The organism is Streptomyces sp. NPDC028907 (assembly GCF_055564995.1).
Window position 1 is genome coordinate 451,664 of the sequence record NZ_JBVHVE010000007.1, and the last position, 53,468, is coordinate 505,131.

General features: G+C 71.2%; 40 protein-coding genes and 1 pseudogene (1 of these 41 cut by a window edge). 20 read left to right on the forward strand and 21 right to left on the reverse strand.

What is annotated here, in order from left to right; translation table 11 throughout:
• Nucleotides 1-236, forward strand: the 3' end of a protein-coding gene (gene fxsA, locus ACZ4UU_RS24205; RefSeq protein ID WP_471905447.1) for an FxsA family membrane protein. 319 nt of this gene lie to the left of the window's left edge; only the last 236 of its 555 coding nucleotides appear in the window; its start codon lies beyond the left edge, outside the window; its stop codon occupies nucleotides 234-236.
• A gap of 142 nt (nucleotides 237-378) precedes the next feature.
• Here fxsA and ACZ4UU_RS24210 read toward each other — a convergent pair whose 3' ends face one another.
• The 4 genes from ACZ4UU_RS24210 to yczE form a co-directional block, all read right to left on the reverse strand.
• Entirely contained in the window at nucleotides 379-753 is a 375-nt protein-coding gene (locus ACZ4UU_RS24210) for an RNA polymerase-binding protein RbpA (protein WP_003977404.1), read from the reverse strand.
• A 278-nt stretch (nucleotides 754-1,031) separates the two neighbouring features.
• Nucleotides 1,032-2,405: an MFS transporter gene (locus ACZ4UU_RS24215; protein ID WP_471905448.1), complete on the reverse strand. Its 1,374-nt coding sequence runs from the start codon at nucleotides 2,403-2,405 to the stop codon at nucleotides 1,032-1,034.
• A gap of 55 nt (nucleotides 2,406-2,460) precedes the next feature.
• Nucleotides 2,461-3,231, reverse strand: a complete 771-nt coding sequence (locus tag ACZ4UU_RS24220; RefSeq protein ID WP_471905449.1) for a glycerophosphodiester phosphodiesterase — start codon at nucleotides 3,229-3,231, stop codon at nucleotides 2,461-2,463.
• Entirely contained in the window at nucleotides 3,228-3,905 is a 678-nt protein-coding gene (yczE, locus tag ACZ4UU_RS24225) for a membrane protein YczE (protein ID WP_471905450.1), read from the reverse strand. Before yczE ends, ACZ4UU_RS24220 begins: the two co-directional genes overlap by 4 nt.
• A gap of 99 nt (nucleotides 3,906-4,004) precedes the next feature.
• Here yczE and ACZ4UU_RS24230 point away from each other — a divergent pair, with 99 nt between their 5' ends.
• On the forward strand, nucleotides 4,005-5,504 hold the full coding sequence (locus ACZ4UU_RS24230) for an SCO1417 family PLP biosynthesis transcription factor (RefSeq protein WP_471905451.1): 1,500 nt from the start codon (nucleotides 4,005-4,007) through the stop codon (nucleotides 5,502-5,504).
• 82 nt (nucleotides 5,505-5,586) lie between these two features.
• Here ACZ4UU_RS24230 and ACZ4UU_RS24235 read toward each other — a convergent pair whose 3' ends face one another.
• Together ACZ4UU_RS24235 and ACZ4UU_RS24240 are read right to left on the reverse strand one after the other, a co-directional pair.
• Nucleotides 5,587-7,236 (reverse strand): hypothetical protein, encoded by a 1,650-nt coding sequence (locus tag ACZ4UU_RS24235; RefSeq protein ID WP_471905452.1) that lies wholly within the window; start codon nucleotides 7,234-7,236, stop codon nucleotides 5,587-5,589.
• A 40-nt stretch (nucleotides 7,237-7,276) separates the two neighbouring features.
• The gene (locus tag ACZ4UU_RS24240; RefSeq protein WP_004002760.1) at nucleotides 7,277-7,471 is read right to left on the reverse strand and encodes a hypothetical protein; all 195 of its coding nucleotides are present in this window, start codon (nucleotides 7,469-7,471) and stop codon (nucleotides 7,277-7,279) included.
• Between the two features lie 335 nt (nucleotides 7,472-7,806).
• On the opposite strand from ACZ4UU_RS24240, the gene ACZ4UU_RS24245 reads away from it, so the two are divergent.
• From ACZ4UU_RS24245 to ACZ4UU_RS24265, 5 genes and pseudogenes are all read left to right on the forward strand, one after another.
• The gene (locus ACZ4UU_RS24245; protein ID WP_048584352.1) at nucleotides 7,807-8,199 is read left to right on the forward strand and encodes an ankyrin repeat domain-containing protein; all 393 of its coding nucleotides are present in this window, start codon (nucleotides 7,807-7,809) and stop codon (nucleotides 8,197-8,199) included.
• Between the two features lie 301 nt (nucleotides 8,200-8,500).
• Nucleotides 8,501-9,919, forward strand: coding sequence for a HEAT repeat domain-containing protein (locus ACZ4UU_RS24250; RefSeq protein ID WP_471905453.1), 1,419 nt, complete (start codon nucleotides 8,501-8,503; stop codon nucleotides 9,917-9,919).
• A gap of 197 nt (nucleotides 9,920-10,116) precedes the next feature.
• The gene (locus ACZ4UU_RS24255) at nucleotides 10,117-11,247 is read left to right on the forward strand and encodes a glycosyltransferase family 4 protein (protein WP_471905454.1); all 1,131 of its coding nucleotides are present in this window, start codon (nucleotides 10,117-10,119) and stop codon (nucleotides 11,245-11,247) included.
• Nucleotides 11,248-11,255: 8 nt separating this feature from the next.
• On the forward strand, nucleotides 11,256-12,443 hold the full coding sequence (locus tag ACZ4UU_RS24260) for a glycosyltransferase (RefSeq protein ID WP_471905455.1): 1,188 nt from the start codon (nucleotides 11,256-11,258) through the stop codon (nucleotides 12,441-12,443).
• Nucleotides 12,440-13,282: pseudogene (locus tag ACZ4UU_RS24265) on the forward strand (SGNH/GDSL hydrolase family protein); the annotation flags it as partial. The gene ACZ4UU_RS24260 and the pseudogene ACZ4UU_RS24265, both read left to right, overlap by 4 nt.
• 207 nt (nucleotides 13,283-13,489) lie before the next feature.
• Here the strand turns inward: ACZ4UU_RS24265 and ACZ4UU_RS24270 are convergent.
• From ACZ4UU_RS24270 to ACZ4UU_RS24290, 5 genes are read right to left on the reverse strand one after another with little or no spacing between them, the layout of a single operon-like run.
• A complete protein-coding gene (locus ACZ4UU_RS24270) occupies nucleotides 13,490-14,359 on the reverse strand; it encodes a 5-oxoprolinase subunit C family protein (RefSeq protein WP_471905456.1) in 870 nt (289 codons plus the stop codon).
• A complete protein-coding gene (locus ACZ4UU_RS24275; RefSeq protein WP_471905457.1) occupies nucleotides 14,356-14,973 on the reverse strand; it encodes a 5-oxoprolinase subunit B family protein in 618 nt (205 codons plus the stop codon). Before ACZ4UU_RS24275 ends, ACZ4UU_RS24270 begins: the two co-directional genes overlap by 4 nt.
• Nucleotides 14,970-15,728, reverse strand: coding sequence for a LamB/YcsF family protein (locus ACZ4UU_RS24280; RefSeq protein ID WP_471905458.1), 759 nt, complete (start codon nucleotides 15,726-15,728; stop codon nucleotides 14,970-14,972). Before ACZ4UU_RS24280 ends, ACZ4UU_RS24275 begins: the two co-directional genes overlap by 4 nt.
• A 28-nt stretch (nucleotides 15,729-15,756) precedes the next feature.
• Nucleotides 15,757-16,608, reverse strand: a complete 852-nt coding sequence (locus ACZ4UU_RS24285) for a putative hydro-lyase (protein WP_471905459.1) — start codon at nucleotides 16,606-16,608, stop codon at nucleotides 15,757-15,759.
• A complete protein-coding gene (locus ACZ4UU_RS24290) occupies nucleotides 16,605-17,903 on the reverse strand; it encodes an MFS transporter (RefSeq protein ID WP_471905460.1) in 1,299 nt (432 codons plus the stop codon). The genes ACZ4UU_RS24285 and ACZ4UU_RS24290 overlap by 4 nt, the downstream gene beginning before the upstream one ends.
• A gap of 129 nt (nucleotides 17,904-18,032) precedes the next feature.
• Here ACZ4UU_RS24290 and ACZ4UU_RS24295 point away from each other — a divergent pair, with 129 nt between their 5' ends.
• The 4 genes from ACZ4UU_RS24295 to ACZ4UU_RS24310 all read left to right on the forward strand — a co-directional run bounded on the left by ACZ4UU_RS24295 (nucleotide 18,033) and on the right by ACZ4UU_RS24310 (nucleotide 26,048).
• Nucleotides 18,033-18,725 carry a GntR family transcriptional regulator gene (locus ACZ4UU_RS24295; RefSeq protein ID WP_471905461.1) on the forward strand — a complete coding sequence of 231 codons (693 nt, stop codon included), beginning with the start codon at nucleotides 18,033-18,035 and terminating at the stop codon, nucleotides 18,723-18,725.
• Between the two features lie 81 nt (nucleotides 18,726-18,806).
• Nucleotides 18,807-20,333, forward strand: a complete 1,527-nt coding sequence (locus tag ACZ4UU_RS24300; RefSeq protein ID WP_471905462.1) for a hypothetical protein — start codon at nucleotides 18,807-18,809, stop codon at nucleotides 20,331-20,333.
• A 31-nt stretch (nucleotides 20,334-20,364) separates the two neighbouring features.
• Nucleotides 20,365-21,246 carry a hypothetical protein gene (locus ACZ4UU_RS24305; RefSeq protein WP_471905463.1) on the forward strand — a complete coding sequence of 294 codons (882 nt, stop codon included), beginning with the start codon at nucleotides 20,365-20,367 and terminating at the stop codon, nucleotides 21,244-21,246.
• Between the two features lie 101 nt (nucleotides 21,247-21,347).
• Nucleotides 21,348-26,048 (forward strand): hypothetical protein, encoded by a 4,701-nt coding sequence (locus ACZ4UU_RS24310; protein WP_471905464.1) that lies wholly within the window; start codon nucleotides 21,348-21,350, stop codon nucleotides 26,046-26,048.
• 141 nt (nucleotides 26,049-26,189) lie between these two features.
• Here the strand turns inward: ACZ4UU_RS24310 and ACZ4UU_RS24315 are convergent, their stop codons facing one another.
• Nucleotides 26,190-27,749, reverse strand: coding sequence for an APC family permease (locus ACZ4UU_RS24315; RefSeq protein ID WP_471905465.1), 1,560 nt, complete (start codon nucleotides 27,747-27,749; stop codon nucleotides 26,190-26,192).
• Nucleotides 27,750-28,393: 644 nt separating this feature from the next.
• Nucleotides 28,394-29,044: a hypothetical protein gene (locus ACZ4UU_RS24320; RefSeq protein ID WP_471905494.1), complete on the reverse strand. Its 651-nt coding sequence runs from the start codon at nucleotides 29,042-29,044 to the stop codon at nucleotides 28,394-28,396.
• Between the two features lie 421 nt (nucleotides 29,045-29,465).
• On the opposite strand from ACZ4UU_RS24320, the gene ACZ4UU_RS24325 reads away from it, so the two are divergent.
• From ACZ4UU_RS24325 to ACZ4UU_RS24345, 5 genes are read left to right on the forward strand one after another with little or no spacing between them, the layout of a single operon-like run.
• Nucleotides 29,466-32,321, forward strand: coding sequence for a nitrate- and nitrite sensing domain-containing protein (locus ACZ4UU_RS24325; RefSeq protein WP_471905466.1), 2,856 nt, complete (start codon nucleotides 29,466-29,468; stop codon nucleotides 32,319-32,321).
• Nucleotides 32,318-32,755 carry a roadblock/LC7 domain-containing protein gene (locus tag ACZ4UU_RS24330; protein ID WP_062704455.1) on the forward strand — a complete coding sequence of 146 codons (438 nt, stop codon included), beginning with the start codon at nucleotides 32,318-32,320 and terminating at the stop codon, nucleotides 32,753-32,755. The genes ACZ4UU_RS24325 and ACZ4UU_RS24330 overlap by 4 nt, the downstream gene beginning before the upstream one ends.
• Before the next feature lie 9 nt (nucleotides 32,756-32,764).
• On the forward strand, nucleotides 32,765-33,160 hold the full coding sequence (locus ACZ4UU_RS24335; protein ID WP_471905467.1) for a DUF742 domain-containing protein: 396 nt from the start codon (nucleotides 32,765-32,767) through the stop codon (nucleotides 33,158-33,160).
• 24 nt (nucleotides 33,161-33,184) lie between these two features.
• A complete protein-coding gene (locus tag ACZ4UU_RS24340) occupies nucleotides 33,185-36,835 on the forward strand; it encodes a hydantoinase B/oxoprolinase family protein (protein WP_471905468.1) in 3,651 nt (1,216 codons plus the stop codon).
• Nucleotides 36,816-37,421, forward strand: coding sequence for a GTP-binding protein (locus ACZ4UU_RS24345; RefSeq protein ID WP_471905469.1), 606 nt, complete (start codon nucleotides 36,816-36,818; stop codon nucleotides 37,419-37,421). The genes ACZ4UU_RS24340 and ACZ4UU_RS24345 overlap by 20 nt, the downstream gene beginning before the upstream one ends.
• 125 nt (nucleotides 37,422-37,546) lie before the next feature.
• Here ACZ4UU_RS24345 and glpK read toward each other — a convergent pair whose 3' ends face one another.
• The 5 genes from glpK to ACZ4UU_RS24370 form a co-directional block, all read right to left on the reverse strand.
• Nucleotides 37,547-39,058, reverse strand: coding sequence for a glycerol kinase GlpK (glpK, locus tag ACZ4UU_RS24350; protein WP_471905470.1), 1,512 nt, complete (start codon nucleotides 39,056-39,058; stop codon nucleotides 37,547-37,549).
• 22 nt (nucleotides 39,059-39,080) lie between these two features.
• Entirely contained in the window at nucleotides 39,081-39,806 is a 726-nt protein-coding gene (locus ACZ4UU_RS24355) for an MIP/aquaporin family protein (RefSeq protein ID WP_471905471.1), read from the reverse strand.
• A 480-nt stretch (nucleotides 39,807-40,286) separates the two neighbouring features.
• The gene (locus ACZ4UU_RS24360) at nucleotides 40,287-41,939 is read right to left on the reverse strand and encodes an EAL domain-containing protein (RefSeq protein ID WP_471905472.1); all 1,653 of its coding nucleotides are present in this window, start codon (nucleotides 41,937-41,939) and stop codon (nucleotides 40,287-40,289) included.
• A 107-nt stretch (nucleotides 41,940-42,046) separates the two neighbouring features.
• A complete protein-coding gene (locus ACZ4UU_RS24365) occupies nucleotides 42,047-43,237 on the reverse strand; it encodes a lipid-transfer protein (protein ID WP_471905473.1) in 1,191 nt (396 codons plus the stop codon).
• The gene (locus ACZ4UU_RS24370; protein WP_471905495.1) at nucleotides 43,234-43,659 is read right to left on the reverse strand and encodes a Zn-ribbon domain-containing OB-fold protein; all 426 of its coding nucleotides are present in this window, start codon (nucleotides 43,657-43,659) and stop codon (nucleotides 43,234-43,236) included. Before ACZ4UU_RS24370 ends, ACZ4UU_RS24365 begins: the two co-directional genes overlap by 4 nt.
• Nucleotides 43,660-43,816: 157 nt before the next feature.
• Between ACZ4UU_RS24370 and ACZ4UU_RS24375 the strand changes: the two genes are divergently transcribed.
• Nucleotides 43,817-44,623, forward strand: a complete 807-nt coding sequence (locus ACZ4UU_RS24375; protein WP_471905474.1) for a M15 family metallopeptidase — start codon at nucleotides 43,817-43,819, stop codon at nucleotides 44,621-44,623.
• A 50-nt stretch (nucleotides 44,624-44,673) separates the two neighbouring features.
• On the forward strand, nucleotides 44,674-45,210 hold the full coding sequence (locus tag ACZ4UU_RS24380; protein ID WP_471905475.1) for an NUDIX domain-containing protein: 537 nt from the start codon (nucleotides 44,674-44,676) through the stop codon (nucleotides 45,208-45,210).
• Here the strand turns inward: ACZ4UU_RS24380 and ACZ4UU_RS24385 are convergent.
• Nucleotides 45,201-47,573, reverse strand: coding sequence for a glycoside hydrolase family 31 protein (locus ACZ4UU_RS24385; RefSeq protein WP_471905476.1), 2,373 nt, complete (start codon nucleotides 47,571-47,573; stop codon nucleotides 45,201-45,203). The genes ACZ4UU_RS24380 and ACZ4UU_RS24385 overlap by 10 nt on opposite strands.
• Nucleotides 47,574-47,785: 212 nt before the next feature.
• On the opposite strand from ACZ4UU_RS24385, the gene ACZ4UU_RS24390 reads away from it, so the two are divergent.
• Nucleotides 47,786-49,753: an acetoacetate--CoA ligase gene (locus ACZ4UU_RS24390; RefSeq protein WP_471905477.1), complete on the forward strand. Its 1,968-nt coding sequence runs from the start codon at nucleotides 47,786-47,788 to the stop codon at nucleotides 49,751-49,753.
• Nucleotides 49,754-49,891: 138 nt separating this feature from the next.
• Nucleotides 49,892-50,785, forward strand: a complete 894-nt coding sequence (locus ACZ4UU_RS24395; RefSeq protein ID WP_471905478.1) for a hypothetical protein — start codon at nucleotides 49,892-49,894, stop codon at nucleotides 50,783-50,785.
• A 70-nt stretch (nucleotides 50,786-50,855) separates the two neighbouring features.
• Here ACZ4UU_RS24395 and ptsP read toward each other — a convergent pair whose 3' ends face one another.
• Together ptsP and ACZ4UU_RS24405 are read right to left on the reverse strand one after the other, a co-directional pair.
• Nucleotides 50,856-52,526: a phosphoenolpyruvate--protein phosphotransferase gene (gene ptsP, locus ACZ4UU_RS24400; protein WP_471905479.1), complete on the reverse strand. Its 1,671-nt coding sequence runs from the start codon at nucleotides 52,524-52,526 to the stop codon at nucleotides 50,856-50,858.
• 82 nt (nucleotides 52,527-52,608) lie between these two features.
• Nucleotides 52,609-53,058, reverse strand: a complete 450-nt coding sequence (locus ACZ4UU_RS24405; RefSeq protein ID WP_062722478.1) for a PTS sugar transporter subunit IIA — start codon at nucleotides 53,056-53,058, stop codon at nucleotides 52,609-52,611.
• Nucleotides 53,059-53,468 lie beyond the last annotated feature (410 nt).

Below are 53,468 nucleotides of genomic sequence, written 5' to 3' on the forward strand. Positions count from 1 at the left end.
TGGTCTCGGACGCGCTGGGGCTGCTCCTGCTGATTCCTCCGGTCCAGAAGGCGCTGAGCCGTCGGGCGGAGCGGACGTTCGAGCGGAAGCTGCGCGAGGCGACCCCGGGTTCGTTCGGTGACGCCTTCCAGCAGGCCCGTATGCACCGCCCCGACGGCAAGGTCGTCCAGGGCGAGGTCATCAGGGAGGAGCCGGGGGACGCCCCGCAGGAGCCGAGGCCGCCGCTGACGCGGTGACGCGTCAAAAGAGCCCGGCGCCACTGAGCGCCGGGCTTCTTTCTTCTAAGGGCACGCCAAACCGCGGGCGTCGTACGTCACCTTCACGTACGACGCCCGCGGTTACGCGTTGCCTGGTGGTTCCGCCCAAGCCCCGCGGGGGCTAAGCGGACTTCCGGCTGTCCCGGGGGTGAACCGCGATGTTCATCGCCCCGGAGCGGAGAACGGCGAGCCGTTCCTCGAGGACCTCTTCGAGTTCCTCGCGGGTACGCCGCTCCATCAGCATGTCCCAATGTGTACGCGCGGGCTTGGCCTTCTTCTCCTCAGGGCCGTCGCCGTCCACGAGGAGTGCCTGGGCCCCGCAGACCTTGCACTCCCACTCCGGCGGGATCTCCGCCTCGACCGAGAAGGGCATCTCGAACCGGTGCCCCTTCTCGCATGCGTACTCCACGGCCTGGCGCGGGGCCAGGTCGATGCCGCGGTCCGTCTCGTAGCTGGTCACCACGAGGCGCGTGCCGCGAAGAGCTCGCTCACTCATGAATCGTGCCTCCCGGGCTTGTCGCCCACAGGACAGGTGTCGCTGTCGTCGTCATCCGGTCAACGTCCGGTCGGCGGTAAAGATTCCCGATCGGTGTCCCGTTCCGGGTGATGCGTCGCCGTCGTAGCCGCAGCCTTGCTGACCAATGTCGTACCCACCGGCGCCCGGTTTGTCACATCTGCTAGCAGATGTAACCCAGCGTTTCGGCATCTTTGACGCGCAGTAACGGTACGCCTGGCAGGCCAAACGCGTACACTACCGCCCTTTCAGTCGGAACGCTAAATCGTGCTCGGCACCGGATTGCCCGCGTCGCTGATCGCCCGGCGCACCGGAACCCTCGCGAGCAGGGCGAATCCGAGGACGAAGAAGGCCACGAGCGAGATGATCGCGTCTCGATAACTTCCGGTCAGCTGGTAGGTGAGCCCGAACAGCAGCGGGCCCAGCCAGCTCATGCCGCGGTCGCTCATCTCGTACGCCGAGAAGTATTCGGCCTCCTTCCCCGGCGGGACGAGATGGGAGAACAGGGACCGGGACAGGGCCTGGCTGCCGCCGAGGACCAACCCGATGCCGGCGGCCAGCACGAAGAACCACACGGGCGCCCCGGCCGGCAGGAAGTACCCGGCCGCCAGCGTCACCGTCCACGCGATCAGCGAGCCGAGAATCGTCCGCTTGGCGCCGTACGTCCGGGCCAGCCGCCCCATCGTCAGCGCCCCCACCACCGCCAGCACCTGGACCAGCAGGACGGCGCCGATGAGCGTCGACTGGCCGAGGCCGAGCTCCTCGGAGCCGTACACCGACGCCTGGGAGATGACGGTCTGGATGCCGTCGTTGTAGATCAGGTAGGCGAGGAGGAAGGCGAGCGTCAGCGGGTGGCGGCGCATGTCGCGGACGGTTGCCGCGAGCTGCCGGAAGCCCATGGCCGTCTGCTTCCTCCCGGGAGGTGCTTCTTCCCCGGCCTCGCTTCGGGCGCGACGATCGCGCAGCCGTCGTAGCGGGATGAGCGCGAAGGCGCCCCACCACAGGCCCGCCGACGCGAGACAGATGCGGACCGCCGTGCTCTCGGAGACGCCGAAGGAGTCGTGCGCCAGATACAGGACCAGGTTCACGATCAGCATCAGGGAGCCCGACGCGTAGCCGAAGGCCCAGCCCCGGGAGGAGACCGCGTCGCGTTCCTCGGGCGGGGCGATCTGCGGGAGGTAGGAGTTGTAGAGCATCATCGCGACCGACTGGGCCGCGTTCGCGACGATCAGCAGGACCCCGCCGAGCAGATAGCGGTCGCCGTCCAGGAAGAACATGGCCGTGGTGGCCGCGGCTCCCGTGTAGGCGGCGGCTCCGAGAAGGGGCTTCTTGCGGCCGGTGCGGTCGGCCGCCGCACCCACCAGGGGCATCACCAGGACGGCCACGATCACCGACAGGGACACCGAGTACGCGAAGAACGACCCCGCGCGCACCGGGATGCCCAAGGGGTGGACGAACCCGTCCGCGTCCGCCGCCTTCTCGGCGACCGACGTCAGATACGGGCCCAGGAACACGGTGAGCACGCTCGTCGAGTAGACCGAGCACGCCCAGTCGTAGAAGTACCAGCCGCGCTGCTCGCGCAGCCGTCCGGCGGCCTCGTCGGCCGGCTCTGTCCGCACGGTTCCGCTGCCCACCGCGCCCTCGCTTCCCCGTGAAGATCCCGCGCGCGGGTGGGGACGGGGGCGGGGGTCAGACCCAGACGCCGCGGTCCTCCATGACCTTGCGCAATGTGTCGATGTGATCGGTCATGATGCCATCGACTCCCAGGTCCAGGAGCCGGTGCATCACCTCGGGATCATTGATGGTCCACACGTGCACCTGAAGCCCGCGCGCGTGGGCGGCCCGTACGAAGCGGTGGTCCACCACCTGGATCCCGGACTGCGCCTCGGGCACCTGGGCGGCGACCGCCGAGCGGCGCAGCGCGGCCGGGACGCCCCAGGAGCGCAGCCGCAGATTGAGCACGCCCCGGGTGCCGTACGACGTCGCCAGGCGCGGCCCGGCCAGGCGCTGGGCGCGGATGACGCGGGCCTCGGAGAAGGAGCCGACGCAGACGCGGTCCCAGGCGTTCGCGCGCTCGATCAGATCGAGGAAGGGATGGAGCGCCGGCTCCGCCTTGAGGTCGACGTTCCAGCGGACCTCCGGGAAGGTCTCCAGCAACTCCTCGAAGAGGGGCACCGGCTCCTTGCCGCCCACGCGCGCGTGCCGTACGTCGTCCCAGGGCAGGTCCGCGATCCGGCCCGCCCCGTCGGTCACCCGGTCCAGGGTGGAGTCGTGGAACGCGACGAGCCTGCCGTCGCGCGTGGTGTGGACGTCGGTCTCGATGTACCGATAGCCCAGCTCCACCGCGCGCCGGAACTGGAGCACGGTGTTCTCCAGGCCGTCGGCGGCGCCGCCCCGGTGGGCGAAGGGGATCGGGCCGGGGTGGTCGAGGTAGGGGTGGCGTATCCGCGTGGTGCTCACGGACGCAGTATCGCTCCCCGGGGTTGCCCGGTGGCAACGACCGTGCTGTCCGATGCCGACGGGACGGCGAACACGCGCAGGAAGAGCTGGGCGAGCGGGCCGATGGACACCGCGTAGAGGACCGTGCCGACGCCGACCGTGCCGCCCAGGGCGAAGCCGGTCACGACGACCGCGACCTCGACAGCCGTGCGCATCAGGCGGATCGAGCGGCCGGTGCGCTGGTGCAGGCCGGTCATCAGGCCGTCGCGGGGACCGGGGCCGAAGCGGGCGGCGATGTAGAGACCGGTGGCCAAGCCGTTGAGCAGGATGCCGGCCAGGAGGAGCGGGATCCGTACGGCCAGGGTGTGGGTCTCGGGCAGCAGGGCGAGCGTGCCGTCCATGGCGAGGCCGACGACGAAGACGTTGGAGACGGTGCCGAGGCCGGGGCGCTGGCGCAGTGGGATCCACAGGAGCAGCACGGCCGCGCCGACGATGATCGACACGACGCCGATCGTCAGGCCGGTCCGTTCGGCGAGGCCCTGGTGCAGCACGTTCCAGGGCTCCAGGCCCAGGCCCGCCTCGACGAGCAGCGCCGAGCTCGCGCCGTACAGCGCGAGCCCGGCGTAGAGCTGTGACAGCCGCCGTAGGAGATGGCCGTGTGTGAGCCGTCTCGTGGGATGCCCCTGCGTGGACAAGGCGTGCCCCCCTGTGGTGGTAGTGGACTGATGCGTGACACCCTGTGGCTTGGGAGGCGGCGCCCTCCATGGCCAATTCGGGGAAGGTGGACTGGAATCATGGCGCAGTGGACTTCCGCAGTGGGGGCCGCGCAGCTCGCCCGGCTGCTCACCTCGCAGCAGGACCGCCCCGCCGGCCCCGGCACCAAGCGCCCACCCGCGTACCGTTCCCTCGCCGACGGCATCCGGCTGCTCGTCCTGGAGGGCCGCGTCCCGGTCGCCGCGCGGCTGCCCGCCGAGCGGGAACTGGCCCTCGCCCTGTCGGTGAGCCGTACGACCGTGGCCGCCGCGTACGAGGCGCTGCGCACCGAGGGGTTCCTGGAGTCGCGTCGCGGGGCCGGGAGCTGGACGGCCGTACCGGCCGGGAACCCGCTGCCCGCCCGTGGTCTGGAGCCGCTGCCGCCCGAGGCGCTGGGCTCGATGATCGACCTGGGCACCGCGGCGCTGCCCGCGCCCGAGCCCTGGCTGACCCGTGCCGTCCAGGGCGCCCTGGAGGAACTGCCCCCGTACGCCCACACCCACGGCGACTATCCGGCCGGGCTGCCCGCGCTGCGCGCGATGATCGCCGACCGGTACTCGGCGCGCGGGATCGCGACCATGCCCGAGCAGATCATGGTGACGACCGGCGCGATGGGCGCCATGGACGCGATCTGCCATCTGTTCGCGGGGCGCGGTGAGCGGATCGCGGTCGAGTCGCCGTCGTACGCCAACATCCTCCAGCTGATGCGGGAGGCGGGCGCCCGGCTCGTGCCCGTCGCCATGGCCGAGGGGCTGGCCGGCTGGGACGTGGACCGGTGGCGGCAGGTGCTGCGGGAGGCCGCGCCCCGGCTCGCCTATGTCGTCGCCGACTTCCACAACCCGACCGGGGCGCTGGCCGACGAGGACCAGCGGCGGCGGCTGGTCGACGCGGCGCGGTCCGCGGGGACGGTGCTCGTCGCCGACGAGACGATGAGCGAGCTGTGGCTCGATCCGGACGTGGAGATGCCGCGCGCGGTGTGCGCCTTCGACCCCGCCGGATCGACCGTCATCACCGTCGGCTCGGCCAGCAAGGCCTTCTGGGCGGGGATGCGGATCGGCTGGGTGCGGGCGGCTCCGGACGTGATCCGCAGCCTCGTGGCCGCGCGCGCCTACGCCGACCTCGGCACGCCGGTGCTGGAGCAGCTGGCCGTGAACTGGCTGTTCGGCACCGGGGGTTGGGAACAGGCGGTGGAGCTGCGGCGTGGGCAGGCCCGGGAGAACCGGGACGCGCTCGTCACGGCGGTGCGGCGGGAGCTGCCCGGCTGGGAGTTCGAGGTGCCGCGGGGCGGGCTCACGCTGTGGGTCCGGACGGGCGGCCTTTCGGGCTCACGGCTCGCCGAAGTCGGGGAGCGGGTGGGCGTACGGGTGCCGTCCGGGCCCCGGTTCGGGGTGGACGGGGCCTTCGAGGGGTATGTGCGGCTGCCGTTCACCGTCGGTGGCGCGGTGGCGGAAGAGGCCGCGGTGCGGCTGGCGGCCGCCGCGCGGTTGGTGGAGAGCGGGGCGACCGGGGCGGGGGAGTCGGTCCGGCCGTTCGTCGCGTGACGCGCCCGGCGTGCGGGCCGGGTGATGGGGTGGGGGCCCGGGGGCGGGCCGGTGGCTCACGCCGCCCGGCATGCCGCCCGGGTCACGCGGTCTCCGCCGCCACGGCCTCGGCCACCACGGCCTCCGCGGGCACCGGCTCCGGCTCCTGGTCCGCCTTCTCCAGCCGGCCCAGCGTCTCCGCCTCCACCGGCGTCGTCCGCTCCGGCAGCAGTTCCAGTACCGCCTGCCGATGTGCGTCGCTGGTCGCGTCGTCGTACGGGTCCGGGGTCGCCGGGACCTGGAGGCGGTGGACCGGGCCGGTGCCCAGCCGGGCGTAGCCGCGGCCGGGCGGGACGTCGGCGACCGGGGTGGTGTGCGGGGGAGCGCCCAGGGCCGTCCGCAGTTGCTCGGCCGTGGCGGGGCCGAGCACGACACGCGCGCGTGTGTGCTGGCGCACGGCGTCGCTCAGCGCGTCCAGGCCGTCCCACTGCTCGGCCACGACCACTGTGACGTTGGCCGACCGGCCGTGCCGGAGCGGGACCTGGAGCAGGGCCTGGGGGTCCTTGCGGTCGTCCGCCGCGGCGAGGTGGGAGAACGCGGTCGGGCGGTCCAGGAGGATCCACAGCGGGCGCTTGGTGTCCTCCGGCGGCGGGTTGCCCGCCTGGCGGGCCCGGTTCACCGCGATCAGGCGCCGCTCCGTCTCCGTCGCCGCCCACTCCACGCTCGCCAGCGCCCCGGCCAGCCCGCACTCGACCGCCAGGACCCCGTCCCGGCCGGTCAGGCACGCGTACTCGCCGGTGCTGCCGCCCTCGACGATGACGACATCGCCGTACTGGAGGGCCTGCAGGGCGATGGAGCGCAGCAGGGTCGAGGTGCCGCTGCCGGGCTGGCCCAGGGCCAGCAGATGGGGCTCGGTGGAGCGGACGCCGGTGCGCCAGACCACCGGTGGTACGTCGCGCTGCTGAGCGCCGTGGGTGAGCGGAAGCGTGCGCTGGACCAGGGTGGGGTCGGTGAAGCCGAGGACGGTCTCGCCGGGGGCCGTGACGAAGCGCTGGGCGGCGATGTCGGTCGGCAGCGGGGCGAGGGCGGTGACGGTGAGCTCGTTGCCCATCTCGTCCCAGGCGAAGTGGTACTCCCGGCCGCGGCCGGACTTCGCGGTCAGCAGATGCTCGATCCGCGCGCGGGCCGGCGCCTCGCCGTCGGTGAAGTAGGCGGGGTAGCGGACCAGAAGGCTGCTGATCCGGCTCGTACCGTCGAACTCGTACTCCGGGAAGGCCTTCTCCCACTCGCCGCCGTGGGTGTACAGCGGCGCCGGGTCGTCGACGGCGGAGAAGTACGGGACCAGCGCCTCGTACAGCGCTCGCAGCCGTTCCGTCTGGGACTCGTCAGGCCCTTCGGGCGTGGCCGGTGCGCGGTCCCTGCCCTGCCAGGCTGCCGCCGCCATCAGGGTGATGACGGCGAGCAGCGGTCCGTACGGCACCAGCGCCACGACCAGGATCACCGAGGCCACCAGGAACAGCAGCGGTCCGCGCTTGTCCTTGGGGGTGTCGGCCCACCTGCGCCGTCCGGCCGAGGCCAGCCGGCGCAGACCGCGGGTGATCGTGATCAGCGGATGGAGGACGTCAGAGGCGCTGTCGCTCGCCGTCCGGGCCAGTTCCCGGCTACGGGTGAGCTGCGCCCGGGCCAGCTCCCGGCTTCGGGCGATCTGCGCGCTGCCTGTGCTCAGGATGCGGGGGAGGGGGCGGCGGGCCACTGCTGTCTCCTGGAGGTGCGTACGGGCGGGACGGGCGGCGTCAGAACTGGATGCCGCCCAGGAGGCTCGCCAGGCTCTCGCCGCCGGCCTTGATGCTCGGGGCGATGGCCGTGCTGGCCAGATAGAAGCCGAACAGGGCTGAGATCAGGGCGTGGGACGCCTTCAGCCCGTCCTTGCGGAAGAAGATGAAGACGACGATGCCGAGCAGTACGACGCCTGAGATGGAGAGGATCATGTGAGTGCTCCTGGTTTTGGTGGGGACAGTCACCATGAGTACTTCCAGGCTCACAGGATGTATCCATACGATAAAAGGTGCAACTGGGTGAAATTCCGCAGATTTCCTACTGTTGGCGGAGTGTCCTTGACTGGATGAGCTTGGGTGATGCGTCCGGCCGTGTCTGCGATGATCTTTGCCGCGGACGCATCGGGTCATGTGCCGCGCGAGCCAGTACCCTGGCGAATCACTCGTACGGCCGACACCGCTCGCCGGTCGTACCCGTGCTCCCCAGCAGTTCCGTAGCACCAGCAGTTCCCGCAGTCCCCGTGTTGTAGTGAGAGGCGGTCCGGCCGATGACTGATGCCCCCGACCCAGAGGTCGTGGAGCTGGCGACCAAGATCTTCGATCTGGCCCGGCAGGGGCAGACCGAGGCGCTCGTGGCGTACGTCGACGCGGGTGTTCCCGCCAACCTCACCAACGACCGCGGTGACTCCCTGGTGATGCTCGCCGCCTATCACGGCCACGCCGACGCGGTCCGCGCCCTGCTCGCCCGGGGTGCCGAGGGTGACCGCGTCAACGACCGGGGGCAGACGCCACTCGCCGGTGCCGTCTTCAAGGGTGAGGCGGAAGTGATCAAGGTCCTTCTGGAGGCCGGCGCCGACCCGGCCGCGGGCACTCCGTCGGCCGTCGACACCGCCCGCATGTTCGGCAAGACCGAACTGCTCGAGCTGTTCGGCGCACACTGATCCGAATGATCTGACCAGCTAAAACATGGAAAACGGGGGAGGCGGTACAGGGCCGCCGAAATTTCGGTCGCGGTAGATGTAAGTGCCGAGTCATCATGACGTCGTGATTCACGGACGCGATGGCTGGGCAGGTGTTGCCGCACCGCGCGGGCCGTGATGCGGTCCGCATGGGCCACCGACGAGAGGCAGAGGAAGATGGTCTACAGCAAGCAGGAAACGGCGGGCGCCCCGACGTGTTGTCACGCGGCCAGGTGAAGCAGGAACCCCGGTTGCGTCGACGCTTGATGTGAGGCTGTTTCCCATGTTCGAACCGGTCATAGCGCCCAGCGGTACGCTGCTCGGCCTGCTCCAGCGGGGCCGCGGCGACGGCACACTGCACGCGCTCACCGCCCCGCGCGCCGAGGCGCTCGCGGCCCTGAACCACTGTGTGCTGCGGGACCCCCGCCACGACTGGCAGGTGGAGAACCGCTCCCTGTACTACGCCCGTCTCTACCTCGACCTCAGCGGCGAGCTGGACGAGATCGAAGCGCACCTCTTCGACGTCGAGGACGTCCTCGACACCGAGGAATCACGCACCGGGCTGGCCCTGGCCGTCCTCGGCCACCTCGCCTCCTACGGCAGGCGGGACGCGCTCCAGCTGCTGCGCAGGTACGCCGCCACGGGCTCCAACTGGGCCTGGGCCCTGGACGAGCTCGCGCTCAGGGACGACGACGCGGGCCTGCGTGCCCTCGCCGCGCCCGTCCTCGCGCGGTTCCCGGCCGATCCCGAGGGCGAGGCCGAGCTGGCCACCGCCGTACGCGATGCTTTTGAGCCACGGCCGTGGCGGCTGTGGGCGGAGGATCCGCGCCCATCGATCGCCACGCGTGTGCGTGCCGCGCACGAGGCAGGCTGTTTCGACCGCTGGCAGCGGCAGATGCGACCTACCGGGCCCCGTCCGGGGTGGAGCGTGCAGGCGGTCTTCGAGTGGGCCCAGCAGGGCATCGAGCGCGGAGCGGCCCTCCATGTGCCCGCCGCGCGGTGTCTCATGGCCGTCGCGGGCCCCGAGGACCGGCCGGACATCGTCGCCGCCGCCAAGGACGGCACCGACGGAGCCCGCTGCACCGCCTTGCGTTACCTCGCCGACAGCAATGATCCCGAGGCCCTCGATCTGATCGAGGCGGCCGTGGTCACCGGCTCGTCGGCGGTCGTCGAGGCCGCCGTCGACGCCTTCGAACGGATGCGCAGCATCGCCGCCGTCGAGCGGGCGCGTGGCTGGGCGCGACGGCCCGACGAGCTGGGCGCCGCCGCCGGACGCATGCTCGCCTGCCGGGGCGGAGCCGAGGACAAGGACCTGGTCCTGGCGGCCCTGCGGGAGGCCGTACGCGGCGAAGGCCCCGACGCCCCGACCCTGTGGACCCTCGTCGACGGCACCGGACGGCTCGGCATCGTCTGCGCCGCCCCGGTCCTGCGCCATATCTACCGCGAGACCGCCTCCTCCCATCTACGCGGCCGCACCGCCCGTGCCCTGGCCGCCACCGACCCCTCCTTCCCGTCCGGCTTCGCCGTCGAGTGCCTCTGGGACTGCGAGGAGACCACCCGCGAGATCGCCGCCCGGCATGCCGAGACCGGTGACACGCGCGTCGTCGAGCGACTGCGCCGGCTGGCCGCCGATCCGGCCGAGGAGGCCGAGGTGCAGACGGCCGTACGCAGCCGCATCGGGCCGGACACGCCCGCCGGCTGACCCTCGGGCGGGCATGTGTCCGCGCTGTGAACTTCGCGGAGATCCGCCCGCCGGGTGAACTCCGGATGACCTGCGGGTCAGGCGTGCATGGACATGGCCTGACCCGCTCGGGGGCGCAGCGGAACGCTCATGGGACGTTTGTCGTTCGGAAAGATCCACTTTGACGCGGCCACGTCCAGCACGGCGACAACACCGGTATGCGTGTAGTCATCGTGACCGAATCCTTTCCCCCCGATGTGAACGGCGTGGCCCACTGCGCGCTCCAGACCGCCCGACACCTCGTCGATCGCGGTCACGCCCCCATCGTCGTCGCCCCGGCCCCCGCTCCCGGGAACAAGGCGGCCGCCGCTCTGGCGCCCTGCCCCGTGGTCCATGTCCCCTCCCTCCCGCTCCCCGGCTATCCCCAGGTCAGGGTCGCGCTCCCCAGCCGGCGTCTCGCCGCCGCGCTGATCCAGCATCAGCCCGACGTCGTGCACCTGGCCAGCCCCTTCGTCCTCGGTGTGCGCGGCATGGCCGCCGCCGCCCGGCTCGGCATTCCCGCCGTCGCCGTCTACCAGACCGACCTGGCCGGATATGCCCGCACCTACATGGGCGCCGGCGAGGCCGCGGCCTGGCGGCGCATACGGTCCGTCCACTCCGCCGCCGACCTCACCCTCGTCCCGTCGAGCGCGTCCATGCGCGATCTGGAGACCCACGGGGTGCCCCGGCTGCGGCTGTGGGCACGCGGCGTGGACACCGCGCGCTTTCGCCCCGGACGCCGGGACGAGGCGCTGCGCCGCGAGCTCGCCCCGAACGGCGAGACCATCGTCGGCTACGTCGGGCGGCTCGCCCCCGAGAAGCGCATCGACCTGCTCTCCGGCGTGTGCGGACTGCCGGGCGTGAAGGTCGTGATCGTCGGCGACGGGCCGAGCCGGCCCGCCCTCGCCGAGGCGCTGCCCGGCGCGGTCTTCCTGGGCCGCCGCGGCGGCGACGACCTCGCCCGGATCTTCGCCTCCTTCGACGTCTTCGCCCACACGGGCCCCTTCGAGACCTTCTGCCAGACCGTGCAGGAGGCCATGGCGAGCGGCGTGCCCGTCGTCGCGCCCGCCGCCGGCGGCCCGCTGGACCTGGTCGACCACGGCCGCACCGGGCTCCTGGTGCCGCCGCGCGACGCCGACGCCGTACGGGACGCCGTGCGGTCCCTGGTCGCCGACCCCGCGCTGCGGGCCGCGTACGGGGCCGCCGCACGTGCCACGGTCGAGGGACGCACCTGGGCGGCCATCGGCGATCAGCTGATCGACCACTACGAGGCCGTGCTGAAGGCACGGAGGCCGGCGGTGGCGGTATGAACAGCTCGATGAACACGTCCACGAACACGCCGGTCAACGCCTCGCTGCGCATCGTCCGGCTGGCGAACTTCGTCGCCCCCGCCTCCGGAGGGCTGCGGACCGCACTGCGCGAGCTCGGCAAGGGCTTCAAGCTGGCCGGGCACGACCCGGTCCTCGTCGTGCCGGGCGAGAAGTACACCGACTGCGAGACCGAGCAGGGCCGCGTGATCACCCTGCCCGGGCCGATGCTGCCCGGCACCGGCGGCTACCGCGTGCTCCTCGACAAGCGGCGGGTCGCGGCCCTCCTGGAGGAACTCGCCCCCGACCGCCTGGAGGTCTCCGACCGTACGACGCTGCGCTGGACCGGCAGGTGGGCCCGCCGCGCCCGGGTCCCCGCAGTGATGGTCTCCCACGAGACCGCCGACGGCGTGCTGCGCACCTGGGGCCTGTCGGAGAACCTGTCCCGGCGCGCCGCCGACGCCCTCAACGTCCGTACGGCCCACACGTACTCGAAGGTCGTGTGCACCACCGAGTTCGCCGAGCGGGAGTTCGTGCGGATCGGCGCCCGCAACGTCGTACGGGCCCCGCTGGGCGTCGATCTGATGAACCGGCGTCCCACCCTGCGCGACGCGGCGCTGCGCGAGACACACGCGCGTGCCGACGAGAAGCTGCTCGTGATGTGCTCCCGGCTCTCCGTGGAGAAGCGGCCCGGCACCGCGCTGGACGCCCTGGAGTCGCTGCGCGGACGCGGGGTGCGCGCGGTGCTCGTGGTGGCCGGAAACGGTCCGTTGCGCGCCCGGCTCGAACAGCGGGCACGGGAACGCGACCTGCCGGTGACGTTCCTCGGGCATGTCGCCGACCGCAGCCTGCTCGGCGCGCTCCAGGCCTCTGCCGACATCTGCCTGGCCCCCGGGCCCGCCGAGACCTTCGGGCTCGCCGCGCTGGAGGCCATGGCCTGCGGCACGCCGGTGGTGGCGAGTTCGTCGTCCGCGCTGCCGGAGGTGATCGGCTCCGCCGGGGCAACCGCGGCCAACGACGGGGACGCCTTCGCGGACGCGGTGGAGACGCTGCTGGCCCGTCCCGAGCGCGAGCGCCGGGAGGCGGCACGCGCGCGTGCGGAGCGCTTCGGGTGGGGCACGGCGGTGGACGCCTTCCTCACCGCGCACGACGCGGCGGTGCCGGTGCGCCCCTTCGCGCGTGCGGAGGGCGTGGCATGAGACCGCTCCGGTTCGTCGCGCTCGGGGACTCGCTGACCGAGGGGGTGGGCGACCCCGTCGGGGAGGGGTGGCGCGGCTGGGCCGCGCTGCTCGCCGCCGGGCTGTCCGAACCCTCCGCCGAGTTCACCAACCTGGCCGTCAGCGGGGCACAGACGCGGGACGTGCTGGAGACCCAGCTGCCCGCCGCGCTGGCCCTGCGCCCGCAGGTCGCGTCCGTCGTCGTGGGCGTCAACGACACGCTGCGCGGCACCTACGACATCGAGAAGATCGCCGAGCGCCTCGACAAGGTCTACGTGTCCCTCGCCCGGCAGGGCACCGCCGTGCTCACGGCCTGTCTGCCCGACCCGGGCACGATGCTGGGGCTGCCGGGCGTGCTGGGCAACCCGCTGGCCCGACGGCAGCGGGCGGTCAACACGGTGGTCCACACGTTGTCCGAGCGGTACGGGGCCGTACATCTGCACGCCGTCGACGACGACTGGATCGGCGAGCGCGCGATGTGGAGCTCGGACCGGCTGCACCCCGGGGAGCGCGGGCACCGGCAACTGGCGCTGCGCTTCCACGCGATGCTGGCCGGGCGGGGCATCGCGACCGGCGCCGCGCCTTCGGCCGAGCCCGAATTCCCGCCACCCACCAGGGCGGCGAGCCTGCTGTGGCTGGCCACCGCCGGTACCGCCTGGGTGGTCCGGCGCTGCAACGACCTGCTGCCCCAGCTGCTGCGCCTCGCCGTCACCGAGACGAAGCACCGCGCGAACGGCACCTGCGGCCGGCTCGACCTGCGCGCGGCGCAGTCGGTGTCCGCGGCGCTGGCCGCGCTGGCGGCGCCGGTGTCGGAGCAGCGGATGCCGTCGCCGGAGCAGCGGCCCGTGCCGGAGCCACGGTCGGTGATGGATCGGCCCGTGCCGGAGCGTCTCCTACCGGAGCCCCGGTCGGTGTCGGGGCAGTGGCCCCTGCCGGAGGGGTTGGCGGTGCCCGGGCCGCGCTCGGTCGCGGGGCAGCAGCCCGCGCCGGAGGCGGCGTAGCGCACGCGTGCGTGGCGGAGCGCGGGGTCAGCGACGCCGTACGGCCACGAAGCGCACCGGGGTGCCCGGCACCGCCTGTGCGGTGGCCGGGAGGTCGGTGGCGCGGACGACGGCGATGACCGGGTAGCCGCCCGTCGTCGGATGGTCGGCCAGGAACACGACCGGACGGCCGTCGGGCGGGACCTGGACCGCGCCCAGGACGACACCCTCGCTGGGGAGTTCGCGGGTGACCGCCCGCTCCAGGGCGGGGCCCTCGGTGCGCAGCCCGATGCGGTTGCTCGCGGGGGACACGCGGTACGCGCGGGAGGTGAAGGCGCGCAACGCCGCCGGCGTGAACCAGCCGTCGCGCGGGCCCGGTGTCACGCGCAGGACTAGTTCGGCGGGCGGCGCCGGCTGCGGGGCGACGTCCACGCGCGCGTGGAGCCGCGTCGGCCGGCCCAGGGGGAGCACCGTGCCGTCCGTGAGGGGCGGTGGGCCGAGGCCGGACAGGAGGTCCGTGGAGCGGCTGCCGAGGACCGGCTCGACGGCGATGCCACCGGAGACGGCCACGTAGCTCCGAACGCCCGAGCCGGCCGCGCCGACGTCCAGGAGCGCGCCGGCGGGTACGCGCACCGCAGCGCCCCAGGCGACCGGGCGTCCGTCGACCCTGACGCGGCAGGGCGCCCCGCCGACCGCGACGGTCACTGCCGAGCGAGGCCGTACCGCACAGCCGTTGAGCGTGGTCTCCAGCACGGCGGCTTCGGGCGCATTGCCGACCAGCCGGTTGACCAGCGCCGCCGCCGGCCCGTCCAGCGCACCCGAGCGGGGCACGCCGAGGTGGGCGTGTCCGGGGCGGCCGAGGTCCTGCACGGTGGTGAGCGCCCCGGCGCGTACGACGCCGAGCGCGCGGTCGGTCATGAGTTCCTCACCGGAACGAAGCGCACGCGCGTGCCCGGCGACAGCAGCGCGGCCGGCACGCGGGTGTGGTCCCACAGCACGCTGTCCGTGGTGCCGATCAGCTGCCAGCCGCCCGGCGAAGAGCGCGGGTACACACCCGTGTACGGACCCGCCAGCGCCACCGCGCCGGCGGGGACGGCCGTACGCGGGGTGGCCCGGCGCGGGACGTCGTAGCGCGGCGGCAGACCGGTCAGATAGCCGAACCCGGGCGCGAAGCCGCAGAAGGCGACGCTGAACTCGGTGGCCGCGTGGATCCGGGCCACCTCGTGCGGCGCGACGCCCCAGTGCGCGGCCACGTCGGTGAGGTCGGGGCCGTCGTAGCGCACCGGGAGTTCGACGACCTCACGGGCGTGTGGGGGAGCGGGCGGTATCGCGGCGGTGGTCAGTTCGCAGGCCAGGCGGGCCGGATCCGTGAGGCCGTCGAGCAGGACCGTCCGCGCGGCGGGGACGATCTCGCCGACCGACAGCGAGCCCTCCGCGCGGCGCCGCAGCAACTCCGTGTGCAGCGCCCGGGCCTCCTCGCCCGAGGCCACCTCGACGAGCAGGGCGTCGTCGCCGACGGGCAGCGCCCTCATACGAAGGCCTCCACCCGGACGCCCGACTCCTCCAGCCGCGCTCGCACCCGACGGGCCAGCTCCACGGCACCGGGCGTGTCCCCGTGCAGGCACAGGGAACGCGCGCGTACCTCGACCCGGGCTCCCGAGCGGGAGGTGACCAGGCCCGCGCGGGCCAGCCCCACCGAGCGCTCCACGACGGCCTCCGCATCGGTGACCACGGCGCCGTCCTGGCCGCGCGGCACGAGCGTGCCCTGTTCGGTGTACGCACGGTCCGCGAACGCCTCCGTGACGGCTGGGAGTCCGGCCTTGGCGGCCAGCTCCAGCAGGCGCGAGCCGGGCAGGCCGAGCACGGGCAGCGTGGCGTCCGCCAGGAGCACGCCCTCGACGACCGCGGCGCCCTGCTCCTCGTCGTGCACGACCCGGTTGTAGAGCGCGCCGTGCGGCTTGACATACGACACGCGCGTGCCCGCCGCTCGCGCGAACACCTCCAGGGCGCCGATCTGGTAGGCCACCTCGGCCGCCAGCTCGGCGGGCGGCACCTCCATCGCGCGCCGCCCGAACCCCGCCAGGTCCCGGTAGGAGACCTGGGCGCCGATCCGTACGCCGCGCTCGGCCGCCTGCTCGCACACCCGCCGCATGGTGGCCGCGTCCCCGGCGTGGAAGCCGCAGGCCACGTTGGCGCTCGTGACGACGGACAACAGGCGTTCGTCGTCGGTGAGCTGCCAGCGGCCGAAGCCCTCGCCGAGGTCGGCGTTGAGATCGATCGAGGTCATGAGTTCCGTCGTTTCCTCAGTCCGGTGGTCAGGCGACGATGCGGTACTGCTCGTCGCGGGCATCGGTCAGGAACATCTGGCCCGGTGCGTGGGTGATGGCGAACGGCGGTCGCGAGGCCGTCACGGCGGCCTGCGGGGTCACTCCGCAGGCCCAGAACATCGGGATGTCGTCGGTCTCCAGGTCGACCGGGTCGCCGAAGTCGGGGCGGCCGAGGTCGGTGATGCCGAGTGCCGAGGGATCGCCGCAGTGCACGGGGCCGCCGTGCACCGCGGGCAGGAGGCCCGTCTCGCGCAGTGCCGCCGCCACGTGCTGCGGCGGCACCGGGCGCATGGACACCACCATCGGGCCGTGCAGCCGTCCCGCCGGGCGGCACTGCCGAGTCGTGACGTACATCGGGACGTTGCGGCCCTGCTCGACATGGCGGATCGGGACGCCCGCCCCGGCCAGCGCCGACTCGAAGGTGAAACTGCACCCGATCAGGAACGACACCAGATCGCCCCGCCAGTGCGCACGCACGTCCGTCGGCTCTTCCACCAACTCGCCGTCCCGCCACACCCGGTAGCGCGGCAGATCGGTGCGCAGGTCGGCGCCGTTCGCGAGGACGGTGGTCCAGGAACCGGCGTCCGTGACGTCGAGGACCGGGCAGGGCTTGGGGTTGCGCTGGCAGAACAGCAGCATGTCGTACGCCCAGTCGGCGGGCACCGAGATCAGATTGACCTGCGTGTGCCCCGCCGCGACCCCGGCCGTGGGGCCCGTGAGGCCCTCCCGGAAGCGGGTGCGGGCGCTCGCGGGGCTCCACGCGTGCGCGTGCTCGTCGACGGCGGTGACCGGCTGGTCCGCCGTCGCGAGAGTGACCGGACGGTCCTGCGCGCGGTTCACACCAGCTCCTTCCCGCGGGTCTCCGGCAGCCCGAGCAGGGCCAGCGCGGCGATGCCGTAGCCGATCGCGCCGAAGACCAGCGCGCCGCCCACACCCCAGCTGTCGGCGAGGAAACCGACCGTGGTGGGGAAGACGGCGCCGACCGCGCGGCCGGTGTTGTACGTGAAGCCCTGTCCCGTGCCGCGCACCGCCGTCGGGTACAGCTCGCTCAGGTAGGACCCGAAGCCGCTGAAGATCGCCGACATGCAGAACCCGAGCGGGAAACCGAGCACCAGGAGCAGGGTGTTGGCGCCGTCCGGGAGGTTCGCGTACGCCAGGATGCAGACGGCCGAGAGCAGCGCGAAGAGCCAGATGTTGCGCCGGCGGCCCAGTCGGTCGGTGAGGTAACCACCGGTCAGATAGCCGATGAAGGCACCCGAGATCAGGAACGTCAGATAGCCGCCGGTGCCGACGACCGACAGGTCGCGCTCGGTCTTCAGATACGTCGGCACCCAGGTGGCCAGGGTGTAGTAGCCGCCCTGGACGCCGGTGGAGAGCAGCACGGCGAAGACCGTCGTCCGCAGCAGGCCGGGCTTGAAGATGGCGGTGAACGAGCCCTTCTCGGAACTCTGTTCGCGTACGGCCACCGCCTCCGGCGCGTCGTGCACCCGGCGCCGCATCCAGATGACCAGCAGGGCGGGCAGCGCGCCGGTCCAGAACATCACGCGCCAGGCCAGGTCGTCGTCGGCGAGCGAGAAGACCAGCGTGTACATGATCGCGGCCAGCGCCCAGCCGACGGCCCAGGAGCTCTGGATCGCGCCGAGAGTGCGGCCCCGGTGCTTGGCGCTCGCGTACTCGGCGACCAGGATCGCGCCGACCGCCCACTCGCCGCCGAAGCCGAGGCCCTGGAGGGCGCGGAAGACCAGCAGCGTCTCGTAGTTGGGCGCGAAGCCGCAGGCGACGGTGAAGACCGCGTAGGTGATCACCGTGATCATCAGCGCCCTGACCCGGCCGATCCGGTCGGCCAGTACGCCCGCGAGGGCGCCGCCGACCGCCGAGACCACCAGCGTGACCGTGGTGAACAGGCCGGTCTGGCCGCTGTCCAGGCCGAAGTACGCGGCGAGCGCGACCATGCTGAGCGGCAGCGTGAAGTAGTCGTATGAATCCAGGGCATAGCCGCCGAACGCGCCCGCGAAGGCGCGGCGGCCACGCGGACCCAGGGCGCGCAGCCAGGCGAACGCGCCGTCGTCGTCGGCGCGTTCGTCGGTGGTGGAGTGGGTGTCGGTCAGGGCCTGCGGTGGAGGGGTCGTGCTCATGGGCACCTCGCAGAGAGGGACGGAGGGTGCGGGACTGAGCTAAACGGTGAGCAGCAAGGTAGAGGATCGTTGAACGATCCTTCAATACCCCCGTTGTTTCGTTCTCGTGTCTGCGGTTGAATTCCGGGCATGGCAGAGCAGCTGGGCGGACTGGCCGACGACCGTGCCCTCCTGGGCCGCACGAGCACCGCGGAACGGGTCTCGGACATCCTCAGGAGCCGTATCGCCGAAGGGTTCTTCCCACCCGGCACCCGGCTGTCGGAGGACAGCATCGGAGGGGCGCTCGGTGTGTCCCGCAACACACTGCGCGAGGCGTTCCGGCTGCTCACCCATGAACGGCTGCTGGTGCACGAGCTGAACCGGGGCGTGTTCGTACGGGTCCTCGCCGTCGAGGACGTCGAGGACATCTACCGCACCCGACGCCTCGTCGAATGCGCCGTCGTACGGGGCCTCGGCGCGCCGCCGTACGGTCTGGACGGGCTCGCGGCGGCCGTCGGGGAAGGCCGCCGGGCGTCCGCCGAGGATGACTGGAAAGGTGTGGGTACGGCCAATATCCACTTCCACCGGGAACTGGTCGCCCTCGCCGGGAGCGCCCGCACGGACGAGCTGATGCGCAGCGTCTTCGCGGAGCTGCGCCTGGCCTTCCACGTGGTGGACGATCCGCGTCGGCTGCACGAGCCGTACCTCGCGCGCAACCGGGAGATCCTGCGGGCCCTGGAGGCCGGGGACAGGAGCGAGGCCGAGCAGCTGCTCGCGGTGTACCTCGACGATTCGCTGGAGCGAGTGGTGGAGGTCTACCGGCGACGGGTGAGCGCCCCGTAGCCGGGGGGCCCGCGACCGCGGCTCCTCCGGCGGAGGCCGTCGTTTGGGTCGATGTCAGACCCAGGACCTAGTCTGTGCACCGTGACTTCGCCTGCACCGACGGACCGTGTTCCGCCCCAGCTCAGCGCGGGGCCGCGCCCGGCTCCGGGCCCGGCCGCCGACGAGGGCCTGGCGCGGCGGCTGCGCGCGCTCGCGTGCACCGCGCCGCTGCACGACCTCGACGCCCGCAAGACCAACCTCGCCGGTGAGTACTCCGTGTACGGCATGGCCGAGGTAGCCCTCGCCGCCATCGACCTGGTCACACTGAACATGGACTTCGACACGGGCGCCGACCACGACCAGATCGTCGCCCGGCTCATCCCGCGCATCGCCGCCCAGGCCCCGCGGCGCCCGGTCGCCGAGCACGAGCGGGTGGCCCGCTGGGTCCTGGAGAACCTGATCAACGTCGGCAGCGTGGACCGCGGCTTCCGTGCCGTGTACGGCACCTTCGCGCCGGATGGCAGCTATGTCCGCCGGGACTACGACTTCAAGCTGATCGAGGAGGTGCCGGGGCCCGGCGGCACCGTGTACCTCCGCACGACGGACGAGGCGGTCAACGTCCTGGTCGGCGCCCTCGACACCGACGTCACCAGCGCCCAGATCGCCGCCGAGGTCAAGCTGGAGGTGCTGATCAACCGCGGCCGCCTGGCCGACGCGCAGCTGGCCGCCGAGCAGGCCCGGTACCGGACCGTGCAGTACTCCGAGACCCTCCGCAGGGCCCTGGACGCGACCCGCCGCAACGTCCGCGCGGTCGACTGGCTGAACGCCGTGCCGGACATGATCGCCGAGGCCCTCGACCACGTCGCCGACCGGTACCGCCACGAGAACGCGATCCTCACCAACATCCGCAAGGCCCGCGACGAGACCGAGGACCCGGAGCACAAGCGGCGCGCCGCCGAGCTGGTCGACATCGTCAAGGACTGCATCCGACGCCACACGCAGCTGCAGTCACGGTTGCTGGAGGCCGGACCGCTGTTCCGCGCCGAACAGGACCGACAGGCCTTCGCGACGCCGATGACGACGTCGGGGATCGACCTGTACGGCCATCTCGTGGCCCCCGTCCTGCCATTGCCCCTGGAGCAGTCCGTCAAGGTCACGGACGCCTTCTTCGCGCGCGGGACCGGGTTGCGCACGCCGGTGTCGGTGCGGGTGGGCGATCTCGTCGACATACTGCTGACGCCGCCCGTGGAGCGGGAGCACCTGGGCGCCGAGATGCCCGAGCCCGACCTCATCGCGACGCCGGACGACAGCCGGTTCAGCGAGGAGCAGTTGGCCGCGGCGACGGAGCTGCTGGACCTGCCGGCCGACGCGCCGCGCAGACTCTCCGGGCTGCTGGCCCAGGCGCGCCGGCAGGACCCCGATCTGCCGTACCTCGTCGCACTGCTGGCCGTTCACGCGGCCAGCCCGCCGGTCGGCACGGCCTACCGGCAGGGCGAGCAGAAGCTGCTCTTCGCCGTGGACGACGGGACCGAGCTGGACGATCCCGAGTTCGGCGGAGCCGACCTCATCGTCGGGACGGCCCTGCTGGACGCGGCCGGGATGGCGGCGGACAGGACGGAAGCAGCATGAGTGAGCGACAGCGCAGCAAGGAGCACCGACCGTGAGCGAGCACGTCGAATGGAGTGACACCGAGGCCCCGGCCCCGTCGGCGACCGCCGCCGTCACCCCCGCCGACGCGGCCGACGCGGCCCGGCTGGTCGCCTTCGGCCTCCAGCCGAAGCTGCAACCCGCACGCGACCAGGAGTACGCGGAACTGCTGCGGCGCTACCGGGAGGACCCGCCGTTCGCACGGCTCGCGGACGCCGTCGCCGCCGGGCTGGGACTCGTCGTGCTGGAGGTGTCCCCGCGCGCGGGGATGGCCGTGACGGCCGCCGAGGACTCCGTGTTCGCCGTCCGGATGGGCGACTACGCGCGTCGTACCTCCGCCGACGGCAGCGACCGGTTCCTGCACGGCCTGGCCCATCTCGCCATCGCCGCGATGGCGTTCCCCCGGCCCGAGGACCTCGCCGACGACGGCTACATCGGGCGCGTGACGGTCAACGGCGTCGACGCCTTCGTACGGCAGGCGTGCCGGCGGCTGGAGGAACGCGCCGACGAACAGGGCGAGAACACCGACCCGGCGACGGACGCGCCCGGACTGGAGGCCGCCTGGCGGATCTGGGTGAGACGCAGCGCCACCGGCGCCACCAAGGACGCGCGCAGACTCGCTGGTTCGACCACCGGCATCGTCGGCAAGGCGGCCGCCTTCCTCACCGACTCCGGCTTCCTGCAGCGCACCGGTGACGACAACGGCGGCACCTACCGCACCACGGCGCGCTACCAGCTCCAGGTGCGTGACATGGCGGGCGCCGCCGCCATGGCCGAACTGCTGGAGCTGGGCGTGGTCCCGGTCACGGACGGCACACCGACGCTGCTGGCCGCCGAGGACACGGACGACCTGGACCTGGTGGCCGACGCCGGGCTGCCGTTCCACTCCGCCTGAATCCTCGGCGCCTGAATTCCTCCACCCGAGTCCCTTCCACCTGAATCCCCGAACGTCCCTGATCCGCCCAAGACCTAGCCGAAGACTTACGAGAGTCCGCCATGTACGAGCTGTCCCGGGTCCGCCTCTACTCCATCGGGCCGGCCGGTGCGCGCTACGCCGACACCGTGCTGGACCTGCGCGGTGTCGGCGAGCCCGTGCCCGACCCCGCGCCCACACAGACGGAGTTCTTCGAGGAGGAGCCCGTCGGGCCGCCGCGCCGGCCCGCTCCCGCCGGGGTGCTCTTCCTTGAGAACGGCGGTGGCAAGTCGGTCCTGCTCAAGCTGATCTTCTCCGTGATGCTGCCGGGCCACCGCAACACCCTCGGCGGCGCCAGCTCCGGAGTGCTGCGCAAGTTCCTGCTCGCCGACGACTGCGGTCATGTCGCGCTGGAGTGGCAGCACACGCTCACCGGCGAGTGCGTCGTCGTCGGCAAGGTCAGCGAGTGGCGGGGGCGCCAGGTTTCCAACGACCCGCGCAAGTTCGCCGAGGCCTGGTACTCCTTCCGGCCGGGCCCCGGACTGAGCCTGGACAACCTGCCCGTTGCCGAGTCCACCGCCGTACGGCCGCCCGTCGAGGGCCAGTCGGGCGCGCAGGGCCGCCGGCGCACCATGAAGGGGTTCCGGGACGCCATCACCGAGGCGGGCAAGGCCTATCCGCATCTGGAGGTGCACTGGGAGGAGATCCACGACCGCTGGATCGAGCACCTCGGCGATCTCGGCCTCGACCCCGAACTCTTCCGCTACCAGCGGGAGATGAACGCCGACGAGGGTGAGGCCGCAGGCCTCTTCGCGGTCAAGAAGGACTCCGACTTCACCGACCTGCTGCTGCGGGCCGTGACCGACACCCGCGACACCGACGGCCTCGCCGACCTGGTCAGCGGCTTCGGCAACAAGCTGGGCCGGCGTGCCGAGCTGATCGCCGAACGGGACTTCACCGCCGGGTCCGTCGACCTGCTCGGACGCATCGTCGAGGCCGCCGAGACCCGCTCACGCGCGCGTGACATCCACACCGGAGCCGAGCGCCGGACCCGGACCCTCGCCCGGCGGCTGTCCGCGCGTGGAGTTCAGGAACGCGTCCGGGCGGGCGACCTCGCCCAGCGGGTCACCGCCGCCGCGTACGCCGTCACCCACTCGGAGGCGGCGCGGGAACGCAGCGCGCTGATCGCCGCCGAACTCGCTTACCGACACGCCTCGTTGGCGCTCGCGGCAGCCGAGAAGACGGCGGCCGCGCAGAAGCGTGAGCTCGCCGAGGCGCGGACCCTGCACTCCGCCTGGCAGGCGGCCGAGACCGCCTTGCGGCACCGCGCCGCCGCCGACCGCGTCGCGCGCGTCGCGGCCGCGATCCAGGAGGCAGAGCGGGACGCGGCGCCCGCACTGGCCGCCCGCGCCAAGGCCGCCGTCGATCTCGTACGGGCCCTGCAATCTGCCGCGCAGGGCGCCGAGGCCCTCGCCAACGAGGAGGAGGAGCGGTCCGCCGCCCTTCAGGAGGTCAGCGACTGCGCGTACCGGGACTCCACCGCCGCCGCCACCGAGGCGCAGCGGGCCCGCAGCGAGGTCGGCCATCTGAAGCAGCGGCTGTCCGAGGTCGAGCAGGAGACCGCCGAGGCCGTGCGCGCGGGCTGGCTCGACGACAGCGCGCCCGACGCCGACCCGGCCCGCGCGGCCCTCGCGGCGAGCGACGCCGAGAAGTCGGCCGTCGCCGCCTGGGACACCGCCCGCGAGGCATCGAGGCGCGCCTCGGAGCACGCGCGTGAGGCGGCCTCGACCGAGTCCCGCGCGGAGCTGACGGCTGCCCGCGCGGCGGACGCGGCGACCGCCGCGGAGCGCGCCTACGACGCCGAGCGCCGGCTCGCCGAGGGGCTGGCGGCGGAGGAGCGGCTGGCCGAACTGATCGGTCTGACCGGCGAGTTCGGGGAGCCCGGCGATTCCGGCGGGCGGCGCGGAGCCGTGCCCGCTCCGCGCAGTGGGGACGACGGCAAGGGGGCCTCGACCGCGCGCGACGACGCGCAGGACGCCGCCTCTGGTGCCGCCGCCGAAGGCGGTCTGACGCCAGAGGACCTGGACCGGTTCGCCGACGAGCTGCGCGAACTGCTCGACGACGCCGTATCCGCCGCCGAGCGGCAGCTCTTCGAACTGCGCACGGCGGCTGCCGACGACTCCCGCATCCTGGGCGCGCTCGGTGACGGCGGGCTGCTGCCGCCCGGCCCGGACGTGCTGGCCACCGTGGAGTTCCTCGGCGAGCAGGGCATCCCGGCGCTGCCCGGCTGGCGCTATCTCGCCCAGGCCGTCGACCCCGCCGACCACGCGCGCGTGCTGGCCGCCCGGCCCGAACTCGTCGACGGCGTGATCATCACCGACCCCGACACACATGCGCGTGCCCGCGAGGCGCTCGGCGACGCGGCCCTGCTGCCCCGCTCGGCCGTCGCGGTCGGCACGGCGGCGGCTCTGCTCGCCCCGACCCCGGCGCCCGGCTCCCAGAACGCGGACGTCTTCCTCGTACCGCCGAACCCGGCCATGCACGACGAGCACGCCGCCGACGAGGAGCGGCAGACGCTGCGCGCGCGGGCGACCGAGCGGGACGAGGAGATCCGTACGCTCGCCGCCCGGCTCGGCAAGGACCGGGAACTGGCGGCGCGGCTTGCCTCCTGGCGGACCGGCTGCCCGGCCGGCCACCTGGTCGAGCTGGCGCGGACGGCCCGGGACGCGCGCGCGTTCGCCGAGGAGTCCGAGGCCGAACTGGCCGAGGCGCGGACCGTGCGGGCCGAGGCCGACGAAGCCGCCGCCGAGGCCGCCCAGGCCCGCGACGAGCGACAGGAGGCCGCACAGAAGGCCCGGCGCGCCGCCGACGCCCTGGCCGGACTCGCCTTCCGGCTGCGCGAGCGGGCCGGCTGGCAGGTCAAGCTGCGTGAACTCGCCGACGAGGCCACCGAGTCCGAGGCCCGCGCCCAGGTGTGCCTGGAGCGCGCCCGCGCCGCCGACGAGGACCGCCGCGCCGCCCAGCGCGCCGCCGACGACGCGCGCCGCACCGCGCGCACCCTGCGCGCCGAGCGCTCGGAGATCGCCGGCGCCCCCGACGACGTACCGGACACGGACGCGGACGCCGAAGCCCCGCGGTCGTCCCTGCCCGCACTGCGCGAGGCGTACCGGGCGGCCTCCCAGGTGTACGAGAAGGTCGGCGTCGGCGCCGATCTGCGGGCCGAGCAGGCCCGTGCGGAGAGCGACGAGAGCGCGGCCCGCGCCGAGCTGGACCGGCTGAGCAACAAGGTCCGCACCCGGGCCGAACAACTCCTTCAGTCGCCCGACGGCTCCGACGGCCCCTCCCGGCAGGCGGCCGCCACGCGCGCGGAGGAGCTCGTCCAGCTCCTGGAGACCCGTATGTCCAGCGCGAGTGAGCAACTCGGTCGGCTGCGCGGCGAGGCCGAGCGGCATGCGCCCGAGGACGGTGAGGCGCACACCGAGCTGTCCGAGGAACTCCAACCGCGCGACGCCGAGCACGCGCAGGCTCTGCTGCGCACGGCGACCGCCGAACTCGCCTCCCGCACCGAGGCGTTGGCGCAGGCCCGCGAGGCCCACGCCGAACTCCTCCAGGCGCACCGCGCCGCCGAGGACGCTGCCGGCGGCTTCGACGAGATCGCCGCGATGCTGCGCGACCTGCTGCGCGAGCACATCTCGGACGAGGAACAGGAGACGCCGGAGCCGTACCCGGGCAGCCCGGAGGAGGCCCGGCAGTCCGCCGCCGAGGCCCGCCGGTCGTTGCGCGGCTGCGCGGCCGACCTCTCCGCCGCCGAGGCCGCCGTACGCGAGGCGAGCGACGTGCTCGTACGGCACGCCAACTCCACGCGCTACGAGCAGGTCCGCACGCCCGCTCGCCAGCAGATCCGCGAGCTGCCCGGCTCCGCCCTGCCCGAGCACGCGCAGAAGTGGGCGGACGCCTTCGCGCCCCGACTCCGCGTGCTCACCGACGAGTTGGCGCAGCTGGAACGCAACCGCGACTCGATCGTGGACCGGCTGCGCGGCCTGGTCGAGTCGGCGCTGACGACCCTGCGGTCCGCCCAGCGGCTGTCCCGCCTGCCCGAGGGGCTCGGCGAGTGGTCCGGGCAGGAGTTCCTACGCATCCGCTTCGAGGAGCCCGACCAGGCCACCCTCACCGAACGGCTGGGCGAGGTCATCGACGAGGCCACCCGGGCCGCGGTCAAGAAGAACTCGGACCTGCGGCGCGACGGCATGTCCCTGCTGCTGCGGGGCGTCGCCGCGGCACTCCAGCCGAAGGGCGTCGCCGTCGAGATCCTCAAGCCGGACGCCGTACTGCGGGCCGAGCGCGTGCCCGTCGGGCAGATGGGCGACGTCTTCTCGGGTGGTCAGCTGCTGACGGCGGCCATCGCCCTGTACTGCACGATGGCCGCGCTGCGTTCGAACGACCGGGGCCGGGACAAGCACCGGCACGCAGGGACCCTGTTCCTCGACAACCCGATCGGCCGCGCCAACGCCACCTACCTGCTGGAACTCCAGCGCGCGGTGTCGGACGCGCTCGGCGTCCAGCTCCTCTACACCACCGGCCTGTTCGACACGACCGCGCTGGCCGAGTTCCCGCTGGTCATCCGACTGCGCAACGACGCCGACCTCAGGGCGGGCCTGAAGTACATCAGCGTGGAGGAACACCTCCGCCCGGGACTGCCCCAGCAGCCCCAGGCGGGGGAGGCCGTGCACAGTGAGATCACGGCGACGCGCATGTACAAACGGCCCGCGGCGACAGCCGGCTGATCAGACGTCCAGACGTCCTCCTTCAACAGACCCGTGCACTTCTCGCCGATCGGCATCGTCGTGATGCCCGGATTGACGTCACCAGATCCGGCCTCACCGACCCGTCGGCAACACCGAGTCCCTCCCCGAACTCATCGAATGTCACGCGGAGTTGACCTCTTTGATGGGCGTGCCGGTGGTCTCCAGGCTGTGCTCGGCGAGGACGCCGGTGCGGTGCCGCTGGACGAACCAGTAATAGGCGAAGCCGCCGCCCGCGATGACCGCGACGAACAGCACCGCGCCCCATCGCAGATACCAGTGGTAGGGAGCCGTCGCGTTGTAGACCGAGGCGCGCGGCCAGATCAGGTTGAGGGTCATGCCCGCGCCCCACACCACGGCGACGATGTTGACCAACAGCCCCCACCGGCCCAGGGAGAACTTGCCGCCGCCCGCCGGCTGCCACTTGCCGCGCAGTCGCGCCACCAGCATGGGCGCGGTGACGCCGAGGTAGGCGAGGTAGATCATGATGATGCCGATGCTGGTGACGACGGTGAAGATCTGTGGCTGGCGGATATTGACCACCAGGATGGCCAGCGCCAGGACGCCGATGATCACGGTCGGCAGTATCGGCGTCTGGAAGCGCGGGCTGACCTTGGCCAGCTTCGAGGAGCCCGGGAGGTTGTTGTCCCGGGCCATCGCGAACGCCAGCCGGATCGCGGCCGTGTGGACCGCCAGGGCGCACACCGTGACGGCGATCAGCACGCACCACAGCATCGCCTTGCCGGCCGTTGGGCCGAGGACGTTGAGCACGACGTACTGGAGGCCGTCCGTGGACAGCTTCTCGCCGTTCAGGCTGGAGACGCTCATCAGCGCGAGCAGCAGGATCAGGCCGCCGAGGACGAAGGAGGCCACGATGGCGCGGATGATGGCACGCGGCGCGTTGCGCGACGGATCCAGGCACTCCTCACCCAGGGAGGAGGCCGTGTCGAAGCCGTACATGACGTACGCGGACGCCAGCGAAGCCACGAGGAAGGCGCCCAGGTATCCGGCCCCGTGGCCCGCCCCGGTGCCGTTCGTCTCCATGACCACCTGCGGCCCGCGGGTGATGTGGACGGCGAACAGAACGATCAGTACGACGGTGGCGATCAACTCGATGAACACGCCCGCCGTGTTGATCCTCGCCATCAACTTGACTCCGAATGCGTTCACCAAGGTGGTGAAGAGGATCAACACCGCGGCCAGGATGACCGCGTTGGTCGCCACGTCGTACGTGCCGGTGCCGTCGCCCACGATCTGGAAGGCCGACGAGATCTGGGGGAGCGTCAACTGGTAGGCCAGTGCCACGGCCGATATGGACACTATGGACGCGATCAACATCATCCAGCCGGCGAGCCAGCCCAGATGCGGATTGCCGATCTTCTTCGACCAGTTGTAGACGGACCCCGCGACGGGATACCGGGCGGCCAGTTCCGCGAAGCAGAGGGCCACCATGAACTGGCCGACGAAGACCATCGGCCACGACCACCAGTAGGCGGGGCCGCCGCTGCCGTAGCCGAAGTAGAACAGCTGAAATGTGCCGGTCAGGATCGAGATGTAGCTGATGCCGGCGGCGAAGGTGTGGAAGTTGCCTAGCGTGCGCTTGAGTTCGGGTTTGTAGCCGAACTCGGCGAGTTCGGCGTCGTCTTGACTGTGTGGACCGGTCGGTTTCTCCGTTGTTGACATGAGCGGACTCCTCGTGGGCGGGGGAGGCAGTGGATGGTGGGGATGCCGTGATCAGGGACGGGTGATGAGCGTGCTGCTACCCGGGAGTCAGGCGAACCACCCCTGGGGTGCGGGGTCGGTGTTCCGCCGGATGAGCTTCGACTCGCGGTCCTCGGCGAGCCCGGAGGGACCGAGTTCGCGACGGGGATGTCGGTCGCCCAGTAGGAGTCCTTCGTGCGACCGGAGCGCAGCCCTCCACCCTCAAGTCCCGTGGCTGCGCATGTCTCAACCCTCGCCCGCTGCCCCGCCGCAGTCAGCGGCGCGGTCTGCCCCCTCGTTCGTCGACCGGCCCGCACAGACGGATGCCCGAGGCCCGGCGTACGACCTGGTCGACGAAACGTTCACGGTCCGGCCGCCGCCATGAGGCCGCGGCCGGTCTGTGGTCCACCGGTGAAGGAGCCCAGGTCGACGTCCGGGCGCCGAGTCCGTAGGACCGGGCGTCTTGCTTCTGGAAGGACCAGTACGGCGCACTCATCAGTTCGCCGACCGGCGTCAGGACGCAGCGGCCCGTATGACCGCGGTCCTCTCCTTGGATCGCCCACGCCCCTTCATGCGAGGTGTGGCCTCCGGCTCCGCGCCGTTCGACCGTGCTCGTTCGACCGTGCTCAGGAGTGCGACAGCTGCCCGGCTCCACCCTGCCGCCGTATTCGCTCCTGTGCGCGCTCGACCTGGCGTGCCTGTCGTCGAGCCCGTCGCCGCTCACGGCGCAGGGCGCGTGCCGTGCTGCTCGGCGTCGAGACCACGCCGTTGCGCTGCTTCCACACCTGGCGCGTCACCCAGACGTCCAGGGCACCCCAGGTTGCCACCACGGTGCTGACCACACTGCTGATCACCATCGGGAAGGCCAGCCACGATCCCGCCATGGTGCACAGGAAGGCCACCATGGCCTGGATCAGTGTGACCGCGATGATCAGCACCGCTCGCACGGCTGACGTCCGCACCGGATCCGGCATCCGGGGCCGCGGGGCGGGCTCCTCCACCCACAACGGCCGGTGGGCCGACCGGACTCGGCTCGCCCCGCTGCCGCTTGTCACGGCCGCACTCGCGTCTCGCGCGGCCTCGACGCCGGAGGCGACGGAGGTGTCGCGCTCGTTCGCTGTCGCCGCGTTCGCGTCCACCGGGACATCTCGATCGCCGTCTGTCGCCTCGCGTCCGTCCTCCGGAATGTCGCGATCCAGCGCCTCGGTGCCGCGCCGCACCGTCACATGCGCCGTGGCGCCGTCCTCGGCCGCCTCGTGCCGCTCCGCCGTGCCCATCACCGTGTCACTCCCCACCGCCAGCAGACCGCTTGCCCGTGCCTGAAGACTCGGCTCCCCAGTGGCTGCCCGGCTTGCGCTGTTTTACGCCGCCCGGGGACGGGATGCGGCTCCTGTGGCTCATTCCGCCCCCTTTCCCGTACAGAAGGACGATCGGCGCGTCCCGAAGATTCCCGAGAAAGATAAATTTCCGGCCAACTGGCCCCGCAGACCGGCTGGATCGGTCCGTGCGGGCGCCGGGGGATCACGGGAGGCAATCTCCCGCAATGCCCGGACAACTCCCCATGTCTTGTCGGCAGTGCGGAAGTTCAGCTTCCGGATGTCTCTTCGAGTTACTTGTGCGTCGGTAGTAGGCTCGCGCCAATTGTTGACGCACAGGTGTGCCCCCTGCCCGGTTGGGGGGTTTGAGCTGGGGGAGGCCATGCGCTTTCGCGGGAAGTCGATCCGCCGGAAGATGGTGGCGCTGCTTCTCGTGCCGCTGGTGTCCCTGACCGCCATCTGGGGTTTCGCCACGGTACTCACAGGGCGAGGTGTGGCCCAGCTGTTCACGGTGTCGTCCCTCGTCGAGAAGATCGGCTACTCCACCGAGGACGCCGTCCGCGTCCTGCAACAGGAACGCCGCCAGGCACTGGTCTATCTCGCCGATCGCCGGGCCTCGGACGCCCTGACCGCGCTGCGGGCCACCCGAAGCGCCACCGACGCCGCCGTCGCCGAGATCCGCAGGAACGCCAAGGACCCCGACGTCCGCGACGGGCTGGACCAGGGCGACAGCGAGCGCCTGACCGCCGTCCTCGACGCCTTCGAGGGCATCAGCCCCCTGCGCCGCAGCGTCGAGGACGGAACGGTCACCCGCACCAAGGCCCTCGACCTCTACAACCGTCTCGTCGACCCCTGTTACGCCCTGCTGGGCTCGCTCGACGGGATCGACAGCGTGGCGATGGACAAGCAGGCCCGCGCCCTTCTCAACGCCACCCGAGCCCGCGAGCTGCTCTCCCGCGAGGACGCGTTGCTCAGCTCCGCCCTCGTGGTCGGAAGGCTCTCCCGCGAGGAGATACACGACGTCTCCGATCTCGTCGCCCAGCGCACGCTCATGTACGAGATCAGCCTGGTGGACCTGCCCTCGTCGGAGCGTGAACGCTACGAACGCTTCTGGCGGAACGCCTCCACGGCGCCACTGCACGACGCCGAACAGGCCGTCATCGCCACCGAGCCCGGCAGGCCCAGCACCGTCGACGCCAAGACCTGGGACACCGCCGCCGCCGGCGTCCTCGACGAACTCAGCCAGATGAACGACGAGGCGGGCACCCGCTATCAGGACCGTGTCAGTCCCGTCGCGATGGGCGTCATCATCAAGGCGGCCATCGCCGGCGTCCTCGGTCTGCTCGCCCTGCTGTTCTCGCTCGTCCTGTCCGTGCGCATCGGCCGCGCTCTCATCCGCGATCTGCGGCAGCTGCGCCTGGAGGCCCACGAGGCATCCGGCGTACGGCTGCCCAGCGTGATGCGCCGTCTCTCCGCCGGAGAACAGGTCGACGTGGAGACCGAGGTCCCGCGCCTTGAGTACGACAAGAACGAGATCGGCGAGGTCGGCCAGGCCCTCAACACCCTCCAGCGCGCCGCCGTCGAGGCAGCCGTCAAACAGGCCGAACTGCGCGCCGGCGTCTCCGAGGTGTTCGTCAACCTCGCCCGCCGCAGCCAGGTTCTCCTCCACAAGCAGCTCACCCTCCTCGACACCATGGAACGCCGGACCGAGGACACCGACGAACTCGCCGACCTGTTCCGCCTGGACCACCTGACGACCCGTATGCGCCGGCACGCCGAGGGCCTGGTGATCCTTTCCGGCGCCGCGCCCTCCAGGCAGTGGCGCAAACCCGTGCAGCTCATGGACGTCGTCCGTGCCGCCGTCGCCGAGGTCGAGGACTACGAGCGCATCGAGGTCCGCCGGCTGCCCCGCGTCGCCGTCACCGGCCCGGCCGTCGCGGACATCACCCATCTCGTGGCCGAACTCCTGGAGAACGCCACGGTGTTCTCCCCGCCGCACACCGCCGTCCAGGTGCTCGGCGAGCGTGTCGCCAACGGCTTCACCCTGGAGATCCACGACCGCGGCCTGGGAATGGCCGCCGACGTTCTGCTGGACGCCAACCTCCGGCTCGCCGAGACACCCGAGTTCGAACTGTCCGACACCGACCGGCTCGGCCTGTTCGTGGTCAGCCGTCTCGCCCAGCGGCAGAACGTCCGGGTCTCGCTGCAGCCGTCGCCGTACGGCGGGACCACCGCCGTCGTCTTCATCCCCGACGCGCTCCTCACCGACGACGTCCCGGACACCAACGGCATCGGATTCCGCCTCGACCGCCCCACGCCCTCAAAGGAAGCCGAGCTGGAGGAGGCGCGTCGGGCCGCCCTGTCCCATGTGCCGGCCCGCGTGCCCGGTCTGCCCGCGTCGCTCCTCGACGGCCCGGTCGAGCTGGAAGCCCCCGTCGATCTCGACGCCCTCAGCGACTTCCCGGACGGGCTCGATGACGAGGAAGCCGAGCGAGGCGGCCTCTTCCGCCCGCGTCGCACCCTCGCCGCCACGGAGGAGGAGCCGACGGGCCCGCTCGGCGAACAGCGCCCGGTCTCGGGCATCCACGGCGGACCGGCCCAGGCCGACTCTGACGACGAGGTGCGCGCCCCGGTCCCGCTGCCCCGCCGCAGCCGGACACCCAAGCTGGTCAGCTCGCACGGACGCCCGGTCACCGAGCAGCGCTCCAGGCGAGGGGAACCGGAGCCTGAGCCTTCGCCGGGCCCGAGCCGCCCGGAGCCGAACGGCCTCGCTCCCTTGCCGGCCCGCCGTCGCAGTACCGGACACCACAGCGAGGGAGCCGACGCGCCCGACCGGATCAGCGACCGCGCCGACGCTCCGCCTTCCACTGGGCGCGGCCCTGGTGAGCCGCCGGAGCCCCCGGCTCTCCCGAGGCGCTCCCGGCGTCCCGCCATCGCGTCGAGCGGCCCCGAAGACCCAGCCTCGCCCCGGGCCACCGCGCAAGCGCAGACCAGCTCGGGCGTGGGACCGCTGCCCCGGCGCGTGCGACAGGCCAGCCTCGCTCCGCAGCTCAAGAAGGGCCCCGCGCAGCGGGGTGAGGACCGTGCGGAGCTCGCCGAGCGGGACGCGGACGAGGTCCGCAGCCGCATGGCCTCCCTCCAACGCGGCTGGCAGCGCGGCCGGCAGGAGAACGCCGAGGGCGAGGACGCCCACACCGGCACAGCACCACAACGAACGACTAAGGGGGACGGTCGATGACCGCACCGAAGGCGACCGGCCACACCGCGACCAACCAGTCCGGCGAGCTCAACTGGCTCCTGGACGATCTGGTGGACCGTGTCGCCAGCATTCGCAAGGCCCTCGTGCTCTCCGGTGACGGCCTGCCGACGGGCGTGTCCAAGGACCTGACCCGCGAGGACAGCGAGCACCTGGCCGCCGTCGCGTCCGGCTTCCACAGCCTCGCCAAGGGCGTGGGCCGCCACTTCGAGGCGGGCAACGTCCGGCAGACCGTTGTCGAGCTCGACGACGCCTTCCTGTTCGTGACGGCAGCCGGCGACGGCAGCTGCCTCGCGGTGCTCTCGGACGCCGACTCCGACGTCGGCCTCGTCGCCTACGAGATGACGCTGCTCGTCAAGCGTGTCGGGGTGCACCTCGGCACCGCTCCGCGCACCGATCTGCCCGCGGGCGGGTAGTGGGATGGCATGAGCGCTGACGGTCAGGGAAGAAGCCACTGGTTCGACGACGAGGCCGGACCAGTCGTTCGTCCGTACGCAATGACGCGGGGCCGCACCACCAGTACGGCCCAGCACCGCCTCGACCTGATCGCAGTGGTCGTCGCGGAACCGCACGCGGACGACCCGGAAGCGGACTCGACGCTGTCCCCGGAACACGTGGACATCGTCGGACTGTGCCGTCACGCCCCGCAGTCCGTCGCCGAACTCTCCGCCGAGCTCGATCTGCCCATCGGAGTCGTACGGGTCCTCGTCGGGGATCTCGTGGACGCGGAATTCGTCCATGTGAACCGGCCAGTACCGCCTGCGGAACTGGTGGACGAGAGTATTCTGCGCGACGTGATCAACGGCCTGCGGGCGCTGTGAGCGGCGCGGAAGCGGGGTAGTGACGTGACAGGCTGGCAGTTCTGGGTCGACCGAGGCGGCACCTTCACGGACGTCGTCGCGCGCCGCCCGGACGGCCGGCTGATGACGCACAAGCTCCTCTCGGAGAATCCGGCTCGCTACTCCGACGCGGCCGTCGCGGGCGTACGCGAGCTGCTCAGGGGTTCCCAGGACCCCGTCGAGGCGGTCCGCATGGGCACGACGGTCGCTACGAACGCCCTCCTCGAACGCAAGGGCGAGCGGACCCTGCTCGTCATCACCCAAGGCTTCCGCGACGCCCTGCGCATCGCCTACCAGAACCGCCCGCGCATCTTCGCCCGCCGTATCGAACTGCCCGAGCTGCTGTACGAACGGGTCGTCGAGATCGACGAGCGCATCGCCGCCGACGGAACCGTCGTGCGCGCGCCCGACCTGGACGCCCTCGAAGGCCACCTCCAGCACGCGTACGACGACGGAATCCGCGCCCTCGCCGTGGTCTGCATGCACAGCCACCTCCACCCCACCCACGAACAGGCCGTCGGGCATCTCGCCGCCCGCATCGGCTTCCCGCAGATCTCGCTGTCCAGCGAGGTCAGTCCCCTGATGAAGCTCGTCCCGCGCGGAGACACGGCCGTCGTCGACGCCTACCTCTCGCCCGTGCTGCGCCGCTACGTCCAGCACGTCGCCGACGAGCTCGAAGGCGTACGGCTGATGTTCATGCAGTCCAACGGCGGCCTCGCCGAAGCCGGCCAGTTCCGTGGCAAGGACGCGATCCTCTCCGGCCCCGCCGGAGGCATCGTCGGCATGGCGCGCATGTCGCAGCTCGCCGGCTTCGACCGCGTCATCGGGTTCGACATGGGCGGCACCTCCACCGACGTCTCGCACTTCGCCGGCGAGTACGAACGCGTCTTCACCACCCAGATCGCCGGGGTCAGGCTGCGCGCCCCCATGCTGGACATCCACACCGTCGCGGCAGGCGGCGGCTCGGTCCTCCACTTCGACGGGTCCCGCTACCGCGTAGGGCCGGACTCGGCGGGCGCGGACCCGGGGCCCGCCTGCTACCGGGGCGGCGGCCCGCTGGCGGTCACCGACGCCAACGTCATGCTCGGACGCATCCAACCCGCCCACTTTCCCAAGGTGTTCGGCCCCGAAGGGGACCAGCCGCTCGACACCGCCCTCGTCCGCGAGCGCTTCACCTCCCTCGCCCGCGACATCAGGGACCAGACCGGTGACGACCGCACTCCCGAGCAGGTCGCCGAGGGCTACCTTCAGATCGCGGTCGCCAACATCGCCAACGCCGTGAAGCGGATCTCCGTGCAGAAGGGGCACGACGTCACCCGCTACGCCCTCACCACCTTCGGTGGAGCGGGAGGTCAGCACGCGTGCATGGTCGCCGACTCGCTCGGCATCCGCACCGTCCTCGTGCCGCCCATGGCCGGCGTCCTCTCCGCCCTCGGCATCGGCCTGGCCGACACCACGGCCATGCGTGAACAGTCCGTTGAGGCGCCCATGGAAGCCGCCTCCATGGCCGGCGTCCTGAAGACGGCGGACGACCTGGAATCCGCTGCCCGCACCGAACTCCTCGACGAGGACGTCCCCGAGGACCGGATCAAGGCCACCCGCCGCGCCCAACTCCGCTACGACGGCACCGACACCACCCTCACCGTCGAGCTCACCGAGCCCGACACGATGAGGCGCACCTTCGAAGATAGTCATCGCGCCACGTACTCCTTCACACTCGACCGACCGATCGTCGTCGAAGCCCTCTCCGTCGAAGCCACCGGCATCACCGAACCCCCCGATCTCTCCGTCCTCGCCCCTTACGATGCCGCCCCCGAAGGCAGCCCGGCCGCACCGGAAACCGTCCGCCTCCACACGGGCGGCACCTGGCGCGACGTCCCCCTCCACCGCCGCGAGTACCTGCCCCCCGGCGAGACCGTCACCGGCCCGGCGATCATCACCGAGGCCAGCGCGACGACGGTCGTCGACGACGGCTGGCAAGCCGCGACGACCGACGACGGGCATCTGGTCATGGAACGCGCGGCGATTACGGAGAGTTCCGATCTCGGCACGAAGGCAGACCCGGTTCTTCTCGAGGTCTTCAACAACCTCTTCATGTCCATCGCCGAACAGATGGGCGCTCGCCTCGAATCAACGGCCCAGTCCGTCAACATCAAGGAACGCCTGGATTTCTCCTGCGCGCTCTTCGACCCGAACGGAAACCTGGTGGCCAACGCCCCGCACATCCCCGTCCACCTGGGCTCGATGGGCACCAGCGTCAAGGAGGTCATCCGCCGCCGCGGCTCGCGGATGCGCCCAGGCGACACCTACGCCGTCAACGACCCGTACCACGGCGGCACCCACCTCCCCGACGTCACCGTGATCACCCCGGTCTTCGACACCGACAGCGCGACGAACACGGAGCGTGAGCCGGAGATCCTCTTCTACGTCGCCTCACGCGGCCACCACGCGGAGATCGGCGGCATCGCCCCTGGCTCCATGCCGGCGAACAGCCGCACCATCGAGGAGGAGGGCATCCTCTTCGACAACTGGCTGCTCGCCCAGAACGGTCGCTTCCGCGAGCCGGAGACCCTCCGACTGCTCACCGACGCGTCCTACCCTTCCCGCAACCCCAAGACCAACCTCGCGGACCTTCGCGCCCAGATCGCGGCCAACCAGAAGGGCGTCGACGAAGTCGCCCGCATGATCGACAACTTCGGCCTCGCCGTCGTCCAGGCGTACATGAAGCATGTCCAGGACAACGCGGAGGAAGCAGTACGCCGAGTCATCGACGCCCTGGACGACGGCGAGTACGTCTACGAGACCGACTCCGGCGCGTTCATCCGGGTACGCGTGCGCGTGGACCGCGAGAACCGCTCGGCCACCGTCGACTTCACCGGCACGTCCCCGCAACTGGCCACGAACTTCAACGCACCCTTCTCAGTCGTCAACGCGGCCGTCCTGTACGTCTTCCGCACCCTCGTCGCCGACGACATCCCGCTCAACGACGGCTGCCTGCGTCCCCTCGACATCATCGTGCCGCCCGGTTCGATGCTCGCCCCCGAACCCCCGGCGGCGGTCGTCGCGGGCAACGTGGAGACATCCCAGGCCATCACCGGCGCCCTCTACGCCGCACTGGGCGTACAGGCCGAGGGCTCCGGAACCATGAACAACGTCACCTTCGGCAACGAACGCCACCAGTACTACGAGACCGTGGCCTCCGGATCCGGCGCGGGCGACGGGTTCCCCGGCGCGCCCGTCGTCCAGACCCATATGACCAACTCGCGGCTCACCGATCCCGAAGTGCTTGAGTGGCGACTGCCCGTACAACTCGACGAGTTCGCCGTACGGCGCGGCAGTGGCGGGGCCGGGCAGTGGCGCGGCGGGGACGGTGCCGTGCGCCGCATCCGGTTCCACGAGCCCATGACCGTCTCCACGCTGTCCCAGCACCGCCGGGTCCCGCCGTACGGCATGGCGGGCGGCCACCCCGGCGCGCTGGGCGCCAACCGCGTGGAACACGCCGACGGAACGGTCACCGCGCTCGGCGGCAGCGACTCCGCGGACGTCGGACCCGGCGACGTACTCGTCATCGAAACCCCTGGCGGCGGAGGCTACGGCCGGCCGTCGCGCGACCCCCATCAAGCAGGAGAAGAGATCGATGATCTTCGGGCGTTCTGAGCGCGGGAAGCCTCCGGTCGAGCCCGTAACGCTCAAGATCCTGGTGGCCGGCGGCTTCGGCGTGGGCAAGACGACCCTCGTCGGCGCGGTCAGCGAGATCAGGCCGCTGCGCACCGAGGAACTGCTCACCGAGGCCGGACGCCCGGTCGACGACACGAGCGGTGTCGAGAGCAAGAGCACCACCACCGTGGCCATGGACTTCGGACGCATCACCCTGCGTGAGGACCTGGTGCTGTACCTCTTCGGCACGCCGGGCCAGGAGCGGTTCTGGTTCATGTGGGACGAGCTGTCCGAAGGCGCGCTCGGCGCCGTCGTGCTCGCCGACACCCGCCGCCTCGAGGACTGCTTCGCCGCCGTCGACTACTTCGAGCGGCGCTCCATACCCTTCCTTGTCGGCGTCAACTGCTTCGAGGGGGCGGACCGATATCCCGCGGAGGCCATCCGGCAGGCCCTCGACCTCGACAGCGACGTACCGCTGCTGCTGTGCGACGCCCGCGACAGGGAGTCCGTGAAGGAGATCCTCATCGGTGTCGTCCAGCACGCCATGGGCTTCCAGGCGGACCGCCGCGAGACCGTGACCACCTGAGGCCGGGAGGCGGGCACGGCCCGTACCCCCGCCGACCGGGGTACGAGCCGTGGCTCATGGGCACGCGCGTCTCTCACGAGGGGACGCACGCACGCGTGGACCGTTCTTCGCCTTCAGCCGTCCCGTCAGTTCTCGCCGTCCTCCAGCCAGCCGAAGCTCTTCTCCACCGCCTTGCGCCAGTTGTGGTACTCGCGCTCACGCATGTCGGCGGTCATGCCGGGCGTCCACTCGGCGTCCTTCGCCCAGTGCGCCTTGAGCTCGTCCAGGTCGTTCCACACGCCGGTGGCCAGCCCGGCCGCGTACGCGGCCCCCAGGCAGGTCGTCTCGGAGACCTTGGGCCGGATCACCGGCACGTCGAGCACATCCGCCTGGTGCTGCATGAGCAGGTTGTTCTTCGTCATGCCGCCGTCGACCTTCAGGGTCGTGATCTCCACGCCGGAGTCCTGGTACATGGCGTCCACGACCTCGCGCGTCTGCCAGCTCGTCGCTTCCAGGACCGCGCGGGCGAGGTGCGCCTTGGTGACGTAACGCGTCAGGCCGGTGATCACCCCGCGCGCGTCGGAACGCCAGTACGGCGCGAACAGGCCGGAGAAAGCCGGCACGATGTACGCGCCGCCGTTGTCCTCGACGCTCGCCGCCAAGGGCTCGATCTCGTCGGCGGTGCGGATGATGCCGAGCTGGTCGCGGAACCATTGGACCAGCGCGCCCGTTATGGCTATCGCCCCCTCCAGGCAGTACACCGGCGCCTCACTGCCGATCTTGTAGCCCATCGTGGTCAGCAGGCCGCTCTTCGACGGCACCGGCCGGTTGCCGGTGTTGAGCAGCAGGAAGCTGCCTGTGCCGTACGTGTTCTTGGCCGTGCCCACGTCGTAGCAGGCCTGCCCGAACACGGCGGCCTGCTGGTCGCCCAGGGCCGAGGCGACCGGCACCCCGGCCAGTTGACCGACGGCGGTCCCGTACACCTCGGCGGAGGACCTGATCTCCGGCAGCATGGCCTCCGGCACGTTCATGGCGGTCAGGATCGAGTGGTCCCACTGGAGAGTCTCCAGGTTCATCAGCATCGTTCGTCCCGCGTTCGTCACGTCGGTGACGTGGTGCCCGCCGTCCGTGCCGCCGGTGAGGTTCCAGATCAGCCAGGAGTCGATGGTGCCGAAGGCGATCTCACCGCGCTCGGCACGGGCCCTGAGACCGGGCACGTTGTCCAGCAGCCAGGCAGCCTTGGGGCCGGAGAAGTAGCTGGCCAGTGGCAGGCCGGTCTGCTCGCGGAAACGGTCCTGCCCGTCCGATCCGCCGAGCTGGTTGCACAACGCCGCGGTACGCGTGTCCTGCCACACGATCGCGTTGTGCACCGGTTTGCCTGTGGCCCGGTCCCAGAGAACCGTCGTCTCACGCTGGTTGGTGATGCCGAGCGCGCTGAGCTGGTCGGCTCGCAACCCGGCCTTGGCGACGGCGCCGGCGACCACCGCCTGCACCTTGGACCAGATCTCGGTGGCGTCGTGTTCCACCCAGCCGGGTTTGGGGAAGATCTGGCGGTGCTCGCGCTGGTCGACGGCCACGATGGCGCCGTCCTGGTTGAAGATGATGCAGCGGCTCGAGGTCGTGCCCTGGTCGATGGCGGCGACGAACTTGTCCGTCATGGCGTCCCCTTCGTCGGTTCCTTCAGAAGGCTGCGTTGAAGATGAGCCCGGACAGCGCCCCGCCGATCAGCGGTCCGACCACCGGAATCCAGGAGTAACCCCAGTCCGAGGTGCCCTTGTTGGGAATCGGGAGCAGGGCGTGGACGATGCGGGGGCCCAGGTCACGGGCCGGGTTGATGGCGTATCCCGTGGGACCGCCGAGCGACAGGCCGATGCCGACCACCAGGAACGCGACGATCAGAATCGCGGTGCCGGACACACCGAGCCCCTTGGTCAGTCCGAAGGCGAGGATCGGCAGCACCAGCGCGACCGTCGCGATGATCTCCGTGACGAGGTTCGCCACGGTGTTGCGGATCGCGGGCGCGGTGGAGAAGATCCCGAGGGTCGGCTGAGCGATCTCTTCGTCGGCGTTGGCCTGGAACTGTGCGTAGTAGACCAGCCAGCAGAGCACCGCACCGAGGATCGCCCCGACCATCTGGCCGGCGATGTAGACGGGAACCTTGTCCCATTCCCCGGTGTCGATGGCGATCCCGACCGTCACGGCCGGGTTCAGCTGCCCGCCGGACAGGGGAGCTGCGGTGTACGCGCCGGCCATCACGCCGAAACCCCAGCCGAAGGCGATGACGACCCAGCCCGCGTCCTTGGCCTTGGAGTAGTTGAGTACGACGGCGGCGACCACACCGGCCCCGAAGAGGATCAGGATCGCGGTCCCGATGACCTCACCGAGGAATATGTCTCCATTGCTCATGGCGGCTCCTAGGCCCTGACCGGGACCATCGGCCCGGTCTCCTGCGGGGTGCGTTTCCCATGGCGACTTCAGCCGAAGGCAGGGATGGTCCCGCGCCCCGCCCGGCGTCCGTGACGAGCGTGCCGTAACAGCCGAATCACCCGTGGGGGAGTGGGCCCTTGGTACAGGCGGAACCGCACGGCGCAGTGCGTGGATACGCCGAGAATGTACGGCGATGTCGGCTGACACCGGGAAGTGTTCACCGGCGTCCAGGGGGCGTCAAGGTCGCCGACGCCAACGGTTGAGGGCGTGCCGACGGGTCACGGACCCACGCCGACCGTGCTCCCGGCGCGCCCGCTGGTGGATGGGATGGGCACCGAGGTCCTGCTGAGGCCGGCAGGCAGGCCAGTTCCTGCCGGACCCGGCAGAGGCCGATGGTCATGGCTGTGCTGTGGCCTGAGGTCACCTTTCAGCCACCTTCGGCCACGTGGAGAAAGCGTCTCACCCCCTGCCGGGCTCCGCCACCGCGCACGCCGACTGGGGTGGGGCGGCGTCCGTCCCGCGCAGGATCTCCAACCCGGGCAGCCCCGCGCGGCCCAGCACCCAACTCGCCCCGTTCAGTGACTTCGCCGCCTTCTTCAGCGGGGCCAGACAGGAGGCCGCCTGCCGGTGGTCCGCCACGCTTCCGGGTTCGCACAGGACGGTGGCCAGGGACAATGTGACGGGGCGTCCGGCCGCCGACCATGGTGAGTCGAGGACCGAGGCGGCCAGCGGGTACAACCCCTCCGGATCCGCCAGCACCAGGAAGTCGTCCCCTCCGATGTGACCCACGCGCGTACTGTCCGACGCCACGTGGTGCAGTGCCCGTCCCACCGACCGGATGAGCTCATCGCCCGCCGCGAAGCCGGCTCCGTCGTTGACCTGTTTGAAGTGGTCGACATCCAGCCAACTCAGTGCGAACGTCCGTCCGTCCGCGATCCGTCGGTCCACCTCGCCGGTGATCGCGTCCGAGCCCGGCAGCCGGGTCAGCGGGTTGAGTCCGGCCGCCTCCTCGACCCGGCTCTCGGCCAGGGCCCGCACGAGGTCCGCGAGCCGAACGACGCCCACACACCGGCCGTACCGGTCGACCACGGCCACATCGTCCGACGTACGGGCCCTGCCGCCGTCCGCGACCACGTCCAGCACCTCCCACGCTGTGGCGTCGACGCCCACGGTGCGCGGCGGATCTCCGAGCTTGGCCGCCGGCCGGTCCGCGTACAGGGCGTGGCCGTAACGACCCGACATCGACAGCAGGAAGCGGGAACGATGCACCGATCGCACCGGAACACCGCTCCGGTCCACCAGCAGGACCCCCGACACATCCGGCGACCCGGTCAACAGCGCCCGGACCTGGCCCGCGGACGCGGTGGCGGGCAGCAGTGCGGCCGGGCGCACGAACTCCCGCACCGACGGCCCCGATCGCGGCGTCGCCGCCAGTCCGGGGGAGCGCGACGGAACGTATACCTCCGCGGCGGGCAGCCGAGCCGGCGGGGCGAACAGCTCACCCTGAGCCAGTTGAGCACCGGCCGACCGTGCGGACGCGCACTGCAACTCCGTTTCCACGCCCTCGACGCACAGGAGAGCACCCAGCTGCTCGCACAGCGTCCGCATCGCCCGTACCCCCGCCGGCCGCGCCAGCAGGGACGCGTCGAGCTTCACCAGGTCCGGCGCCATGTCCGTGAGCAACCGCAACGGGACGTCTCCGTCGCCGACGCCGTCCGTACAGATCCGGAAACCCTGGCCACGGAGCGCGCCGATCGCTTCCAGCAGCGCCTGCTGGGGCACGTGTGTGTACGGCGGCCCGATGTCGATCGTCACCTCCCACGGCAGCCGACCCGCCGCGCGCACGGCGTCGTGCAGCGGTGTGAGCCCGCCCAGGTCGGCGAGAGTGCCGGCGAACACGTTGACGTACAGGGGCAGCAATGTCTCCTTGCGCGCCGCCGCACGGAACGCCAACACGGCCAGCCGACCGTCCAGTTCGGGATCGCGGCGAGCCTCGGCCAGGACGTCGCCGGTCTCCGGGCGGGCGAGTATCTCCAGCCCCGCGACTCCCCCGGTTGTCAGATTGACCACTGGTTGGAAGGCGAAGCGGAGAGTATCCGTCCAGGAGTCCACGGGAGCATGATTGCGCCGACCACGTACGCCCGGGGCCAGTTCATGAGACGTTCACACAGCATTTCGGGCTACTTACACAGCGTAGATGTGTGCCTGGTCGCCACGCCTCAGCACACCGCGACCATCGCGGACCCGTGCCCGAACAGTCCCTGGTTCGCGGCGATGCCCACCCGCGCCCCGGCGACCTGCCGGTCACCCGCACCTCCTCTCAGCTGCCAAGTGAGTTCGCACACCTGGGCGATGGCCTGGGCCGGAACAGCCTCTCCGAACGACGCCAGGCCGCCGCTCGTGTTCACGGGTATGCGGCCACCCAGCGCCGTCGAGCCATCCCGCAGCAGCTTCGTGGCCTCACCCTGACCGCACAGCCCCAGGTCCTCGTACCACTGCAACTCCAGGGAGGTGGACAGGTCGTAGACCTCCGCGAGGCTCAGGTCCTCGGGACCGACGCCCGCCTCCTCGTAGGCCGCGCGCGCGATCGATTCCCGGAACGTCCCGTCCGCCGGTCGCACCGCCGCAGCCGAGTCCGTCGCCATGTCGGGCAGATCCAGGACCGTGTTCGGATAACGTGGCGTCACGGTGGACACCGCCCGGATCCGCACCGGGTCCGTGGCGCCGTGCCGACGCGCGAACTCCATGCCGGCCAGCACGAGCGCCGCCCCTCCGTCCGAGGTCGCGCAGATGTCGAGCAGCCGCAGCGGGTCGGCGACCACCGGGGAGGCGGCGACCTCCTCGGCGGTGACCGGCTTGCGGTAGCGGGCGTAGGGATTCAGCGCGCCCAGGGCGGCGTTCTTCACCTTGACCTGCGCGAAGTCCTCCGGTGTGTCCCCGTGTACAGCCATCCGCCGACGCGCGTACAGGCCGAAGTACGTGGGATTGGTCGCGCCGAGAACTCGGAAGCGAAGCCAGTCCGGATCGTCGGGTCGGTCACCGCCGGCCGGCCGGAAGAACCCCTTGGGAGCCGCATCGGCTCCCACCACGAGCACCACGTCCGCAAGTCCCGAAAGTATGTGCGCCCGCGCGGTGTTGATGGCCTGCGCCCCGGACGCGCACGCCGCGTACACATTCGTGACCTGGGCGCCCTGCCAGCCGAGCGCCTTCGCGAACGTGGCCCCGGCCACATAGCCCGGATAGCCGCCGCGCACTGTGTCCGCACCGACGATCGACCCGATGTCCCGCCACTCCAGTCCGGCGTCGGCGAGTGCCGCGCGGGCCGCCGCCACCCCGTACTCGACGAAGCCACGTCCCCATTTGCCCCAGGGATGCATGCCCGCACCGAGCACCGCCACGTCGTCTGTCACGCCGCCACCCCCGTAGGCCGCCAATGCCAGGTCGTCCAGATGGTCTCGGCGTCCTCGTGCAGTACGCCCGGAACGACCTCGACCTCCGTGCCCACCGTCAGATCGGCGACGGTGACCCCGGGAACCGCCTGTCCCAGCACCACGAGGCGCTCGGATTCCAGCTCCACAGCGATCAACGCGTACGGCTCCCATGGAAGTTCCGGATCGGTCACATAGGGTGACGGAGGCCGATACTGGCTGTCCGTGTACGACCAGATGTGCCCGCGCCGCGAGAGCGGGAACTCCTCCAGGTCGCCGCCGGAGCAGCCCGGGTTTCGGCAGTGGGCGTCCTCGCGCGGAAAGAAGATCGAGGCGCAGGTCGAGCAGCGGGTGGCCAGCAGTCGGAAGTGGTCCCCGTCACCGGTGAACCACCCGGCGACCACCGGCGTGCGCGTGCGTGGCATGGTCCCTCCTGAAGACTGGATCTGACGGGACGTCAGAAGTGTGCCACGGGCAACCGCGAAGCGGCAGAGTGACTTGCGAGTGGACCGCGCCCGACCGCTTCCCTCGCGGACGAGACTCCTGATAGACGCAGGAGGCATGACACGACTCTCGACCACGGTACGGAGACTGGTCACGACCCTCGCCACCCTGCTCGCCGTGACCGTCGCTGCCGCCACCGCCCAGGCGAATCCCGAGCCCCGAGCGCCGGAGAACTTCGTGGCGCTGAGAACCGTGGATCCCACCATCCTTCAGGAGATGCGCTACTTCACCCCGCACAACTTCGTGGGCGAGCCCATCGACGGTTACCGACAACCTCTCTGCATCCTCACCCGACCCGCCGCCGAAGCACTCCACCAGGCCCAGAAGCGGCTGCTGCGCCAGGGCTACACACTCAAGGTCTACGACTGCTACCGGCCCCAGCGCGCCGTCGACCACTTCGTCCGCTGGGCCGAGGACCTCGACGACCAGGCAATGAAAGGCGAGTTCTACCCCGACGTCGACAAGACCCGCCTGTTCGAGGACGGATACATCGCGGAGAAATCCGGCCACAGCCGCGGCTCCACCATGGACCTGACGATCGTCAGGCTGCCGACCAAGCCCACCAGGCCCTACGTACCTGGAGAGCCCCTCGTGCCCTGCTACGCGCCGCAGGACGAGCGCTTCCCCGACAACTCCGCCGACATGGGCACCGGATTCGACTGCTTCGACCCCCTCTCGCACACCCTCGACCCACGCATCCAGGGCGAACAGCGCGCCAACCGCCTGCTGCTCAAGAGCACCCTCGAAGCCCTCGGATTCGTGAACCTCGCCGAAGAGTGGTGGCACTACACGTACAAGCCGGAGCTCTATCCGGACACCTACTTCGACTTCCCCGTGTCCTGGAACTCCCTCACGAAGCCCTGATGACCGGCCCTCGGAAGACGCCCTTCCGCTGATCGGATACAGTCCGCCGCGTGTCCGAAACTCAGTTCTCCGCCCCCAACTCCGCAGCAAGCTCCCACTGTTCGAGCTGCGGCGCGCCCTACGGAGAGGGCGTCTCCGGCTGGCCCCGCACCTGCCCGGCGTGCGGCACGGTGGCCTACCGCAACCCCCTGCCGGTAGCCGTCGCGCTCCAGCCCGTGTACGACACCAAGGGCACCGCCCTGGTCGTCATCACCCGAACCGTCGCCCCCGCGCGCGGAGGCATCGCCCTGCCGGGCGGCTACATCGACGATCGCGAGGACTGGCGGCAGGCCGTCGTCCGCGAACTCAAGGAAGAGACCGGCATCGACGCGGCCGGCCGCGACGTACGACTCGCCGACGCGATGAGCTCCCCCGACGGGCACCTGCTGCTGTTCGGCCTCCTGCCGGAACGGCCCGCCGATCGTCTCCCGACCTCGGCCGCCACGGACGAGACCGAGGGCTGGCACCTCCTGCACAGGCCGGAGGAGCTGGCCTTCCCGCTGCACACGCTGGCCGTGAAGGCCTTCTTCGAGGGCCGCTACGTCTGACGCTCATCGAGCCCGCGTATACGCACCGGACGGGGTGACCTGATCACACCGTCCTCGTGCTCCAGCTCGACCAGCAGCTTTCGCCCATCCCAGCGTGTGACGTAACGCTCGATCTCCGGTTCGTCCCAGCCGTCACCCGCATCAGCCACGACCAGCCCGCCCCCGGTACGCCCCGGGGCGGGCGCCCACACCTCCAGTTCCAGCCCGCCGTCGTCCCCACGCACGGGGACGACGGCGCCCGAGCGCGCGAGCACCGGGATCCGGGACAAAGGTGCCTCGACGAGAACCTGCCCCGGTCCTTCGTACGCCCGCCCCGTCGCCGTGTCGTACCAGCGCCCTCGAGGCAGCTGCACCGCACGCCGGTCCGTGCCCGGATCAAGCACGGGCGCCACCAACAGGCAGTCGCCCAGCAGAAACGCATCCTCACAGTCGCGCAGCCCACGGTCCTCGGGCGCCGACCACCACAGCGGACGCACATAGGGCGCCCCGGTGCGCCGGGACAGGTGCGCCAGCGTCACGAAGTACGGCAGCAGCTTCCGACGCTCGACGAGCGCCACACGCGCGTGCGCCAGCACCTCGGGACCGAACTCCCATGGTTCCCGGCGCCCAGCCCGCATACTCGCGTGCGTACGGAACAGCGGCAGATACGCGGCCAACTGGAACCATCGCAGATACAGCTCCGGCGAGGGACTCCCGTCGAAGCCGCCCACGTCCGGCCCCGAATACGGCACACCGCACAGCCCCAGGCCCACGACCAGCGACAGCGAGGCCCGCAGCCCCGGCCAGCCGGTCGCCACGTCCCCGGACCACGTCCCCCCGTAGCGCTGCATGCCGACCCAGCCCGAACGGGAGAAGACGAAGGGCCGCTCATCCGGCGCCAGTTCGAGCAGCCCTTCGTAACCGGCCCGAGCCATGCACAGCCCGTAGACGTTGTGCGCCTCTCGATGGTCCCCACCCCGCCCCTCCAGCGAATGGCGGGCCGAACGCGGCAACGTCGACTCCCCGAAAGCCGCGAACGAAGTCGGCTCGTTCATGTCATGCCAGAATCCCGAGAACCCCTGCCCCAACCGCTCCTCGTACAGACCACCCCACCACTGCCGCACGCGCGCGTGCGTGAAGTCCGGGAAGACCGCCTCCCCAGGCCAGACGACCCCTCGCACCAGCCGCCCGGAGGCGTCCCTCACGAACGCGTCCTCGGCCGACCCGCTGTCATACACGGCATTGCCCGGCGCGGCCTTGAGGGCAGGGTCGACGATCGACACCAGGCGGATGCCGTCCCCGCGCAAGTCCTCGGCAAGCTGCGGCAGTTTGGGGAAGCGCTCCTCGTCGACCGTGAACACCTGGTGCTGGTCATAGTGGTCGATGTCCAGATGCACGGCGTCCAGCGGGAGATCTCGCTCCTGATATCCCGAGACGATCCGCCGCACCTCCTGCTCGCTGCCGAAGCCCCACCGCGCGTGCTGGTGACCCAGCGCCCACGCCGGCGGCAGCGCGGCCGCACCGGTGAGAGCGGCCCAGACGAGCAGCACGCGCGCGGGGGTACCCACCATCACCCAGCAGCGCAGCGGACCGCCGTCCATCCGCAGTTCGCTCGTCCCCGCCAGGTCATGCCCGGAACCGGCGCCCTCCTCACCCTCCCGCAGCGTCACCGTGCCGTCCCACGAGGTGTCGTAGAACACCAGATGCGTGGCCGCGTCGGCCACCACCAGCTGCACCGGCATGGTGATGTACAGCGGGTCGTCGCCCGGGCCGAACGCCTGGCCGGGGTCGGTGTTCCACAGCCGATACGTTCCGTCCCTCAACCGAGGACCCGACGCCCGCCCCCCGAGCCCGAAGAACCGCGCGTCCGCGGCCACCTCCGACCGCTGCATCCACCGTGCGGATCCACCACCCACCGGCTCCCACCAGCGCGGCGGCAGCTCACGCCGAAGCGTCACGCCACCGGGGGTCTGCACCTCCACGGCGCCGTGCCGCGAGACGACGACCGTCACCCGCTCGGCCACGACCCGCCAGCCGCCGTCCTTGTCGGGCTCCAGCACCGCCCTGGGATCCGGCTCCGGACAGCGGTCCACGAGGGCGTACGACGGCTCGGGACCGGCCCCGTCCCAGCCCCAGAAAACGGCCCCGTTCACGGCGACGGTGATAAGCAGCTCGGACCGGCTGAACCGGATGACACCACCCCCCGGCCCGGGCCGCACCTCCTGCACAGGTCCGGGCACCCGAGCGCGCTCGACGCCCCGGGATGGCAGCCCCGCGGCGTCGACACGCCTCCTACGCCACGCCGCCCGCACGGTACGCAACCCCTGGGCCGCCCCCACAGAACCGACCACCTTCATCGAACGCACCAGGTCACGACCGTCCATGCTGCTCAGCCTGCCATTGACCGCCCCACGCGCGCGTGTCGTTCAACTGCCGTTCACCTGTGCCGGGACCACATCTTCACGACACGGACTATGTGGGGCGGACCCTGGTGTAGAAGTCGATCACATGGCATCGTCCGTGTCAGCCGCGTCACGCGCACAACCCAGCCGTGCGCGGAAGACGCACACGACGCGCAGAGTCCGGGAGCCGCTCCATGTCGATCATGAACCCTCAGCCGCTCTGGCAGCCAGATCCGGAACGCATCGCCCTGGCCCAGGTCACCAAATTCCATGCCTGGGCCGCCGAACACCACGGCGCCCCCACCGAGGGCGGCTACGCGGCCCTGCACCGCTGGTCGGTCGACGAACTGGACACCTTCTGGAAAGCCGTCACGGAGTGGTTCGACGTACGCTTCTCCACCCCCTACGCGCGCGTGCTCGGTGACCGCTCGATGCCTGGCGCCCAATGGTTCGCCGGCGCGACCCTGAACTACGCCGAGCACGCCCTGCGCGCCTCCGCGACCCGACCCGACGAACCCGCGCTCCTGCACGTCGACGAGTCACACGACCCCCGCCCCGTGACCTGGTCCGAGCTGCGCCGCCAGGTCGGCTCCCTCGCCGCGGAACTGCGAGCCCTCGGCGTACGCCCCGGAGACCGCGTCAGCGGCTACCTCCCGAACGTCCCCCAGGCCGTAGTCGCCCTCCTGGCCACGGCCGCCGTCGGCGGTGTCTGGACCTCCTGCGCACCCGACTTCGGCGCCCGCAGCGTCCTCGACCGCTTCCAGCAGATCGAACCGATCGTCCTGTTCACCGTCGACGGCTACCGCTACGGCGGCAAGGAGCACGACCGCCGCGACACCGTCGCCGAACTGCGCCGCGAGCTGCCCACACTGCGCGCCGTGGTGCACATCCCCCTGCTCGGCACCGAGGCCCCCGAAGGCGCCCTGGAGTGGTCGGCCCTGACCGCCGCCGACGAGGAACCCGTCTTCGAACAGGTCCCCTTCGACCACCCCCTCTGGGTGCTCTACTCCTCCGGCACGACCGGCCTCCCCAAGGCCATCGTCCAGTCCCAGGGCGGCATCCTCGTCGAACACCTCAAACAACTCGGTCTGCACTGCGACCTGGGCCCCGAGGACCGCTTCTTCTGGTACACCTCGACGGGCTGGATGATGTGGAACTTCCTGGTCTCCGGCCTCCTCACCGGCACCACGATCGTCCTGTACGACGGCAGCCCCGGCTTCCCCGACACGGGCGCCCAATGGCGCATCGCCGAACGCACGGGAGCCACCCTCTACGGCACCTCCGCGGCGTACGTCATGGCCTGCCGCAAGGCCGACGTCCACCCAGGACGTGACTTCGACCTCAGCAAGGTGCAGTGCGTCGCCACCACCGGATCACCCCTTCCCCCCGACGGCTTCCGCTGGCTGCACGACGAGGTCCGCGACGACCTCTGGATCGCCTCCGTCAGCGGCGGCACGGACGTGTGCTCCTGCTTCGCCGGAGCCGTGCCCACCCTGCCCGTGCACATCGGCGAGCTCCAGGCCCCCAGCCTCGGCACCGACCTGCAGTCCTGGGACCCCAGCGGCAATCCCGTCACCGACGAGGTCGGCGAGCTCGTGGTCACCAACCCCATGCCGTCCATGCCGATCTACTTCTGGAACGACCCCGACGGCAGCCGGTACCACGACAGCTACTTCGACACCTACCCCGGCGTATGGCGCCACGGCGACTGGATCACCGTCACCTCCCGCGGCTCCGTCGTGATCCACGGCCGCTCCGACTCGACGCTCAATCGCCAGGGCGTCCGCATGGGCTCGGCCGACATCTACGAAGCGGTGGAACGCCTGCCCGAGATCAAGGAATCCCTCGTCATCGGCATCGAACAGCCCGATGGCGGCTACTGGATGCCCCTGTTCGTGCACCTGGCTCCGGGAGCAGTGCTCGACGAGGACCTCCTGAACCGGATCAAGCGGACCATCCGCGAACAGCTCTCACCCCGTCACGTCCCCGACGAAGTGATCGAGGTCCCAGGCGTCCCCCACACCCTCACCGGAAAGCGCATCGAGGTCCCGGTCAAGCGCCTCCTCCAAGGCACCCCGCTGGAGAAGGCGGTCAACCCGGGCTCCATCGACAACCTCGACCTCCTGCACTTCTACGAGGAGCTCGCCCGCAAGCGCGCCTGACCCGTCGCCCGGCTTAGGGCCCCACCGATTGGAGGCGAAGCCCGAGGCCGGACGCTTGCGACGCCATCGCCCAGACGCCGTTGTCAGTGCCGCCGGTTACTGTGAGTGAGCATTGATCGACTGCGCACAGGGGGAAACATGGCACTCACCGACGACCAGACGATGCGACGCGTCCTGCGCCGCGAAATCGCCGGCACGATCGGTCTGCTGACCGACGAGCACGACTTCCGTGCCATGAGGCACTACCGCAGCTTCACCTTCGACGATCACAAGATCTACCTCCAACAGGTGGAGGCCCTCCTCAGGACCCGGGCCTCCCAAGGCAGCCATACGACGATCGCCCTCTTCGACCCACAGGAATACGCCGAGTTCTGCGCGGAAACGGGCCTCGACCCCGACGATCCGTCGAGCCGCACACGTTTCACCGCCGAACTCGCGACGACGGGCCCCACCATCCCCTACCAGGGCCAGCCCCTGACCGACCTCGTCCCGGCCCTCGTCGACGAAGCCGTCCGACAAGCCACGTGGGAGTACGCGTCCACCCTCCTGGCACGCCTCGGCGCCTGCGCCACCTGTGGTGAGGACATCGGCCGCGCGGCCTTCGCCCGCGCCTCCAACCTCGTCGTCCGCATCCTCGACACGGCCCACCCGGGAAGCCGACACCTCGTCTGCAGCGTCACGGGCACCCCCGAGACACTCGTCTCCGTCCTGCACGCCGACGAAGACGCCGAGGGCGCCACACACCTCGACGAGGCCGAAGCCCTGGAATTCACCACCGTCCTCGCCCTCGGCCTCGCCACTCAGAGCCCCGGCGGGCTCGTCATGCGGACCAGCGCCCCCGGCACCTCCGACCGCATCTACGGCTGGCGCCTGCGTGGAGAGGGCCTGGAACCTCTCACCGCGGGCGAAGTCTTCGACGCCTACTGCACCGACATCGACACCGGAGACCTCATCTCCCCGGAATCGGGCGTCGACTACTGCGTACCGCCGGACCTCGGCAATGAGGGAACCCCACCGGCACACCAGCACTGAACACGGATGGGGCGCTCCACCCAAAGAGTGGAGCGCCCCACAACCCGACGATGCGGCCGGACCGGCCCGACTACTCGCCGGACAGCACCGCCTGAGCGGCGTTGCGCGCCTCCTCGGCGCTGTCCGCCGCCCGCGCGGCCGCAGCGGCACGCTCACACTGCGCCAGCGTGTACTTCGCCAGCGTCGCGCGGACATAAGGGATCGACGCCGAGCCCATGGACAGGGAGGTGACACCCAGACCGGTCAGCACACACGCCAGCAGCGGGTCCGACGCCGCCTCACCACAGACACCACAACTCTTGCCCTCGGCCTTCGCCGCCTCCGCGGACAACGCGACCAGGTCGAGCAGCGCGGGCTGCCACGGATCCTGAAGCCGGGACACCGCACCCACCTGACGGTCCGCGGCAAACGTGTACTGCGCGAGGTCGTTCGTCCCCAGCGACAGGAACTCGACTTCCTGCAAGATCGAACGCGCCCGCAGCGCGGCCGACGGAATCTCCACCATCGCGCCGAACTTCGCCTGAAGCCCGGCCGCGCGGCACGCGTCCGCGAACGCCTTCGCATCGGTACGGTCCGCCACCATCGGGGCCATGACCTCGAGGTAGACGGGAAGCCCTTCGGCCGCCTTCGCAAGCGCCGTCAGCTGGGTCCGCAGCACCTCGGGGTGGTCCAGCAGCGTCCGCAGACCCCGCACACCCAGCGCCGGGTTCGGCTCATCGGCCGGTGTCAGGAAGTCCAGGGGCTTGTCCGCGCCCGCGTCCAGGACACGCACGACGACCCGGCCCTCCGGGAAGGCATCGAGCACCTGCCGGTAGGCCTCTACCTGCTTCTCCTCCGAAGGCGCCTTCTTGCTGTCGTCGAGGAAGAGGAACTCGGTCCGGAACAGACCGACACCCTCGGCGCCCGCCTCGACAGCGGCCGGCACATCAGACGGCCCACCGACGTTGGCGAGCAGCGGCACCTTGTGGCCGTCCGCGGTGGCACCCGGACCGCTCGACGCCGCGAGCGCCGCCTTACGGGCAGCGGCAGCGGCCTCCAGCTCCGCCTTCTTGGCATCGGTCGGGTTCACGAAGATGTCGCCCGTGCTGCCATCGACAGCGATGACCGTGCCTTCGGCGAGCTCACCGGCCCCCGGCAGCGCGACGACGGCCGGCACACCCAGCGCCCTCGCCAGAATCGCGCTGTGGCTGGTCGGACCGCCTTCTTCGGTGACAAAGCCGAGAACGAGAGCCGGGTCCAGCAGCGCCGTGTCGGCTGGAGCGAGGTCGCGAGCGACCAGGACGTAGGGCTCGTCGCTGTCCGGGACACCGGGCATTGGGACCCCGAGCAAACGAGCGACGATACGATTCCGCACGTCATCAAGGTCGGCCACACGACCGGCGAGATACTCACCGGCACCCGCCAGCAGCTCGCGGTACGCGGCGAAGGCGTCGTACACAGCACGCTCGGCAGTGCTGCCCACGGCGATACGCCGATCCACGTCCGCCATCAGTTCCGGGTCCTGGGCCATCATGGCCTGCGCCTCGAGGACCGCCTGGGCCTCGCCTCCCGCCAGATTGCCACGCGCCATCAAGTCGGCTGCCACGGCCTCCACGGCCTTGCGAGCGCGCCCCTGTTCACGCTCCGCGTCCTCGCCCGGAATCTGCTTGGCTGGCGGCTCGAGTACCGCCGTTCCCATGTGCCGAACCTCGCCGATGGCCACACCGTGGCTCACGCCGACGCCTCGCAGCGTTGTCTCCATCTCACCCGTCTCCGATAGTGCGGCGGGTCCCGCCGCCGCAGTGGTTGTCGTCCTTACTTGCCGCCGTAGGACGGCACCGAAGTCACTTCCAGACGAAGAGACTGTCGCCGGCCTTCACATCGCCGTTGTCACGCAGTTCGGAGAGAGCCTCTGCCGTGGCTTCGAGGGCCACGATCGGGCAAACCGGCGACTTACCGGCTGCCTCGACGGCCGAGGGGTCCCAGCGGACGATGCCCTGGCCGCGCGTCACGGTGTCCCCTTTGTTCACGAGCAGCTCGAAGCCCTCGCCGTTGAGCTGAACGGTGTCGATGCCCAGGTGGGTGAGCACACCGTGGCCCTGCTCATCGACGACGACAAAGGCATGGGGGTGGAGGGAGACGATGACTCCGTCGACCGGCGACACCGCCTCGGACGGCTCGCGCACCGGGTCGATCGCCGTGCCGGGGCCGACCATGGCCCCGGAGAAGACCGGATCCGGCACTGACGCCAGTCCGACGGCGCGTCCTGCAAGTGGGGACGTGACGGTGGTCATGGGAAGCCTCCCAGGGGTGGAGATCGATATGGGCCGTCGCTGCCTGTGCGGACGACACACTGTTCAGCAGGGTATGTCACACGAAGTGCCGGTTCCGCGCGGGCACTCAGAGTGGTCTAGACCATACCCCATATCGATTTGCACCCGCTCTGTCGGCGCGTGTACAGTCGTACTCCTGCTTGGGGCTGAGTGACGCAACTACGCATCCTCGTCCGGCAGCACCAAACTTGTCAGATCCTATCCCGGGGTCACTTTCTGCATGCCTGCAGGACGGTGGTCAGGGGGCCGGAAAAACCCTGATAGAGTTTGGAACAGCGAAGGGAAGCGCCCGGAGGAAAGCCCGAGAGGGTGAGTACAAAGGAAGCGTCCGTTCCTTGAGAACTCAACAGCGTGCCAAAAATCAACGCCAG

Coding starts and splice junctions, on each gene's coding strand:
- ACZ4UU_RS24210 (WP_003977404.1), bottom strand. CDS start 753: ATGAGTGAGCGAGCTCTTCGCGGCACGCGCCTCGTGGTGACCAGCTAC.
- ACZ4UU_RS24230 (WP_471905451.1), top strand. CDS start 4,005: ATGGCGCAGTGGACTTCCGCAGTGGGGGCCGCGCAGCTCGCCCGGCTG.
- ACZ4UU_RS24240 (WP_004002760.1), bottom strand. CDS start 7,471: ATGATCCTCTCCATCTCAGGCGTCGTACTGCTCGGCATCGTCGTCTTC.
- ACZ4UU_RS24245 (WP_048584352.1), top strand. CDS start 7,807: ATGACTGATGCCCCCGACCCAGAGGTCGTGGAGCTGGCGACCAAGATC.
- ACZ4UU_RS24250 (WP_471905453.1), top strand. CDS start 8,501: ATGTTCGAACCGGTCATAGCGCCCAGCGGTACGCTGCTCGGCCTGCTC.
- ACZ4UU_RS24255 (WP_471905454.1), top strand. CDS start 10,117: ATGCGTGTAGTCATCGTGACCGAATCCTTTCCCCCCGATGTGAACGGC.
- ACZ4UU_RS24260 (WP_471905455.1), top strand. CDS start 11,256: ATGAACACGTCCACGAACACGCCGGTCAACGCCTCGCTGCGCATCGTC.
- ACZ4UU_RS24270 (WP_471905456.1), bottom strand. CDS start 14,359: ATGACCGACCGCGCGCTCGGCGTCGTACGCGCCGGGGCGCTCACCACC.
- ACZ4UU_RS24275 (WP_471905457.1), bottom strand. CDS start 14,973: ATGAGGGCGCTGCCCGTCGGCGACGACGCCCTGCTCGTCGAGGTGGCC.
- ACZ4UU_RS24280 (WP_471905458.1), bottom strand. CDS start 15,728: ATGACCTCGATCGATCTCAACGCCGACCTCGGCGAGGGCTTCGGCCGC.
- ACZ4UU_RS24290 (WP_471905460.1), bottom strand. CDS start 17,903: ATGAGCACGACCCCTCCACCGCAGGCCCTGACCGACACCCACTCCACC.
- ACZ4UU_RS24295 (WP_471905461.1), top strand. CDS start 18,033: ATGGCAGAGCAGCTGGGCGGACTGGCCGACGACCGTGCCCTCCTGGGC.
- ACZ4UU_RS24310 (WP_471905464.1), top strand. CDS start 21,348: ATGTACGAGCTGTCCCGGGTCCGCCTCTACTCCATCGGGCCGGCCGGT.
- ACZ4UU_RS24315 (WP_471905465.1), bottom strand. CDS start 27,749: ATGTCAACAACGGAGAAACCGACCGGTCCACACAGTCAAGACGACGCC.
- ACZ4UU_RS24320 (WP_471905494.1), bottom strand. CDS start 29,044: ATGGGCACGGCGGAGCGGCACGAGGCGGCCGAGGACGGCGCCACGGCG.
- ACZ4UU_RS24325 (WP_471905466.1), top strand. CDS start 29,466: ATGCGCTTTCGCGGGAAGTCGATCCGCCGGAAGATGGTGGCGCTGCTT.
- ACZ4UU_RS24330 (WP_062704455.1), top strand. CDS start 32,318: ATGACCGCACCGAAGGCGACCGGCCACACCGCGACCAACCAGTCCGGC.
- ACZ4UU_RS24335 (WP_471905467.1), top strand. CDS start 32,765: ATGAGCGCTGACGGTCAGGGAAGAAGCCACTGGTTCGACGACGAGGCC.
- ACZ4UU_RS24345 (WP_471905469.1), top strand. CDS start 36,816: ATGATCTTCGGGCGTTCTGAGCGCGGGAAGCCTCCGGTCGAGCCCGTA.
- glpK (WP_471905470.1), bottom strand. CDS start 39,058: ATGACGGACAAGTTCGTCGCCGCCATCGACCAGGGCACGACCTCGAGC.
- ACZ4UU_RS24355 (WP_471905471.1), bottom strand. CDS start 39,806: ATGAGCAATGGAGACATATTCCTCGGTGAGGTCATCGGGACCGCGATC.
- ACZ4UU_RS24375 (WP_471905474.1), top strand. CDS start 43,817: ATGACACGACTCTCGACCACGGTACGGAGACTGGTCACGACCCTCGCC.
- ACZ4UU_RS24385 (WP_471905476.1), bottom strand. CDS start 47,573: ATGGACGGTCGTGACCTGGTGCGTTCGATGAAGGTGGTCGGTTCTGTG.
- ACZ4UU_RS24390 (WP_471905477.1), top strand. CDS start 47,786: ATGTCGATCATGAACCCTCAGCCGCTCTGGCAGCCAGATCCGGAACGC.
- ACZ4UU_RS24395 (WP_471905478.1), top strand. CDS start 49,892: ATGGCACTCACCGACGACCAGACGATGCGACGCGTCCTGCGCCGCGAA.
- ptsP (WP_471905479.1), bottom strand. CDS start 52,526: ATGGAGACAACGCTGCGAGGCGTCGGCGTGAGCCACGGTGTGGCCATC.
- ACZ4UU_RS24405 (WP_062722478.1), bottom strand. CDS start 53,058: ATGACCACCGTCACGTCCCCACTTGCAGGACGCGCCGTCGGACTGGCG.